This is a genomic window from Sphaerisporangium sp. B11E5, assembly GCF_039871875.1.
Classification (GTDB): Bacteria; Actinomycetota; Actinomycetes; order Streptosporangiales; family Streptosporangiaceae; genus Sphaerisporangium.
On sequence record NZ_JBDPMD010000042.1, the window covers coordinates 1 to 57,671 of the forward strand.

The window sequence follows — 57,671 nt, forward strand, 5'->3', positions numbered from 1 at the left end:
CCACCCCACCCACCCCCGCGGACAGCGACCACGCCTGGGCCCTCGCCGACGAACTACGCGGCTACCTGCGCCGCACCCTGCCCCCCGGACGCCGCCTGACCGCCACCTTGCGGCCACCCCGTCTGTGGCCGCCTACGTCCACCTACTCGCTCCAGGCCGAGGGGAGATCAGTTGCGCGGCTCTCGTGACGGAGTGTCGAATGGGACCGGCACTCGGTCGAGAGGTCGTGACCCCCTTGGAGAGGCGATGAGGCCGTCAGTCATCGCATTGGTCATGGTCCTGATGGTCGCGGGCTGTGCGACGCCGAGGCGAGACAAGATCACGGTCGCGTGCGGTGCGAGCGAGCGATGGTGCGCGATGATGGTCAAGAGGTTCTCCGACTCCACCGGTGTGGAGGCCGATTTCGTCCGGCTGTCGAGCGGGGAGGCACTGGAGCGGATCAAGGCCGCCAAGGCGGGGCAGGAGTTCGACGTCTGGCATGGCGGTGAGGCGTCCTCCTACGTGTCCGCCAAGATCCAGGGACTGCTGGAGCCGTACAGATCCAGGAATGCCGGTGAGATCCGGCCGGGGTGGGCTGATCGGGAGAACACCTGGAGCGGGGTCTACGTCAGCGTGCTGGGCTTCTGCAACAACACCAAGGAGCTGGCCAAGCGTGGCATGCGGCCGATCGGCTCCTGGGAGGAGCTGCTGGACGAACGGCTGCGCGGCGGCGTCGCCATCGCCCATCCGGCGACCTCCGGAACCGCCTACGCCGGCCTGTGGACGCAGATGGAGCTCAACGGCCGCGATCATGACGCCGCGCTCGGCTACATGCGCCGTCTCCACCCGAACGTGCTGAGGTACAACACCACCGGCGGCGCGGCCGCCTTGCAGGCGGCCAAGGAGGAGGTGGCCGTCGGCGTCGGCTTCTCCCATGACTGCGTCGCCGCCCAGGAGCAGGGCTATCCGAACCTGCACGTGACCTTCCCGCGGGAAGGCACCGGCTACGAGCTCGGTGGCGTGGCCGTGCTGGCCGGGGCCCACAACCCCGGCAGCGCACGCAGATACGTCGACTGGGCGCTGAGCGCGGCGTCCCAGCGGCTGGGGCCGCTGGTGAAGTTCTACGCCCCGCCCACCAACATCATGGTGCCGGCGCACTCCAAGGCGGTCGACCCGGCGAAGGTCAAGCTGGTCCCCTACGATGTGGAGGTCGCCGGGCGTGCCAAGCAGGCGCTCGTCGGCAGGTTCAGCGCCGAGATCGCCCGGCCGCCCATCGCCTCTTGATCTGGGCGGACGAGCCGCGGCGCCGGCGGCTCGACCGAGCTGCCGGCGAGGACGGGCCTATGAGCACCCCTCGAACTGCGGAACCGAGATCACCGACAGGTCGATGCCCGACCTGCCGAACCACTTGTCCAGCAACATGTGCGCCGTGCCGTCCTGGTACATCTGGGTGATGCCCTGGTTGAGCTCCTCACAGCCCTCGACGTCGCCCTTGCGAACGCCGATCGACGTGCGTTGCTCGTTGAACGTCGCACCGACCAGGTGCAGGTCGACACCCGGCCGGGTGAGCAGTCCCGCCAGGATCTGGCTGTTGGTGGAGATGGCGTCGATCCTGCCGTCCTTGAGCATCTGCAGGCAGACGTCGTAGTCGGGTGCGGGGACGGCGATCGCCTTGACCCGGCGCTCCTCGATGATCCGCTGCGCGATGTTCGTGCCGCGTACCCAGCAGATCCTGCGGCCCTCCAGGTCGCGGACGTCGCGGATGACGCCCTTGTCGGCGGGCCGTACCGCGATGTCCTGGAAGTCGACGTGGTACGGCCCGGCGAAGTCGATCACTCTCTTCCGCTCCGGGGTGACCGACATGTGGGCGACGACCAGGTCGGCACGCCCGTTCGTGAGCACGGTGAGCTGGTCGCCGGCCTTGATCTCCAGCCAGCGGATCCGCTTGCCCAGCCGGGAGACGAGGTCCTTGGCCACATCGATGTCGAAACCGTCGTAGGCGCCGTCCTTCCTCATGAAACTGATCAGCGGAAGATCGGAGCGGATGCCCACGGTCAGCTCGTCCTTGTCCACGAGGGATTCCGCCCGCGCGGTGCCGCAGGCGGTGAGCAGCAGGATCAGGCAGATCAGGAGTTTTCTCACCGATACTCCCTGAGCCGTGGCCAGATGCCGGCCAGGATGAGCAGGGCACCGGCGGCCAGCCCGGCGGGGACCGATCGCCACAGCGTCTCCAGGGCTACGTCGCCGCCGTCGATGGCGCGCTCGAAGCCGGACTCACGCCGCCGGATCAGTTCCTCCAGCATCTTGTCGTACCGTTCGTAAGTCTGGGTGAGCTCGCCGTCCCAGAACTTGATCGCCGCCTCGGCCGGCATGGTCCGCATCCGTGCGTCGGCCTGCTGGAACCTCTGGTAGACGGAGAAGAGGCGTTCCCGGTCCTGGCCCGTCACGCCGCCGAGCAGTCCCTGGAAGTTCACATGCAGCTTGCTCTGGTAGTCGGGCAGGCTGGTGGCCTCGATCGCGGCGATCGTCTGGGACTTGTCCAGGAAGGTGTGTTCGTAGGTGTCCCTGCGGAAGCGGTCGAGCAGGTAACGGCTCTGGTCCCCGTACATGCTCTTACTGATGGCTCGTGCTCTCGTCAGGGTGAGCACCGAGTCGAAGCCGCGGCGCTTGGCCTCCTCCAGTGCCTGGTCCTGCCGGTTGAGCAGAACCGTGCCGATCACCAGACCGGCCGCGGTCAGCACAGTGGCGACCACCAGGGCCGGCGCGAAGACCCGGCGGAACCTGCGGTTCAGGTACGCCTGAAGGCCCAGCAGGCAGGCCAGCGCGAGCACCCCGGTGACGACGACGGCGGAGCGGGCCAGCGAGGTGGCCGAGCGCTCGGCGGCGTGCGCGCGCCTGACGATCGTGCCGGCCTCCAGGGTCAGGTTGTAGGCCTGGGGCAGCAGTTCGCGGTGCATGAGGTCTGTGGCCTTCTGATATGCCTCGACCACATTGTCGGGCATATGTCCCGCGGTGTGCTTGGACTGGACGTCCAGCAAGCGGGCCTGTGCGGCCAGCCGTTCGTAGCGGCCCAGCCCTTCGATCAGCGACTCGACCGTGCGCCGCTCCGCGGGGTTGTCGAGGGCCAGCCGGTAGGCCTTGAGCAGGTTCTCGGAGATCTCCAGCCGCCGCTGGTCATAGCTGGACAAATCGGCCTGCTGCTGCGGGCCGTACTCCCTGCCCAGCAGCAGGGTCTCCGCCACCAGCGCGTCGATCTCCGACATCTGCCGATACAGGCCCGTGGTGGCGAGCACCTGCGGCCCGGCGTCATGCCCGATGGTCTGCAGGCCGGAGCCCGTGCTCACCGCGCCGGCCAGGATCGCGGCGAGCAGCAGCACGAGCGTCAGCAGGGACAGCCCGGCCAGCGTGCGCACGCGCCCGGGGACCGACTCCTTCCGCCAGGCCCGGGGCGACACCGTCACCGTCACGGACCGCCCCGGCGGGAGATGCCGGGATCATTGGTCTGCACCGCGCCTCCCGAGATCAACTCATGGCGGAAATCGAGCATGGCCGTAGGTGCGGCACGTCCGCAAGAGGCGGTGCCGGGTCGCCGGTGGTGCGGTTCGCCCGCCCCGCGGCGCCGTCCGCCCGCCGCTCCTCGGCGCCTGGGACGACGGGCCTGTTGGGTAACCCTTCCCATTCCGCCGGGGGGCGTGGGACTCCTAGTGTCCCTGCCATGAACGCGCACCTGATCGCGGCGCAACCCGCGGTTCTCAGTGATGTCGCGGCCGTGCTCGGGGAGGCGGTCGCCGGGCTGCCTCTCACGCGGGGGGCGGCCGTGTCGGTAGGGGACGGAGCCGCGGACGCCGCCGTCCACGAGTTCACCGCCCGGTGGTCGGAGCATCTGCGGGACCTGGGCGAGGTCATGGCGGTCACCGGGCGGCAGGCACGCCTGACGGCGATCGCGTTCCGGCTGGCAGGGGGGTGAGGGACATGGACGAGGACGCGGGGATGCCGGACGCGGTGCGCCGGGCGTCCGGCGACGCGGGGGCTCGCGCGTACGCGCTCGACGGGACGGGGCGGTCGCTCGCGGCGGCACGGAGCGGTCTGTTCGGTGCGCCCGGCACGTTCACCGGGCCGTGCGCGGACCGGTTCCAGGGCACGCTGGACGGGCTCAGCGCCCGGGTGCGCGCGGCGCGCACCGCCCACGAGGAGATCGCGGAAGCCCTGCGCAGGACCGTGGTGCCGATCCAGGAGGAGCAGCGGACGCGCAGAGCGTTGCGGCAGGCCGAGGAGCGCCTCGGCGAGGCCGAGCGTGCGCTCGCCACGGCGAAGGCGTCCGGGCCGGAGGGCGGTGTGGACGCGGCGGCGGTGGCGCGGGCCGAGCGTGACGTCGAGGAGGCACAGGAAGAGGTGCGGCGGGCGCGGCGGCGGCACGAGGAGGCCGACGAAGAGAGGCGGCGGGCCGTCCGGGCACTCGCGGTGGCGTGCCGGGCCGGCACGGTGTTCGGGCCGCTGCCCGTGGCTCCCGGCATGTCCGCCGGGGCGGCGGGGGCGGCGCTGACGACTCTTCTGGGGCCGCGGCTGCAGGACCAGCATTCCCTCAAGGACCCCCGCTCGCTCGGCCGCAAAGCGGGTGGCCGCGGGGCCACGCCGCAGGAGATCCGGCGGCTGAAGCGGAACGGGATGTCGCCCAGGGATCCGATGTTCTCGCTGCTGTACGCCACCCTCAAGGACTCAGGGGCCGTGCGGCAGGGGAAGGGCTGGGCACTCGGGTACCGGGAGTACCTGGTGAAGGCCGGGGCCGGACGCGTCGGCAACAGGTACGGTGTGCGGCTCGACGCGGCGGCGGCGCTCTACGCCCTGAAGTTCGGCGGGGAGAAGGACCTGCGCGCGGGGCCGTTGCGGGGGAAGGCCGGGCTGGACGGCCGGATCGGCGGGGTCGAGGCGTCCACCGAGAACGACGTGAACTTCGGCAAGGACGGCGGCCGTGTCGCCGCCGGCGGGGAGCTCTTCGGGGGCGCGAGGGTGGGCGTGCCCGTCGAAGCCGAACTGGGCCCGGTGAAGGCCATCGCCAAGCCTGAGGCCTGGGCCGGCGCAGGCGCCGCGGCGAACCTCGACGTCTCCTTCCAGGACGGGAAGTTCAAGTTCAAGGGCGCGGCCGGACTGGCGGCCGGCCTCGGCCTCAAGGTCACCGCCGGCGGTGAGATCGACGTCGCCGAACTGGCGGGCGACGTCGGCGACGGCATCGCCGACGGCGCCAAGGCACTCAAGGGGCTGTTCCGATGAGCACCACGGCGCACGTCCCCTCCGTCCCGGTCCGCGGGACCGGGGACACCGGCGTCCCTGTTCCGGCGGACACCACGGCGGCGGCGTCCCCCGGTGCCGGGGAGGCCGGGCCTGCCCGGACGGCGGTCGCCTGGCCGAACCTCGCGTCCCCCGGGCTCAGCCCCTTCCACATCGAGGTGCCCGCCGGGTGGACGGCGGTCGAACCTCCCGGGGCGCTCATCGCCTTCCTCGGCCCGGAGGCCGGGGGGTTCCGGCCGAACGTCGTGGTGTACGGGGAGCGGCTCCCGCGGGAGGTCACCCTTGTGGAGACCGCCGAGCAGGTGCTGTGGGAGACCGGGGCCGAGACCGCCACGGGGCCGCTGGCCGACGAGGACTTCCCCCTTCACGCGATACGTGAGGCCGTCGTCAGCGTGGACGGCAGGGAACTGCGGCAACTCGTCGTGGCGACCGAGGCGGGTGATCTGTCCCCGGGTGGGCTGCGGAGCGTGTTCGCGCTGCTCGCCACCCACCTGGCGTCGCGGACCCCGGCCGACGAGCCGGTGATCGTGGACATCCTCGCGTCGTTCACCTGTAACCGTGCGCCGGTGGACAAGGACCATGCACTGGCGGTCAATGACGAATCGTCGGATCAAAGTACGAATTGAGTGCGCCACCACAGAAAGCCGGCCTCATCGGTGTCCCTAGCCACCAGGCCGTTGTTCAACGGGAGGAGCACCTTTGTCACTGCAGCTCAAGCGCCTTGGGTCCGTCTTGGCCGCGACCGGAGCCGCCATCATGCTGGCGACGAGCCCGGCCGCCGCGTTCGCACCACCGTACGACCCAGAACCCACCGGACCCTATGCCCAGCCGGTGGACGCAAACGTTCCCAAACGAGGCTGCGCGACCACCTTGTCCGACCCCAAGAACGCCACCGGCAGCATCCCGGCGGTACAGGTCATCTACGCCTGGCACGACGGCGGCGGCAACAACTACGCCACCCACGCCCAGAACATCGCCAAAATCGTGGACCGCATGGACTGGTCACTCGACGAATCCACCAACTACGACCAGCACATCAACCTGAGTTGCCGCACCGGGTACGACACCAGCACGTACTCGGGGTACGCCCAGGCGCTCGTGGTACCCGAGAAGATCGAGAACGGCGTCATCGGCGGCGAGACCCCCGTGGACGTCATATCGGCGGACCTCGCGGCGGCGGGGTACGACATCTCCAACCGCCGCTACATCGTGTTCGAGGACTTCAACGGCACGGCCAACGCCTACTACGACCCGAACAACTCCAACATCGGCGTCGCGACCGCCGACGGGTGGGCCAGCGGCACCATGCTGCACGAACTGCTGCACCTCGGCCACCCGTCCTACGTCGACCACTCCAAGGTGACCGAGACGCCGGACGTGCTGAGCTACCCGGACGTGATGTCCAACCCGTACTACGACTGGCTGCTCGACCACAACTTCAACACCTACTACGACCCGAGCGAGACCACGGCGACGTTCTACACGGGCAACTATCCCGACACCCGCCTGGTCAACGTCGCCACGTGGCCGTACTTCACCACGCCCACCTGCTGTGACGTGGGATACAGCAACGACCTGCTCACCGCGCAGGAGCGCACCATCGAGGCACAGGCGCCCTACGGCACCCCCTCGGGCTTCACCGTCTCCGGCGGCGGCTGGATGCAGGTCACCCCACCCGGACCCGACTCCGGCACCTCGGCCCGCTACTACGACGGCCGCCGCTCCCTCACCATGAACGTCCAGTCCCACGCCAACGGCTTCGTCTCCGTCACCCGCAAACCCGCGGTGACGGCGGGCCAGCGATACAAGTTCTTCGCCTGGATGACCACCTCCACCTCCGGCAACGTGCGACTGCGCCTGTCCTGGTACAACTCCTCCAACACCCTGCTGTCCACCACCGACAGCTCCCTGTACGGCCTCACCACAAGCTGGGCCGAATACTCGGTCTCAGCACTCGCCCCCGCCAACGCCACCTCCGTCCAACTCTCCGTCATGAGCCCCTCCGGCCAGACCTTCGCCTACCAACTCGACGCACTCCAGCTCAACCACTGCAACAACGGCAAGACAACCGACGGCTGCCGCCTCAACGGCTGACCTGACCCCACCCCACCGCCCGCCCGGCCCCACTCAGCCGGGCGGGCGGCGGCGTGCCGGGGACGGCGGGCTTCAGCGTGCGGGCGGCGAGCACCCACGCGAGGACCAGCACCGCCGCCTGGATCTCAAGGGCGGCGAGTGTGGGGAGCACCCCGGCCAGCACCCCGGCGAGCATCATGCCGAGCGCCTGCTGGCCGTCGGACAACGCGACGAACGTGCTCATCACCCGGCCGCGCAGCCCTTCGGGGGTCGCCTCCTGCACCAGGGACAACCACCCCGCCATCAGCCAGACGCCCGGCACCCCGGCCAGGGTGAACAGCCCGGCGTAGAACCAGATCACGGCGGTCAGCGGCGTGAGGTTCCAGATGACCAGGCTGACCAGGGCGAAGAACAACAGCCCGTGGACGAGGAACTGGCGCGCCTCCAGCCTCCTCGCCATCCGCCCGGCCGCCGCGCCGCCGAGCAGCCCGCCGATCGCCTGCACGCCGCGCAGCAGCCCCGCCTCCGCCTCCCCTCCCCCGATCAGGTCCGTCACGAACAGCAGGAACAGGATCACGAACAGCCCCTGCGCCACCGACAGCAGGCCGAGGACGAGGGCGACCGCGCGGAGCCGGGCACTGGCGCCGACGGCGCGCAGCCCGGCCGGCAACTCACGCCAGAACGCCGGGCCGGGCGCCGGGACCGGGCGCGGGGCGCCGCTCACGCCCGCCGTCACGACGAGCACGACCGTCATGACGAGCATGCCTGCCGACGTCAGCGCGACGCCGCCCATGCCGGTGAAGCCGAGCAGGAAGCCGCCCACAGGACCGCCGGCCAGCCGGCCGAGGTTGCCGCCGAGGTTGACGGCCGCGTTGGCGGCGACCAGCCGTCCCGGCGGCACCAGAGTGGGCACCAGGGCGTTCTTCACCGACTCGAACATGCCGGTGAGGCCGGCCTCGGCGGCCATCACGAGGTACACGATCCACAGGTCGCGGACGTCGCGGACCAGCAGCAGCGGTAGCAGCAGCAGGGCCCGGGTGCCCGCGAGCCAGGCCATCAGCCGCGCCGGGCTCCACCGGTCGGCGACGACGCCGGCCAGCGGCGTGAGGACCAGGCTCGGCAGCAGCCCGAGCATCGCGACGGTGGAGGTGACCAGGGCCGACCCCGTGAGGGTGAGCGCGTGGAGCGGCAGCGCGATCAGCAGGGACCATCTGCTGACCTCGGTGCAGAAGCCCGCGGCCCAGACGCAGAGGAACCGCCGCCGCCGCAGCGGATCCGGAGGTCTCCCGTTCATGGTCTCGGCTCCGATCGCGGGTCGGGGGATTCGATCGCGGGCCGGGGGCCGCCCGGGTGCCGCCGCCGGCGCGCCTGGCGGGTAGCCCGGACCGCTCCCGCTCGTTCGCGCGGCGGGTGACGGGCACTCCGCCTCCTGCGCCCGGCGTGGTCGTCGGGACGCTACCGCTCGTGCGCCCCGGGGATCGGGAAGCCGTGCAGGACGTACACGACACGCTCCACGCCGGGGCGAGGCGGGCGCCGGCGTGCCCCCGCGGCGGTGTACCTGTCGATGACCGCCTTCAGCTCGGAGTACATGCGGGCGAGTTCGTCGCTGGTCAGTTCCAGGGTGCCGTCGTTCATGAAGGCGGCGTCGCGCCAGGCGGGGTCCCAGTCCTTCTCGTGTGCCCGGAACTCCTCGATCAGCCGGAACTGCTCCCGGACGGCGCCGCCCCTCACCATGGTGGCGAGGGCGGCGGCCTCGGGGGCGTCGAGCACGCTGGAGGCGTCCCAGCCCACTCTCTTGCCGCTGAGCCGCCACCAGCGCTCCCGGCGGTCGCGGGCGCGCTCGGGCACCTCTTCGACGAAGCCGTACTGGTGCAACTGGTGGAGGTGGTAGCTCACCTGGGCGATGGGGGCCTCAACCGTGGCGGCGAGCTGCGACACCGAAGCGGTGCCGGCGTTCCTGAGCCCGTAGTACAGCCGGACCCTCATGGGGTGCGCGAACGCCTTGAGCACGGTGACGTCGTCGCCTCCGGCACCCGGCTCCCGGGGGCTCACGACGGCCGCCGGCGCGGCGGGCTGTGCACTCTCACACGACCGAACGTAAGGTCGCTACGGAGAGTTACTCAAGAATTCTTGTTCAATGTTTATTGACCTGTTATAAACGCGAAGGCGTCAGCGCTCCTTGCGGCGAAGGCCGTCCATCGCGAGGTCGAGGAGCCGCTCGGCCTGGGGACGCTGCTCGAGTGCGCGGGAGGCGAGGGCGATGCCGACGACGCACGCGAGCAGGTCGTCGGCGCCGACGTCCGGCCGCACGGTGCCGTCGGCGACGCCGGCCGCGAGCAGGGACGAAAGGGACTCCAGCATCAGCTCGCGGCTGTGGGCGCAGGGGTTGCGGCCGGTGTCGACGACGGCGCGCAGGGCGTCGGCCATGCCGTGCTTGGCGGTGGCGTAGTCGATGTACAGCCCCATCCAGGCACGGATGGCCTCGCGCGGCGTCATGGTGGCCAGCAGGACGGGGGCGGCGTCGCACAGCCGGGCGAGCTCGTTGCGGTACGCCGCCTCGACCAGGGCCTCGCGGGTCGGGAAGTTGCGGTACAGGGTGCCCGCGCCGACGCCCGCCTCCTTGGCGATCTGGTCGAGGTTGGCGTCCAGGCCCTGCTCCGCGAACACCCGCACGGCGGTGGAGAGGATCTTTTCACGGTTGCGCCGCGCGTCCGAGCGCAGCGGGCGATCCGGGTCCAGAGCGTTGACCACTCGGCGCTCCTTCCGTGTGTCCGGGAACGGGTTTGCTAAGTGGAGGCGTGTCCACTTAGCATCGAAGAAGTGGAGGGTCCTCCACTTCCATCTTAGATCGACCTCGCGCGTTCGCGGTCCCGTCGTCACGGCCGCACGTTCACGCCCGGGGAAAGGACAGCACGCGTGTCAGCACACAACGACCGGAACACCCGCGGCAACGCGCCGGAGGACCAGTCGCCGCCGAAGCCCGTCAACGAGAGAGCCGTCGTCGCCACCCTCGCCTCCACCGGCCTGGTGGCGGCGTTCATGATGACCCTGGTCACACCGCTGGTCCCCGAACTGCCGGCCATCCTCGGCGCCGCGCCGCAGGACGTGCAGTGGGTGCTGACCGTGACGCTGCTGGCGGCGGCCGTCTCCACGCCCATCGCCGGGCGCCTCGGCGACCTCTACGGCAAGAAGCGCGTCGTCCTCGTCCTGCTCGGGCTGGTCGCGCTCGGCTCGGTCATCGCGATCTTCTCGTCCTCGCTCGTCCCGCTGATCGTCGCCCGCGCGCTGCAGGGCACCGGCATCGGCGTCATCCCGATCGGCCTCAGCATCCTGCGCGACACGCTGCACCGCGACCGGCTCGGCGGGGGCATCGCCCTGGTCAGCGCCACACTCGGCGTGGGCGGCGCCGTCGGGCTGCCGCTGTCGGCCTACATCGCGCAGTACCTCGACTGGCACCTGCTCTTCGTGATGTCGGGCCTGCTGAGCGGCGTCGGCGCCCTGCTCGTCTGGCGGGTGGTCCCCTCGGGCGGGCCGCGGGACCGGGGGTCGTTCGACGTCGTGGGGGCGCTCGGGCTCGCCGCGGGCCTCGTGGCGCTGCTGCTCGGCGTGTCGGAGGGCAACGCGTGGGGCTGGACCAGCGCCGCCACGCTCGGCTGCCTCGCCGGCAGTCTCGTGATCTTCCTGGTGTGGGGCCTGTACGAGCTGCGCACCCGCAGCCCGCTCATCGACCTGCGGGTGGCCGCGCGCCGCACCGTGCTGTTCACCAACATCGCCTCGATCACGGTGGGCTTCGGGTTCTTCGGCACCGCGGTGATGTTCCCGCAGATCCTGGAGTCCCCCACCGCCACCGGCGTGGGCCTCGGGCAGAGCATGCTGGTCGCGAGCCTGTGCCTCATGCCGAGCGGCCTGGTCATGTGGGCGACCTCCCCGGTGGCGGCCCGCCTCACCAAGGCGCGCGGCCCCCGGCTGCCCCTGCTGATCGGCATCCTGCTCATCACGGTCACCTACGCCGTCAGCCTGGTGCTGATGACCGAGGTCTGGCACATGGTCCTCACCGCGATCCTCATCGGCTTCGGCGTCGGCTTCGCCTACGCCGCGATGCCCACGCTCATCATGAGCGCCGTGCCCGCCTCCGAGACCGCCGCGTCCAACGGCCTCAACGCCGTCATGCGCACCCTCGGCTCCACCGTCGCCAGCGCCACCCTCGGCGCCGTGATGGCCGCCCAGACCGTCACCGCCGGCCCGGTCACCACCACCAGCGCCACCGGCTTCCGCGTCACCTTCGTGATCAGCGCGGCCGTGACGATCGTCGGCGCCGTCTTCGCGCTCCTCATCCCCCGCCACCACCCCCCGTACCGCGACGCGAGCATCCCGGACGCCGACGACCTCGCCGCCGTCCCCGCCCCGCCCGCCGGCCGTGCCACCCTGGTCACCGCCGCCCCCCGCCGTGCCGCCCGTGGCCACCGCGGCAGGCACGCCGCCGCCCGGAACTAGGGCTCGCGCGCTTCCTCCGCCTTGCGGCGGGTCTCGGCCGCGCGGTGCGCCGCGCGGCCGTGCTCGCGTTCGGCGATCTCCAGGCGTTTGGCGAGGGACTCCTGGCGGGCGAGCGCCTCGCGGAGCCGCTCGCGCAGGCGGCCGGCCTCGCCGGTGACGTCCGCGTGTTCGCGGCGGGCCTCGTCCAGTTCCGCGGTCCACTCGGCCAGGGCGCGGGCGGCGGCGTCCGCTTCGGCGGCCGCGGCCTTGGCGCGCTCCTCCCGCTCCTTCCTGCGGCTCTCCTCCTCGCGCCGCCGCCGGTCCTCACGGGACCCGGTGCCCTTCTTCGGTGCGGGCCCTGGCTCCGGGGGGCGGCGCGGGGCCGGGCCCGCGGGGGCGAAGCCGACGTGCTTGCGGGGCTGGGCCAGGCGGCCCGCGCGCACCTCGTCGGACACGGCGGGGTCCATGGTGGCGGCGTACAGGGTCTCCTCGGCCTCCCGGGCGGCGGGCTCACGCAGGGGCCGCCCGGCGGAGGCGGCGAGCGAGGACATGGTGCGCATCAGGGTGGTGATGAGCTCCGTCCTGCGCTGGTCGAGCCCCGCCACCCGCTCCCCCGCCACCCAGGCCGCGCGCAGTTCCTCCCCGAGGTCGAGCAGGTCGTCCAGTTCGGGCGGGGCGGCACGCACCAGATGGTTGACCGCCCAGGCCGGCACGGTGGGCCGCCGCAGCACCGCGATCTCCTTGGCGAGCGCGGGATCGCCTCCCTGCTTGGCCTCGGCGGCCAGGCGGGCACGGGCGGCCGTGAACTCCTCGGGCACGAGCCCGTAGAGCTCGCCCGCCGCCGTCGCCACGTCCACACCGGCTCTTTACCCGCCAGGACTCCACCGCTCTCCGCACTTGCCGATTTATCGGCATTCAGTGGTCTAACGACAACAGGGGGCCGGGGTAGGGCGGCCGATATGACGAAGAAGAAGCAGCCGGAGGAGAAGCTCGGCGCCGGCGACGAGGTCACCTGGAGGAGCCACGGCACCACCGTGCCGGGCAAGGTCGAGCAGAAGATCACCGAGCGCACCGAGGAGGCCGGCCGGACGGTGGACGCCTCGCCCGACGAGCCGCAGTACCGGGTGCGCAGCGAGAAGAGCGGGCGGACGGCCGTGCACAAGCCGTCGGCGCTCCGGAAGAAGGGCTGAAGGGTGCCGGACGACCGGGACCGGACCGCGAAGGAGTTCCACGAGGCGGTCAACATGACCCCCGTCGAGCTGGAGCGGTGGCTGGCGACCGGCGAGTCCGAGTCCGCCGGGCAGCGGTCCGGCGACGAGGAATCGATCGGGCACCGGTCCGGCCGGCGGATCGTGTCGATCCTCCGGGAGTCGGACCGCGACCTCTCCGACGACGACTACGCGCACATGCGCAAGGTCGTGGGGTACGTGCGGCGGCACCTCGCCCAGCGCCCTGACGGGGACGTGACGGACACGCGGTGGCGCCGGTCGCTGATGAACTGGGGGCACGACCCGCTCAAATGACCAGGCGATCCGGGGCCGGCGCCACCGGCAGGGACGCGGGGGGCGCCGGATGACCCGGGCGATCCGGGGCCGGCGTCACCGGCAGGGACGCGGGGGGCGCCGGATGACCCGGGCGATCCGGGGCCGGCGTCACCGGCCGGGACATGAGGACGCCAGGTGGTCACGCGGGTCTGAGGCGGAACAGTTCCTCGGCGACCGAGACGCAGGGCGCGCCGAGTTCGTGGGAGGAGAAGATGTGGAGGTTCTCCTCGGTCTCGATCTCCAGCATGTCCCAGCGCAGGCCGTAGCGGGCGTTGCGGGCGACCCTGATGTGGGTGACGTCGCGCCAGGGCACCAGGTGGCGGGCGGCCATGCCGGTGACGACGGTCAGGCCGAGGTCGTCGGCGGCCAGGCGGACGGGGGCCAGGGTGTCGCGCACGGCGAAGCCGCCGAGCAGGAGGGCACCGCCCGCGCAGAGCAGCATGCCGCGGCGGTCCACGGCCAGCAGCACCACGGCGATCACCGCGAAGCCGGCCGCCCCCGCCCATTTGGCGATCGTGAACTCCCGCCGTACCCGCCACTGCCGCCGAACCTCGTGCATGCGTGCACGCTACCGCCACGCCGGCCCGTCCGGTTCACGCGTCCCGGCACGGCCGCCGGGTGCGCGGGTGGCGGCGGCTAGGGGATGAATCTTTCGTCTGGGACGCAGTGGGTCATGGTGAGGCCCGTCACGTCACGGGGCGGGTTCTTGCCCAGATGGGCCAGGCGGTCCTGCTCCTCCTCGGTCAGGGTCTGGCCGGGCAGGGGCTCCAGGTGGGCGACGTCCTCCGGTGAGATGCCGAGGGCGCTCCCCACGCGCAGGCCGAGGTCGTTCTCGGCCATCAGGAAGTGCCACACCATGCGCTCCTGCACGGGACGGGGGCACTGGAGCAGCGCGTTCCCGAAGTTGAGTACGAGGTCGTCGCGCTCCCACGGCTCCATCAGCAGGTAGCGCTGGCCGGCCTGCTTGTAGTCGTTGGTGCGCGGGACATTCCCGCGGGTGAGCCGGCCGGTGATCACCGGGCCCTGCTCCTTGTGGGACGGGGCGGGGGCCTCGCGGGGGCCGCCGAGGATGGACGGCTCGTAGTTGACGTGCGGGGACTCTCCCTCGTCGCCCTGCTCGTAGGCCATGAAGCCGTCCCGCTGGTTGGTGCGGACCTCGGCGTGCTTGGCGCGGTTGACCGGGAGCTGCAGGTAGTTCGGCCCGACGCGGTAGCGCTGGGTGTCGCTGTAGGAGAAGGTACGGCCCACCAGCATCTTGTCGTCGGAGAAGTCCAGCCCGTCGATCAGCACGCCGGTGCCGAACGCGATCTGCTCGCTGTCGGCGAAGAAGTTGCGGACGTTGCTGTTCAGCACCATCCGCCCCACGGGCAGCAGCGGGAAGCGGTCCTCCGGCCACGTCTTGGTGTCGTCCAGCGGGTCGAAGTCCAGTTCGGGGTGCTCGTCGTCGCTCATGATCTGCACGAGCAGCCGCCACGCGGGGTGGTCGCCCCGCTCGATGGCCGTCTGCAGGTCGCGGGTGGCGTGCCCGAGGTCCTCGGCCTGCACCTTCGCGGCGTCGGCCTCGGTCATGCTGCGTACGCCCTGCTCGGGCATCCAGTGGTACTTCACCAGGTGCGTCTCGCCGGCCTGGTTCACCCACTTGTAGGCGTTGACGCCGAACCCCTGCATGTGGCGGTAGTCGGCGGGGATGCCGCGCGGGCTGAACAGGTTGACGATCATGTGCATGCTCTCCGGCGTCTGCGACATGAAGTCGAAGATGCGGGCCGGGTCCTGCCGGAAGGTGACGGGATCGGGCTTGAGCGCGTGGATGACGTCCGGGAACTTGATCGCGTCCCGGATGAAGAACACCGCCAGGTTGTTGCCGACCAGATCCCAGTTGCCGTCCTCGGTGTAGAACTTCACGGCGAAGCCCCGCGGGTCGCGCGCGGCCTCGGACGAGTCCCGCCCGCCGATGACGGTGGAGAAACGCACGGCGACGTCGGTGCGCTTGCCGGGGGCGTTGAAGGGCTTGGCCCGGGTGTAGCGGGAGATCGGCTCGTCGCCGAGGTAGCCGGTCGCCTCGAAGTACCCGAAGGCCGTGATGCCCCGGGCGTGCACGACCCGCTCGGGGATGCGCTCGCGGTCGAAGTGGCTGATCTTCTCCAGGAAGTGGTAGTTCTCCAGCGTGGCGGGCCCCCGGGCGCCGACGGTGCGCTGGTGCTGGTTGTCGTATATGGGATGCCCCTGCCGATCGGTCAGCACCGGGCGCTCGTCACCCGGCCCGGCTCCCCTGTGCGGTGTCGCGGCCATGACGGCGTGTCCTTCCTGCCGCTGGTGGGATTTGGTCATCCCATGTCCGCCAATCGGTTGCGATAAGCCCACGAAAAGGTCAGAGAGGTAGATCTTTCGCGTGTGTCCCCATCCACCGGACGCACCCCTGGTCAACGGCGGCATATGGCGCCACGCACGGCCCGTCCGCCGCACGAAGCCGCCCTCCGCGGGACAGCGAACCCCGCCCACGGCATCGAGAAAGCGTCAGGAACTGGTAGGAAGGGATGCACGCCTGCCATGAAACCCGCAGGCCGAAGGAGTTGATCATGCAACATGGGGCCGAGCCGCAACCGGGGCTCGTCGTCTCAACCCACAAACGAGACGGCTTCATCATCGTCAACGCCGGAGGGGATCTCGACTACCGCTCCTCGGCCGCGCTACGGACGGGGCTCGCCACCGCCTGGGACGCCCCCGGGATCACGACGCTCGTCCTGGACCTGACCGAGGTCGCCTTCTGCGACTCCGTCGGCCTCAGTGAGCTGATCAGCGCGCTCCGGCACAGCCGCGACACCGGCGTGCCGCTCCGGGTGGCCGGCGTCCAGGGCACCCTCCTGCGCATCCTGACCATCACCGGCCTGACCGAGTCCTTCGACATCTACGACGACCTCGACGCGGCGCTCGGCCGCGTCCCCGGCGGGCAGGGGCCGGACGGCGGCGCCGCGGCGCCGGGGCCCGAGGCCGGGGACCGGCAGGCTGTCGACGGATCGCCCTCCGCCGTCACCGAATGGCGCCTCCGCCCGCCGGACCCGGGAGACCTCGTCCCGGCCACCTGACGATCAGAAGCGGACCTCGTACTCAGGGGAACGGCGGCGGCCGGGCTGGCCCGGCTCGGTGACCGGCTCCACCTTGCGGATGTAGCCCGCGCCCTCCAGCAGGTCGAGGGCGGGCACCATCGCCGCGACGGTCTTGAAGCGGCGCGCCATGCGCCGGAAGACGTCCCGCCGCCGGAACCGCTCGGCGCCGATGCGGCGCAGGCAGTCGAGCAGCGCCCTTGCGTCGTCGGGCAGCGCGTCGTCGGAACGCACGGGCGGGGCGACCGAGATGATCTGCATCCGAGAGGCGCTCTCGTTCCTGATCCGGGAGATCTCCAGGATCAGGTCGTCCAGGTCGACCAGCATCCGGGTGGCGGCCCGGAAGCGTTCGAAGTCGTCCTGGATCGTCAGCAGGCGCTCGGTCTCCTGGCGCAAAGCTTGTCGCATGGCTGAATAATGTCATTTTTGGCATTTATGGCAACACCTCGGCGGGAGACCCGGGTGACAACTTCTCCCACCCCCACGGTCTCGGCGGCCTCTGCCCGGCCCAGGGCCTCGCCGCCGGACCGAGCGCCACCGTGGACGAGCGGCACGCGCCTCACCCCGGCGGAGCCGCGGGCGGGGCGCCACCACCCCGACCCGTCCCGCTCAGTCGTCGGTGCGGGCGGTGGTGCCGTCCGCGCCGGCGGGGACGGGCGGGGGCGGCTCAAGGGCGTACGCGACGGCGGTCTCGACGTCCAGGGTGCGGCCGCTCTGGAAGGCCGCGGTGAAGGCGGCCGCGCCGAGGCCGGTGCGGGCGAGGTCCTCGGTGGCCTCGCGGACGTCGTCCGGCGGGGAGATCGACACGCGCAGCCCGAAGCTCAGCTCGATCAGCTCGCCGACGCCGAGGAGCCGGGCCGCGCGCTCCATGTCGCGGCGCCGCGCGGCCGCCGCGGCGAGCGCCGACACGGCCGTCGCCATGCCGAGGCTGTCGCGCAGCAGGTGCTTGGCGCGCAGGGACGCGCGGAAGAACCGGGCGGCCGACGCCGCGTCACCCTCCTCCAGCTCGATGAAGCCGCGCACCCAGTCGCCGGAGGACCGCATCCAGATGTCCCCGAGCGAGTCGCAGAGCGACCGGTGCCGCCGCAGCCGGGCCAGGGCCTCCTCGCGGCGCCCGAGCCGCGCGAGCACGTACGCCTCCCCCACCAGCGCCGTCGCGAGCCCGGCCCCGAGGTCGCCGCCGTCCTCGTGGGTGCGCCTGGCCCGCTCGAACATGCCGAGCGACTCCGGCAGGTACCCCCAGCGCATGCCGGTGGTGGCGCAGCACGCGGTGGCCCAGCCGGCGGACGCGCGGTCCAGCTCGGAGAACGACCGCGTCATGCACTCGGTGGCGAGGTCGTTGGCCTGATCGAGGTCGCCCTGCACGTCGGCGAGCCAGGCACCCACCCACAACGCGCGGTTCACCCCCGCCCCCGGCGGCACGTCGGGCGCGTGGGACAACGCCGCCCGCAGGTAGCGGCGCCCGTCGGAGACGAAGCCGCAGGCCATCCACAAGTACGCGAGCCGCCCCGCCATCTCGACCCCGGCCGCGTGCTCGGCCGGGTCGCCGAGGGAGAAGTCGAGCGCGGCCCGCAGGTTGGGCAGCTCGTGGGTCATGCGGGTGTGCCAGTCGACCTGCGCCGGCCCGAACCACTCGCGGTCGAAGCGCCGCGCGAGGGCCAGGTAGTGGTCGCGGTGCCTGCGCCGGGTCTCGCGCTCCAGCCCGAGCCGCCGCAGCCATTCGCCGCCGTACTCGCGCATCGTGTCCAGCATCCGGAACCGCACGGCCCGCCCGGACACCGCGCGGTGCACGATCGACTTGTCGACCAGCCGCAGCAGCACGTCCTCGACGTCCTCGCGCCGCACGCCGCCGCCGGAGTCGGGGTCGGCGCACACCTCCTGCGCCGCGGTCAGGTCGAAGTCGCCGGTGAAGATGGACAGGCGGGCCCACAACATCCGTTCCACCGGCTCGCACAGCTCGTGGCTCCACCCGATCGCCATGCGCAGCGTGCGGTGCCGCCGCACCGGCGTGCGGGTGCACCCGGACAGCAGCCCGAAGCGGTCCTCGATCCGCCCCATGATCTGGTCGAAGGACAACGTGCGCAGCCGGGTCGCGGCGAGCTCGATGGCCAGCGGGATGCCGTCCAGCCGCCGGCAGAGCAGCGCGACCTCCGGCGTCGGCACGAACCCCGGCATCAGACTGGCCGCGCGGTCCGCGAACAACGTCACGGCCTCCGGGTGCTCCCCGCCCGCGGCCCCCTGGGACCGCTCGTCGATCGGCAGCGGCTGCACCTGGTACGTCGACTCCCCCGCGACCCCGAGCACCCGCCGGCTGGTCACCATGATCCGCAACTCCGGCGTGGCCTCCAGCAGCCCGCCCACCAACGGCGCCGCGCTCTCCACCAGATGCTCACAGGTGTCCAGCACGAGCAGCGACCGCCGGGACGCCAGGAACTCCCGGAGCGCCGCGTCCGCCGTCAATCCGGCCTTCCCCGGCACCTGGAGCGCCGAGCAGATCGCCTGCCCGAGAAGCTCCGGCTTGCGCACCGACGACAGTTCGACGAACCATATCCCCCCGGGAAACCGCGCCCGCAGCCCACGGGCCACCCGCAGAGCGAGCCGCGTCTTCCCCACGCCGCCCACCCCCGTGAGCGTGACCAGGCGCGATCCGTCCAACGCCCGCACGACCTCGGCGGCTTCTTGTCGCCGCCCGACAAAACTCGTCACCTCCGCGGGCAGACCGCCCGCACCCTCACCAGCAGGCACACCCCTCGCCGCCCTACGTCACCCCGGCTCCAGATGTCCCGCAATAGTAAGTCACGCTCACGTCTCAGGAAAGATCTCGGATAACCCGTGCACATTCTTTTTCCCCGCCGCGCGCCCCGCCCCTGACCTCCATGTAGACAGCTGATTTCGGCCTGTGTAAAATCATCGGGTCATCCCGGCGGTGGCCGCGCATTCGCGTAAACCGCACCACGTCCGGTTCATCCGCGTGGGCGAATTCCCTTCGTGGACGTTCCCGAGCCGGGGGCGTTCACCCTTCTTCCGGGTCTTCCTGCCACGCCACGGCAGATCACCGGCGCACCGGCGGCATCGGCCCACGCCGGGTAAGGGATCAGGTACATCGTGGTGCCGCCCGGCCTCCATACCCTGACCGCCGTACCGGCGAGCGTCTTTGTCTATCCCCTTCACCGATGACGTCGCAACTGAAATAGATTTTCCTTACTATCCGTAATCGACCCGCGGGACGGATGCGCGGAGGGTGATCGTAAGCGGAATGACCACTTTCCGCGCCATACTTTTTCCGTCTCCCCCCGGATCGGGCGCCGCACCGCTTTCCGGAAGCCGTCCAGCCCACCACGGCACGGTGCGCACGGCCAGGGCGTAGGGGTACCCGCGATCCCGACAAATAGCCCAGAAGCGCACATATATCCATGTTGCCGTGCTTGCAGGAACTTTCAGAAAAGTATTGCATAGCCCGCAAGATCTGAGTAACTTCCGGGCAACGCCTGTGAAATACGACATTGGAGGCCCCGTGGTCCGGCCGCCCCGCTCATGGTCCGTCAAGTGGTCGCGTGCGCGAGGGGGACGGGGAGCGGCGGCCGTCGCCGCCCTGCTGACCGGGGTGAGCCTGCTCGCGGGCACACCCGGGGCCACGGCGGGTACCGGTCCGGCGGAGGCGCCGGCCACCGCCCGGCACCAGGAGGACGCGCCGGTGGTGTCGGCGTTACGGCGTGGGGCCGGGCCCGGGGACGCGGAGCTGGCGCGGGACGCGCCTCGGGGGGATCTGTCGCGGGAGCGGTTCTACTTCGTGATGACGGATCGGTTCGCCAACGGGGACGCGGGGAACGACCGGGGCGGGCTCGCGGGGGATCGGCTGGTCAACGGGTTCGATCCGTCCGACAAGGGGTTCTATCAGGGTGGGGATCTGGCGGGGCTGATCTCGCGGCTGGACTACATCAAGGGGACGGGCAGTACCGCGATCTGGCTGACGCCGTCGTTCAGGAACAGGGCCGTCCAGGGCAGCGGGGACGACGTGTCGGCGGGGTACCACGGGTACTGGATCACGGACTTCACGTCGATCGATCCGCATCTCGGGACCAACGCGGACATGAAGCGGCTGGTGCGGGAGGCGCATCGCAAGGGGATGAAGGTCTTCTTCGACATCATCACCAACCACACGGCCGACGTGGTGGATTACCAGGAGAAGACCTACACCTACCGGACGAAGGCCGCGTATCCCTATGTGGACACCTCCGGGCGGCCGTTCGACGACACGGACTTCGCGGGTGAGGACACGTTCCCCGAGGTCGACCTCGGCTCGTTCCCGTACACGCCGGTGGCGCGGACGGGGGGCAAAACCCCGGGGTGGCTGAACGATCCGGCGATGTACCACAACCGGGGGAACTCCTCGTTCAGCGGCGGGGAGAACGACGAGTACGGGGACTTCTCGGGGCTGGACGATCTGTGGACGGAGCGGCCCGAGGTCGTCCGCGGGATGATCGACATCTACCGGACGTGGGTGAAGGAGACCGGGATCGACGGGTTCCGGATCGACACCGCCAAGCACGTCGACATGAAGTTCTGGCAGCGGTTCGCGCCGGCGCTGGACGGGTACGCGGCCAGGCTCGGCAACGACCGGTTCTTCATGTTCGGGGAGGTGTACTCCGGGGACCCGGCGGTGACCAGCAGATACTCGACGCGGGGCGGGCTGGACGCGACGCTGGACTTCCCGTTCCAGGAGGCGGCGCGGTCGTTCTCCGGGGGCACGGCGGGGGCGGCACGGCTGGCGCTGCTCTACGCGGGGGACGATCGGCACACCAAGCCGGACGCGGGGGCGCAGTCGCTGCCGACGTTCCTCGGCAACCACGACATGGGGCGGATCGGCAGGTTCGTCAGCCAGGACAACCCGGGGGCCGCGGACGCCGAGCTGCTGCGGCGGGACCTGCTGGCGCACGAGCTGATGTACCTCACCCGAGGCCAGCCGGTGATCTACTACGGCGACGAGCAGGGCTTCACCGGCAAGGGCGGCGACAAGGACGCCCGGCAGTCGATGTTCGCCTCCCGCACCGCGAGCTACCTCACCGACGACCTGATCGGCACGGCCGCCACCCACGCGCAGGACAACTACGTGCCCGCGCACCCGATCTACCAGGGAGTGAAGGCGCTGGCCGCGCTGCGCGACGCGCACCCCGCGCTCGCCGACGGCGCCCAGGTGGAGCGGCTCGCCGAGGGCGGACTGTACGCCTTCTCGCGGATCGCCGCCAAGCAGAAGGTCGAGTACGTCGTCGCCGTCAACAACGCCGAGACCGCCGCGACCGCGGACGTGCCGACGTACTCGGCGGGCATGGCCTTCACCAAGGTGTACGGCGAGGGCCCGGCCTCGGCCACCTCGGCGGCGGACCGCGCGCTGCGGCTGACCGTGCCGCCGCTGTCGGCCGTGGTCTACCGCGCCGCGGCGCCCCTGGCCGCCCCGGCGGCGGGCCCGGCCGTGGCGGTGGTGCTGCCCGGCGCCGAGCTCACCCCGCCCGCCGACGGCCGCGTGCCGGTGTCCGCGACCGTGCCGGGCACCGGGTTCGACCAGGTGACGTTCGCCGCGAGGACCGGGAACGGCCCCTGGACGGTGCTCGGCACCGACGACGCCCCCACGATGGTGGACGGGCGGCGGCTGTTCCGCGTGTACCACGACCTCACCGATCTGGCCCCGGGCACCGAGGTCACCTACAAGGCCGTCGTGAAGGACTCGTCGGGCCGGTTCGCCTCCGCGTCCGCGGACGCCACCGTGGGCACGCCGGAGGACCCGCAGGAGCCGGGCGCGGTCACCCGGGACTGGCTGGTGGTGCACGACAAGCGGGCCGACCCCGACGGCTGGGGCCTGCACGTGTGGGGCGACGTCGAGCAGCCCACCACCTGGGACGCCCCGCTGCCGCTGAACGGCGAGGACGCCTACGGCAGGTTCGCCTGGATCAAGCTGAAGCCCGGCGCGACCAGCGTGGGGTTCATCGCGCACAAGGGCGACGAGAAGGACGGCGGCGACCGGCTGGTCAACCCGGCGAGGAACGGCGAGGTCTGGCTGGCGGAGGGCAAGCCCGACACGTACACCTCCCGGGCCGCCGCCCAGGGATTCGCGACGATCCACTACCACCGCCCGGACGGCCGGTACGACGGCTGGGGCCTGCACCTGTGGGGCGACGCCATCGCCGACGGCGTGGGCACCGACTGGGCGGCGCCGCGCATGCCGGACGGCACCGACTCCTACGGCGCGTTCTGGCGCGTCCCGCTGAAGGACCCCGCCGCCCCGCTGAACTACATCGTGCACAAGGGCGACACCAAGGACCCCGGCCCTGACCAGTCGTTCGTGCCGGCCACCCGCCCCGAGGCGTACGTCAACTCGGGCGGCACGGCGATCCACCCGACCCGGGCCGCCGCGGAGAACGTCGCGATCCTGCATTACCGCCGCGCGGACGGGAACCACGACGGCTGGGGACTGCACGTCTGGAGCGGCGCGGCGAACCCCACCGAGTGGGCCGCCCCGATCCAGCCGGCCGGGACGGACCGCTTCGGCGTCTACTTCCGGGTGCCGCTCGCCGAGGGGGCGACCAGCCTGAGCTACATCATCCACAAGGGCGACGCGAAGGACCTGCCGGACGACCAGTCACTGGACCTGGCCGCCACCGGCGGCGAGGTGTGGCTGCTCGCCGGCACCCCCGGCCACCTGCTGCCGCAGCCGCCGGCCCGGGGCGCCGACGCCGACCTGTCCAAGGCCAGGGCCCACTGGATCGACCGGAACACCGTCGCCTGGAACCTCACGCCGTCCACCTCGTCGGTGTACGCGCTGGCGTTCTCCCCCAAGGGCGACATCGCCTACGAGGACGGCGACCTCACCGGCGACATCCATCTCGTCCGCCTCACCCCGGGAGCCGGGCTGACCGAGGCGCAGAAGGCGAAGTGGCCGCACCTGGCCGCCTACGCCACGTTCACGGTGGACCCCAGGGACGCCGACCTGGTGCGCACCGCCCTGCGCGGCCAGGTGGTGGCCCTGGAACGGGGCGCGTCGGGCGCCCTGCTCACCGCCACCGGCGTGCAGATCCCCGGCGTCCTCGACGACCTGTACGCCGCGGCCGCGGGCGCCGCGCTCGGCCCGGTCTGGACGTCCGGCACGCCGCGGGTGTCGGTATGGGCGCCGACCGCCGCGAAGGTCGAGCTGGCCCTGTACCGCGACCCGCGCGGCGGCACCCGCACGGTGCACGAGATGCGGCGCGACGACGCCACCGGCGTGTGGTCGGTGCGCGGCGCGCCGTCCTGGAAGGACCGCTACTACACCTTCCTGGTCGGCGTGTACGCCCCGGCGGCGGGCGGGGTGGTCGTCAACGAGGTGACCGACCCCTACAGCGTGTCCCTGGCGGCCGACTCGGCGCGCAGCCAGCTCGCCGACCTGTCCGACCGTGCGCTGCGGCCCGCCGGGTGGGGGTCGCTGCGCAAGCCGCCCGCGGTGCCGCAGGGCCGGGCGTCGGTGTACGAGCTGCACGTGCGCGACTTCTCCGCCTCCGACGCCACCGTCCCGGCGGACCGGCGCGGCACGTACGCGGCGTTCACCGGGAACTCGGCCGGCATGAAGGAGCTGCGGTCGCTCGCCGCCGACGGCCTGACCCACGTGCACCTGCTCCCGGCGTTCGACATCGGCAGCGTGCCCGAGCGGCGCGCCGACCGCACCGAGCCGGACTGCGACCTCGCCGCGATGCCGGCCGACTCCGACCAGCAGCAGGCCTGCGTGGCCCGCACCGCCGCCAAGGACTCGTTCAACTGGGGCTACGACCCGGTGCACTACACGGTGCCCGAGGGTTCGTACGCCTCCGACCCCGACGGCACGCGCCGCATCGGCGAGTTCCGCGACATGGTGGCCGGGCTGAACGGCGCCGGGCTGCGGGTGGTGATGGACGTCGTCTACAACCACACCTACGCCGCCGGGCAGGACGCCAAGTCGGTGCTGGACCGCGTCGTGCCCGGCTACTACCACCGGCTGCTGGAGGACGGCACGCTCGCCACCTCCACCTGCTGCGCCAACACCGCCCCCGAGCACACCATGATGGGCAAGCTCGTCGTCGACTCGGTGGTCACCTGGGCCAGGGAGCACAAGGTGGACGGCTTCCGCTTCGACCTGATGGGCCACCACCCGAAGGCCAACATGGTGGCGGTGCGGGCCGCGCTGGACAAGCTCACCCTCGCCAGGGACGGCGTGGACGGCAAGGCGATCGTCCTGTACGGCGAGGGCTGGAACTTCGGCGAGGTGGCCGACGGCGCGCGGTTCCCGCAGGCCACGCAGGCGAACATGGCGGGCACCGGCATCGGCACGTTCAACGACCGGCTGCGCGACGCGGTGCGCGGCGGCGGCCCGTTCGACGGCGACCCGCGCGTCCAGGGCTTCGGCTCGGGGCTGGCGGGTGCCCTCAACGGCTCCCCCTCCAACGGCGACGGCGGGCAGCAGGCCGCCCGGCTGCGCCACTACGAGGACCTCATCAAGGTCGGGCTGAGCGGCAACCTGAGGGACTACCGCTTCCCCGGCTCCTCCGGGCAGGAGGTGACCGGCGCGCAGGTCGACTACAACGGCTCCCCCGCCGGGTACACCGCCGCGCCCGGCGAGGCGGTGACGTACGTGGACGCGCACGACAACGAGACGTTGTTCGACGCGCTGGCCTACAAGCTGCCGCAGTCCACGCCGATGGCCGACCGGGTACGCATGCAGTCGCTGTCGCTGGCCGCGGCCGTGTTGTCCCAGGGCACCGCGTTCCTGCACGCCGGCAGCGAGCGGCTGCGCTCCAAGTCGCTCGACCGCAACTCCTACGACTCCGGCGACTGGTTCAACCGGCTGCTGTGGGACTGCGCGGCGGGCAACGGCTTCGGCGGCGGCCTGCCCCCGGCCGGGGACAACGAGCCCAAGTGGCAGTACGCCCGCCCGCTGCTCGCCGACCCGGCGCTGAAGCCGGACTGCGCGGCGATCGGCGCGGCCCGGGAGCGGTTCGGCGAGCTGCTGCGGGTGCGGGCCTCCTCCCCGGCGTTCGGGCTCGGTTCCCTGGCCGAGGTGCAGCGGCGCCTGTCGTTCCCCGTGCAGTCCGGGGACCCGGGGCTCATCGCCATGCACCTGGACACCACCGGCGCCGACCCGAGGTGGACGTCGATCACCGTGGTGTTCAACGCGACCCCGGGCGAGCGGACGGCGGCGGTGCCCGCGCTGCGGGGCGCCGCGGCGGCGCTGCACCCGGCGCAGGCGTCCGGCGGCGACCCGGTGGTCAAGCGGTCGGCGTTCGACCCGGCGACCGGTTCGATCACCGTGCCGGCCCGCACGGTCGCGGTCTTCGTGCGGTAGCCGCACGCCCCGAGCGCAAGGCGCCGGGCCGGGTGCCGCGGCACCCGGCCCAGCGGGGAACCCGTCCATCGAGCCTGGAGGCCCCCCGCGTGAGATCCCGCACATCAGCCCTCCGCCCCCTCGTCGCGTCCGGCGCGCTGATCGCGTGCCTGCTGGCCCTGCTCACCGTGCCCCTGGCGTCCCCCGCGCGGGCCGCACCGCCGGGCACCAAGGACGTCATCGCCAACCTGTTCGCGTGGAACTGGCCGTCGGTGTCCGCCGAGTGCACCGACGTCCTCGGCCCCGCCGGGTACGGCGGCGTGCAGGTGTCACCGCCGCAGGACTCGCTGAAGCGGGCGGGCACCCATTCCTGGTGGGAGCTGTACCAGCCCGCCGCCTACGATGTGAACGGCCGCCTCGGCACGCGGGCGCAGTTCTCCTCGATGGTGCAGGCCTGCCACGCCGCCGGGGTCAAGGTGTACGCCGACGCGGTGATCAACCACATGACCGGGCAGGGCTCGGTGTCCTACGGCGGCCGCGGCTTCACCAAGTACGACTACCCCGGCACGTACTCGGGGGCCGACTTCCACTACTACCCGGGTGCCTGCGGCAACTCCGACAACCTCATCCATGACGGCGACTACGCCGGCAACGCGAACAACGTGCAGCGGTGCGAGCTGGTGGGGCTGGCCGACCTGGACACCGGGGCCGAGTACGTCCGCTCCCGCATCGCCGCCTACCTCAACGACCTGACCTCCCTCGGCGTGGACGGCTTCCGGATCGACGCGGTCAAGCACATGAGCCCGGCCGACCTGTCGTCGATCTACGGGCGGCTCACCGGGTCGCCGTACATCTTCCAGGAGGTCATCTACGGCGCAGGGGAGGCCGTGCAGCCGAGCCAGTACACCGGGCTCGCCGACGTGCTGGACTTCCAGTACGGCCGCTACCTGAAGGAGAAGTTCGAGGGCTCCGTCTCGGACCTGCGGACCTTCGGGGCCACGTGGGGCGGCATGCAGCCGAGCGCCAAGGCCGTGACGTTCGTCACCAACCACGACACCGAGCGCAACGGCTCCACCCTCACCTACAAGAACGGCGCGACCTACACCCTGGCGAACGTCTTCCAGCTCGCCTGGCCGCACGGCGCGCCGCAGATCTACGACGGCTTCACGTTCACCGACAACGACTCCTCGCCGCCCTCGGACGGCAACGGCTACGTCACCGCGGCGAACTGCTCGTCCGGGTGGACCTGCCTGCACCGGGACGCGGCGGTCAACGCCATGGTGGGGTTCCGCAACGCGGTGCGCGGCACCGTGGTGGCGAACTGGAGCGCGCCGAACGCCGATGTCATCGCGTTCAGCCGCGGCACGGCCGGGTGGGTGGCGATCAACAACGGCGGCGGCGCGCACACCGGGTCGTTCCCCACCGGGCTGCCCGCCGGGACGTACGCCAACCTGCTCGGCTCCGGCTCGGTGACCGTGGGCTCGGGCGGCACGGCCACGGTGACCGTGCCCGCGAAGGGCGCGGTGGCGATCCGCACCGGCGGCTCCCCGCCCGCGTCGATCTCGACGTCGTTCAACGTGGACGCCACCACCTTCTGGGGCCAGAACGTGTTCGTGGTCGGCAACGTGCCCGAGCTCGGCTCGTGGAGCCCGGCGGCGGCGGTGCCGCTGTCGTCGGCGACCTACCCGGTCTGGCGCGGCACCGTGGGGCTGCCGCCCGGCACGGCGATCCAGTACAAGTACATCAAGAAGAACCCGGACGGCTCGGTGACCTGGGAGAGCGATCCGAACCGCTCCTTCACCACCCCCGCCACGGGCACCGCGACCAGGAACGACACCTGGCGCTGACCCGGCACCCGGCCACGCCCTTCCGCTGCCATATCCCCATATGCCTGGCATTTCTTGTGATTACCGGCGTATCGACGGAGTGAGACGCCGGTCATCGCAAATTTCCGTCGCGACATGGGGCTGAAACGCGGCTGTGTGACCCTTCTGGCAGAGATCGTCAGAGGGAGTTCCACAACGGGGAGGCGAGTGAGGATGGCGTCCATCTTCGACCAGGTCGGCGGGCCCCCCGCGGTCTCCGCGGTCGTCGACGAGTTCTACTCGCGCGTGCTCGCCGACCCCACCCTCGCGGGCTACTTCACCGGCATCGACGTCATCAAGCTGAAGGCCCACCAGCGCAGCTTCGTGGCCGCCGCGCTCGGCGGCCCGCAGGAGTACCGGGGCCGCGGCATGGACGAGGCGCACGCCGGCCTCGGCATCACCCCCGACGACTTCGACACCGTGGTCACCCACCTGGCGGGCGCCCTCGCCTGCCTCGGCGTGCCGGACGAGACGATCGTCACCATCGCGGGCACGCTCGCGCCGCTGAAGGCGCAGATCACCGGGGACCAGGCCGCGGCCTGAACGGTCAGAGCCGCAGCCGCGCGTACAGCGGGGCGTGGTCGGAGTCGGCGGCGTCCTTGCGGGCGCCGGGGTCCTCGGTGACCGACGGGAGGCCGTGGCCGACGACCGAGCGCATCTCGTCCACCTTGTCGAGCAGGGCGCGGCTCACCATGATGTGGTCGATCAGCTCGCCGCGCCCGTGGTGCACCCGGGAGAAGCCCTCCCCCTCAGGGAGCATCGAGTACAGGTTCCACAGCCGGGAGGCGTCGCCGCGGTCCGGGCGGAACGCACCCGGCGTGCCGAGCTCCGAGCCGGGCGGGCCGAGCACGATCTGCGTGGTGGCGGCCTGCGGCTCGTCGTTGAAGTCGCCGACCACGACCACCGGCCGCCGCTGCCCCTGACCGTCCATCAGCCGGTCCGCCATGCCGCGCAGCGTGGTGGCCTCCGCGGCCCGCCGGTACAGCGCGTAGGCGCCGAACCGGGCCCGCTCGCCCTCGTCGCGCGGCTGGAACCGGCCGCCGGGGAAGCTGAGCAGCTTGGACTTCAGGTGCACCACGACGAGGTCCAGGGTGACGCCGGGGCTCGGCTCGATGCGGGCGGCCAGCATGCCGCGGCTGGTCTGGCCGGTCAGCGGGCCGGTGTCGGCGGTCTGCACGGCGGCCAGCGGCGCGGTGAACGCCGTGACGTCCGTCTGCGCGGTGACCGGGACACGGCTGATCACCCCGACCCGGATGCCCCGGGTGTCGGGGTGCCCGGACAGCACCGTGTGCCACTCGCCGCCGAGCTCCTTCACGAGGTCGCCGAGCGCCTCGGGCTGGCCGACCTCCTGGACGCCGAGCGCGTCGGGCGCGATGTCGTTGATCGTGGTGGCCATCGCCGCGAGCTTGGCCCGGTAGGCCTCCTCGCTGCCCGGCCCGAACTCGCCCCCGGGGCGGTACAGGTTCTCCAGGTTCCACGTGCCGACGACGACCATGGCCACTCCCACCCCTTGAGGTCGCGGGCCGCCGTCGTGCGCCCGCTGTCATCACTATTCAGCACCGGGTGCCCGCCGTCGCGTCTTTCCCCGTTTTTGGCGTGGATCGGTCCTTACTGGGGTTTAGCCGCCCAGAGAGCGGCTAGGGCGGCACTAGACCGAGAACCGACCAGCGAGGAGACGCGATGCTCACGCTGACTGACACCGCCGCGAAGGTGATCCGCGACCTGAACGCTCAGACCGGCGAACCGGGTGAGAGGGGCATCCGCATCTCGTCGCAGGACGACGACGCCGGTTCGCTGATGTTGTCGGTGGCCGAGGGGCCGCAGAGCACCGACAAGGTGGTCGAGAGCGGCGGGGCCCGGGTCTACCTGGACCCGGTCGCCGCGAGCGTGCTCGACGACAAGGCGCTCGACGCCGACGTGGACGACCAGGGCGGCGTCTCCTTCCACGTCGAGAACCAGGCCACCTGAGCCTTCGAGGCCGCGCCCGGCGCCGGGCGCGGCCTCTCCTCTCTCACCGCCTCAGAGGTCTCATGGGTCTCATGGCCTCACGGCCTCAGGTAGGCGAAGCCGAACAGCGAGTCCGCCGGGAGCCCGGCCGCCGTGTGGCAGTACACGTCCACCAGCAGCTCGGGCGGGCGGCTGTACGAGGCGACCGTGCCGAGGAAGCAGTACCGGCCCGGCGTGCCGGAGCTGACCTGCACGCTGTCCCAGAACTTCCCGATGCCCGCGTACACGACCCGGTAGTGGCCCGGGGCGAGGCGGGCGATCGTGGGGGTCTCGCCGGTGGAGCTCCACGAGTGGCGCGGGTCCACCGCGGGCGCCGCGGGGTCGCCGGTGGCGGTCAGGTACGCCGCCGCGGCCGACGCGTCGTGGTGCAGCCCGCCGCCCTGGACGTACGACAGCAGCCACGGGGAGTCGATGCGGTCCCCGGTGCCGATGGCGTAGCAGCCGACCGCGATCTCCAGGCCGTCCGCGACGGGGGTGGTGCCCTCGGGGTGGCAGCGGGCCGGGGCGCCGGTGCCGTACGGGGTGACCTGGACGTACCCGGTGTCCTCAGGGAACCCCGGGCCGTGCACGGTGACGGTGTAGCGGCCGGTGCCGGTGCGGCGGACGTCGTCCAGCCGTCCCCGGGAGTTGAACGTGCCGTCGTTGACCACCGGCGCGAGATCGCCGGTGCCGCCGGGCCGGTCGTAGCGGACGGTGGCGTACGGGGTGCCGCCGGGGGTGGCGGCGGCGAAGAAGATCGTGAACCACCAGTCCACGGGCGCGCCGTGCTGGTCGAAGCACCGCACCCGCACCGTCTCGTCCGGCCCCGCCTGCCCGTACCCGGCCACGGCGCAGGTACGCCCCCGGTACGTCGTGCGGTACGCCGTCACGTGCGGCACGCCGTTGGCGGCGCCGACGTCGGGCAGGCGCACCTCGTACTCGCCGGTCCCGGTGCGCGTCACCGAGGCCCGGTTCCCCGCGGTGGCCGGGTCCCGCCGCCCGGTGGTCCACTGCACGTGGTTCAGGGTCACCGGCACGCCGATCGGCGGGGTGGCCTCGTTCATGTAGGCGTACCCCCAGCGCGGCGCGGGCGGCGTGGGCGTGCCGGCCGCGACCAGGGCCTCGAACAGGGCTCTCACGTCCCGGTCGGACTCCTCGGCGGTCGGCCCGGGCTCGCCGGTGGGCGGCGGCGCGCCGGACACGGCGTTCACGCCCATGCGGAACCGGATGTGCTCCCAGTCGTCGAAGCCCTCGACGCCGTTCTGGTAGCCGTACTTGGTGGGGTAGTGCGTCCCGACGGCCTCCACCTGCTCGTCGCCCGGGTCGTCAGGCGGCATCCGGGGCGCCGCGTGCGTGTCGCACACGCCGTTCCTCCCGGCGATGATCTTGCCGTGGAACAGCTCGTCGTCGACCTGCGGCGTGGCCTTCACCTTGTCCTTCGGCGTCTGGCCCGCCACGGACCTCGGGGCGACACAGACCTGGAAGCCGCTCATCACGTCCACGTCCACGACGGCTCCCGGGCCGGGCACACCTCCGGCGCTGAAGTCCCAGTCCAGGCCCTGGCGCGCGTCGCCGACACGCAGGGTCCTGGCCGGGTCCCACCAGGCGGCCACCGAGTCCGCGACGGCGCCGACCCCCGTCCCCTCGGGCAGCGCGTACCGCCCGGGCGCGGGCAGCGGCTGCCGCACCAGCGTGGGCAGGTCGGTGTCGGAGTAGTCGATGTGGCTGATCGACTCGATGACGGCGCGCTGGGCGGGCAGGTCGAAGTCGGTGCCCGCCGGCATGCGGCCGAGCGTGGCCCGCCAGGCGCTGAAGTCGGGGATGCCGATGGTGGAGTACCGGTAGTTCATCGCCGACAGGTAGTTGGGTTTGAAGTTGGCGTCGTCCCCGCCGCCGTGCTTGAGGCCGAGCACGTGCCCGAACTCGTGCACGAAGGTCGCGGCCTGCGTGCGGTCGGTGGGCTTGTTCACCGTGCCGAGCGTCACCACGAAGTCGTCGCCGCGCGGCCCGAGGCAGCAGGTGCCGCTGCTGGTGGACCCGTTGTGGGTGTATCCCCACAGGTTGTAGTAGAACAGGCCGTCCCGGCTCGGGGTGAAGTGGTCCTCCCGCAGCCGCTCGAACGGCGTCTTGCCGTCGGCCGGGTCGCGCACGTTCAGCGGGGCCTCGCGGACCTCGGGCGTCACCCGCAGGCCGTTGGACATGTCGACAAGGAGTTGGACGCCGGGGCTCGCCCCCCAGGGGTAGGGGCAGGTCTGCGGCGCTTCCACCGGGGCCTCGTCGAACATGTCCACGGCCTCGTCCATCGCGGCCCTGCTCGGCCGGTCGGAGGCGTCCGCGGTCTCGAACCAGTCGACCTCCACGGCGAGGGTCTTGCGGCACGGGTCGGCGCCGTGCTCGGGCAGCCAGCGGTCCACGCCGTCCTCGGTCACCTTGCCGAACAACTCGATCCGGTCGGTGAGGCCGTCGCCGTCGGTGTCCAGCGCCGGGTCGGGGTCGGGCAGCGGGAAGATCGTGGTCTGCCAGATCTGGTTGGCGTCCTTCTCGAAGCGGTGGATCACCGTGGCCGAGGGCGGCATGTCCACGTACACCCGGCGGGTGTCCAGGTCCACCAGCCGCACGCCGACCATGTCCCAGTTGTCGGCCCGCCAGTCCTCGGCCCGGTTCTCGTGCTCGATGATCAGGCTGTGGGTCAGTTGCGGCAGGGTCAGGCACGGGGCGAGGCGGGCGCGCCAGGTCCAGTGCACCCACGCCAGGTCGAAGGTGCCGCCCTTGTGGTAGCGGACCCCTGCGGGCAGTTCCCTGCCCGGCTCGCCGTCGGCGTCCTCGTAGACGTAGGGGTCGGGGCGGCCGTCGCCGTTCCAGTCGTCGAAGATCAGCTTCTGGCCGCCGAGCCACACATGCTCGGTGGAGTCGTCGCGCAGGCCGTCCTCGCCGGTGCTGACGGTCAGCGCCACCCGGCACACCGCGTTGACGTCCCGCTGCGTGGTGCTCCAGGTGCCGGAGCCGGACGCGCCGCGCTCGAACCGGTGGACGGGTCCCTCGGACGCGGGGCGGTCGAAGTAGACGCGGCGCGGCTCGTCCCGGTCGACGATGCGCAGGCCCTGGAGGTCCCAGTCGTCGACGGACGAGGAGTGGTTGACGAGGAAGCCCTTGCGGAGGGCGGCGTCGGTGAGGCACTGCGGCAGCCGCGCGTGCCAGGTGAACGTGGTGTGCGGCCGGTCCCCGGTGCCGCCGTGGTGGAACGGCTCGCCGCCGCCGGGGTCGGGTGCGCCGTCGCCGTCGGAGTCCTCGAAGACGAGGGCGTTGGCGGAGTCCAGGACGTCCGGGGCCGGATCGCGGAGGCTGACGGTGATCCAGGTGTCGTCGCGGATGCCGTCGGCGCCGGTGGTGAGGGTGAAGGTCACCCGGCAGATCACCCGGTCGTCGGCCCGCGCCGGCGGCCCGAGCGCCGCGAACAGGGCCAGCGCCGCCAGGACGGCGAGCACGGCCCGGACGCGGCGCGCCCGCCACCTGGGCCTCGGGACAAGGGACTGACGAAGCGCGTGCCTGGACACAGGGATTCCAATCCGCCGGACGCCGGGACGGACCCAGCATCAGGGGCGGGAGACGCCCTGTCATGAGGCGCCGAGTACTCAATTCGGGCGGCTGGCGAAGGACCGGAGTACCCATCCCGGCGGGCGCCACGGGCAGCCCGGGCCGGGCGAGGTGAGGGTCCCGGAGGCAGGTGCGTCCTCCCGTCCCCGGGACCCCGTCCGAGGGCCCCGCACCCAGACGGCACATGAGGTGGCCCGCGCCGTCCGGCGGGCTGCCCACACCTTAAGACGGCACACAGGAAGTCGCAATCTTTCGATGGAATTTCGCAAGTTAACGACTGAGCTACGCCAGCCATCTTCAGGTTGATCGCCACCCCCGCCGCAGCCACAACTCCGCCGCCTGCACGCGGTGGAGGTGGCAAACTTTTTCAGATCCCTGGCAGATATTTGCGGAGGCAGCGACCCCGGACTGACGGTCCGGCACGTCGGCGGCGGGAATCCCCGCAGCCAGGAGCGTTCTGCCGCGTCGTCCGGTTCGCCCAACCTGGCCGCTCGGCAGGGGTGCGAAGACTGTCACTTTTTTGCATCATGCTGGGCGGGGTCTTGCTGGCATATGCATGCCTCTATATGTTGCTCCCAACCGGTTCGCGATGCCCGTACAGATCTTGAGCCTCGTCGTCGGGGGCAGTCCAGGAGGGAAATATCCATGAAACCCCGCAACCTCGCGATCCTGCTCACCGCAGGACTCGCACTCGCCGCCGCGGGATGTGGCGGCGATTCCGGCACCCCCGGCGGCGGTTCGTCACCCGCGGGCTCGGCGGCGGCCGACGCGCCCGTGACGATCTCGGTGGGCTGCCAGCCCCCGAAGAGCAACCCCAAGGAGCGCGCTCAGTGGGACGCCGACGTGGCGGCCTTCCAGAAGCTGCACCCGAACATCACGATCGACAGCAAGGACGCCTTCCCCTGCATCGTCCCCGAGACCTTCCAGGCCAAGCTCGCCGGCGGCGAGATGGAGGACCTCTTCTACGTCTACTACACGGACGTCCGCAAGATCATCGCGTCCGGCCAGGCGGCCGACATCACGCCGTACGTCAGCTCCGTCACCACGCTGAAGGACATGCGCCCCGACGTCATCAGCGTGTTCAAGGAGGGTGAGAAGGTCTACGGCATCCCGCGGACCAACTACGGCACGGGCCTGGTGTACAACCGCAAGCTGTTCACCCAGGCCGGGCTGGACCCCGACGCCCCGCCGAAGACCTGGGCCGAGGTCCAGGCGGCCGCCAAGAAGATCGCGGGGCTCGGCGCCGGCTACGTCGGGTACGGCGAGTACAGCGCGGGCAACACCGGCGGCTGGCACTTCACCTCCTCCCTGTACGGACGCGGCGGCGACATGGTCACCCCCGACGGCAAGAAGGCCGCGTTCAACTCGCCCCAGGGCAAGGCCGTGCTGGAGAACCTCAAGCAGATGCGCTGGACCGACAACAGCATGGGCACCAAGCAGCTCCTGCGCTGGGAGGACCTCATGCGCATGATGGGCAGCGGCAAGCTCGGCATGATGATCGGCGCCCCGGACGTGGTGCAGGCCGTCAACAACGACTTCAAGGGCAAGTTCGACGACTACGGCGTCACCTCGCTGCCGGAGGCCACGTACTCGCTCAGCGGCGGCGACGGCTACATGTTCAACCCCAAGGCCACGCCCGAGCAGATCAAGGCCGGTCTGCTGTGGCTGGAGTACCGCTTCCTGACCCCCGGCCAGGGGCAGTTCAACTACGAGCGCTCCAAGCAGGACGGGCTGCCGGTCGGCCTGCCCACCACCGACCTGTACGGCACCACGCCTCCCGGGGTGAAGATCAACGAGCAGCGCACGCAGTTCGCGACCGTGCCGGTGGAGCACTTCAAGCCCTACGTCGACGGCTCGGCGAACATCCAGTTCAAGCTGGAGCCCCCGAAGGCGCAGGAGATCTACGCGATCCTCGACACCGCGATGTCGGCCGTGCTCACCCGCCAGGACGCCGACATCGACCAGCTACTCTCCGACGCGGAGAAGAAGGTCAACAACGTGCTGGCCAGGTCGAGCTGACCTGAGAGCTGACGGGTGCCGGCCCCGCCGGGCCGGCACCCCGCGGACCACTGCCGAGGATCAGGAGTTCAACCGATGTCCACCATGACCGCGCGGGGGTCCCGTCACCGCGCTCCGGGGGCGTTGCGGCGCGCGGTGCGCCGCAACCTGACGGCGTACGGGTTCCTGTGCGCGGCGCTCATCTGCTTCGCGTTCTTCTCGTGGTACCCCATGGTGCGGGAGTTCCTGCTGAGCTTCCAGAAGACGAACTTCGTCGGGCCACCCGAGTGGGTGGGCCTGGAGAACTTCCGCACCGTGATCGAGGACTCGGCCTTCTCCGCCGCCTGGATCAACACCGCCGCGTTCACCGGGCTCGCGCTGGTCGTCGGGTACGCGGTGCCGTTCGTCATCGCCCTCGTGCTCAACGAGCTGCGGCACGCCAAGGCGTACCTGCGGTTCGTGGTCTACCTGCCGGTGATGCTCCCCCCGGCGGTGGCGGTGCTGCTGTTCAAGTGGTTCTACGACCCCGGGCCCGGCCTGTTCAACCAGATACTCGACCTCGCGCACCTGCCCACGCTGAGCTGGCTGGACTCCACCAGCACGGCGCTGATCTCGCTGGTGCTCGTGGCCACCTGGATGAACCTCGGCACCGGCACGCTGATCTACCTGGCGGCGCTGCAGAGCATCCCGAGCGAGCTGTACGAGGCGGCGGAGCTGGACGGCGCCGGGCTGTTCCGGCGGGTCTGGCACGTCACCGTCCCGCAGACCAAGCTGATCCTGCTCGTGATGCTGCTGCTGCAGATCGTCGCCACCATGCAGGTGTTCATCGAGCCGTACCTGCTGACCGGCGGCGGGCCAGAGAACGCGACGGTCACCGTGGCGTACCTGATGTACCAGTACGCGTTCAGCTTCGGGAACTTCGGCGGCGGCGGCGCGCTCGGCCTGATGCTGATGATCGTGCTCATGGTGTTCTCCGCGGTCTACCTCCGCGTCTCGCGGGACAACGCGAACTAGAAGGGAGTGGCGTACCGATGTCGCACAGCACCGTCCAGGACTCGGGCCCCGGCCTGCGGCCGAGCCGCCCCCCGCTCACCCCGCGGGCGTCCGGCGGGGACCGGCGCCGGCCCCGCAGGACCCGCAAGGCGCCGCAGCAGCAGTTCCGGGGCCTGGTGTCCCCGCACACCCTCAGCACCACCCGGGGGCGGGTGACCTACTGGGTCGTCCTCGTCTCGGTGGTCGTCGGGTTCACCGCGGTCTTCGTGTTCCCGCTGTACTGGATGGTCACCGGGGCACTGAAGTCGCCGGACGAGCTCGCGCAGATCCCGCCGTCGTTCTTCCCGCAGGACCTCAACCTCGACGTGTACAAGGAGGCCTGGGACCAGCTCGACCTCGGCACGTTCCTGCGCAACACCGTGATCTACGCGGCGGGGGCGTGGCTGTTCACCCTCGGCATCGACGTCACGGCGGCGTACGCCCTGTCCAAGCTGCGGCCGGTGCTCGGCAAGGCCGTACTCGGGCTGATGCTCGCCACCTTGATGATCCCGCCGATGGTGATCCTGCTCCCGGCGTACCTGACGGTCAAGGACCTGCCGATCCTCGGCTTCAACCTCATCAACACTCCGTGGGCGATCTGGCTGCCGGCCGCCGCCAACGGGTTCTTCATCTTCCTGCTCAAGCGGTTCTTCGACTCGATCCCCCGTGAGCTGCTCGAGGCCGCCCAGATCGACGGCGCCGGGCCCGCACGCATCCTGTGGTCGGTGGTGCTGCCGGTGTCCCGGCCGATCATCGGGGTGGTCTCCATCCTCGCGGTGGTCAACGTGTGGAAGGACTTCGTCTGGCCGCTGCTGGTGCTGCCCGACTCCGACAAGATGCCGATCAGCGTGGGCATCTCCTCGCTGTCGGCGCAGATGCCGCAGAACGTGCTCATGGCGGCACTGGTCATCGCCAGCATCCCGGCAATCGTGATCTTCTTCGTCTTCCAGCGCAGCATCATGGCGGGTCTCACCGCCGGAAGCCTGAAGGGATGACGCGGCCGCACCGTCCCCCCACAGCCGTGTGAGCCGCCCATCCGGCTCCGGCCGGGCACCGCCCGGCACGAAACGCAACCGAACCGGCACACGCCGTACCTGTCCACGGCGCGCGCCACACACCGATCGATAAGGAGACACCCCAGCATGTCCGAAACGTGGTGGCGGGGAGCCGCGATCTACCAGGTCTACCTGCGGAGCTTCGCCGACGGGAACGGCGACGGCGTCGGCGACCTGGCCGGACTCCGGGCTCGCCTGCCGTACCTCTCCGATCTCGGTGTCGACGCGATCTGGCTCAACCCGTGGTACCCCTCGCCGATGGCCGACGGCGGCTACGACGTCGCCGACTACCGCGACATCGAGCCGCTGTTCGGCACCCTCGCCGAGGCGGAGGCGTTCATCCGCGAGGCGCACGACGCGGGCATCAAGACGATCATCGACGTGGTGCCCAACCACGGGTCCGACCAGCAGGAGTGGTTCGTGCGGGCCGTGGCCGCGGGGCCGGGGTCGCCGGAGCGTGAGCGGTTCTGGTTCGCCGACGGACGGGGGGACCAGCCGCCGAACGACTGGCAGTCCATCTTCGGCGGACCGGCCTGGACGCAGGTGCCGGACGGGCAGTGGTACCTCCACCTGTTCGCACCCGAGCAGCCCGACTTCAACTGGAGCAACCCCGACGTCGCCGAGGAGTTCCACGACGTGCTGCGGTTCTGGTTCGACCGCGGCGTGGACGGCATCCGCATCGACTCGGCCGCCGTGCTGATCAAGGACTTCACCAGCGTCGTGGAGTCGTACACCGACCACGACGGGGTGCACGACATCTACCGCGGGTGGCGCGCGGTCGCCGACGAGTACGACAACCGGATGCTGGTCGGCGAGGTGTGGCTGCCCGACCAGGAGCGGTTCGCGCTGTACCTGCGGCCCGACGAGCTGCACACCGCGTTCAACTTCGACTTCCTGGCCTGCCCGTGGGAGCCGATGGCGCTGCGCAAGTCCATCGACACCACACTCGCCACCCACCAGCCGGTGAACGCGCCCGCGACCTGGGTGCTGTCGAACCACGACGTGACCCGGCCGGTCACCAAGTACGGCCGCGCCGACACCTCGTTCGACCACGCCGACCGCAAGCACGGCATGCCGTCCGACCCCGTGCTCGGCATGCGGCGCGCCCGGGCGGCGGCGCTGCTGGCCATGGCGCTGCCGGGGAGCATGTACATCTACCAGGGCGAGGAGCTCGGCCTGCCCGAGGTCGAGGACATCCCCGGACACCTGCGGCAGGACCCCATCTGGACCCGGTCGGGCCACACCGACCCCGGGCGCGACGGCTGCCGCGTGCCCCTGCCGTGGTCGGGCACCGAGCCGCCGTTCGGCTACAGCACCGGCATGCCGTGGTTGCCGATGCCCCCCGAGTGGGGCCCGCTCACCGCCGAGACCCAGGCCGGCGACCCGGGTTCCATGCTCAGCCTCTACCGCGACGCCCTGCGCGTGCGCCGCGCCCTCGGCGGCGACGGCACGATGAGCTGGCTCGACACCCCAGAAGCCGTACTCGCCTTCACCCGCGACACCGGCCTCACCTGCGTCGTCAACCTCTCCCCCACCCCCGTCCCCCTCCCCCCGCACACCGAGGTCCTGCTCACCAGCTCCCCTCTGCAGACCGACCTGCTCCCCCCCGACACCACCGCCTGGCTCCGCACCCCCTGACCGGCCCACCACACAGCACGTCCCGGGCCACCCGGCACTCCATGTCCCCGCCCGGGCCACCACACGAGTGGCCCGGGCCCCCGGCGAGCCGCGCATCCCAGCTCCCAGCCCGAACCACACAGGCCAGCTCCCGCCGCCTGGCGCCCCCGCGACCCACGTCCCCGCCCGGGGTCATATACGCGATGGCTCGGGGCCACCCGGCGTTCCCCGTCCCCTATCTCCGCCCGGGGCCATACACGCGATGGCTCGGGACCACGCGGCGCTCCCCGTCCCATACCTCCGCCCGGGGCCATACACGCGATGGCTCGGGGCCACCCGGCGTTCCCCGTCCCATACCTCCGCCCGGGGCCATATACGCGATGGCTCGGGACCACCCGGCGCTCCCCGTCCCATACCTCCGCCCGGGGCCATACACGTGACGGCTCGGGACCACCCGGTGCTCCCGTCCCATACCTCCGCCCGGGGTCATACACGCGATGGTCTCGGGGCCACCCGGCGTTCCCCGTCCCCTATCTCCGCCCGCCACCGCACGGGTGGTGTTTCCGGCGCCGGTACGGCGGGAAGGCGGTGCGGCGAACGCGGCGCCGGCGTACGGCGGGTGCGCGGCGGGTCAGGACGGCGGGAGAATGAAGAGGTTGTCTCCCCGGTGAGGAAGGCGGTTCGCAGGCATGGTGGCCGAGCGGCGGATCCTGTTCGTGCACGCCCATCCGGACGACGAGTCGATCGGTACCGGCGCGACCATGGCGAGGTACGCCGCCGAAGGGGCGCACGTGTGCCTGGTGACCTGCACCCTCGGCGAGGAGGGCGAGGTGATCCCGCCGGAGCTGCGGCACCTGTCGGGGGACGCGCTCGGCGAGTACCGCGCCGGGGAGCTGGCGAAGGCGTGCGCGGCCCTCGGGGTGGACGACCACCGGTTCCTCGGCGGCGCGGGCCGGTGGCGGGACTCGGGCATGATGGGCGCGCCGTCCAACGACGCCCCGTCCTCCTTCTGGCGGGCCGACCTCGACGAGGCGGCGGCCGAGCTGGTGCGCGTGGTCCGGGAGGTGCGCCCCCAGGCGATCGTCACCTACGACGACAACGGCTACTACGGCCACCCCGACCACATCCAGGCGCACCGGGTGGCGTGGCGGGCGTTCGTCAAGGCGGCCGACCCGGCTTTCGCGGAAGGCGAGCCGTGGTCCCCGTCCCGGTTCTACGCCACCGCCATGCCGCTGTCCGTACTGGCCGAGGGCGTGGGCACCGGCCCGTTCGAGCTGCCCACCTCGGTGGAGGAGTACGGCTTCGGCGTCCCCGACGACCAGGTCACCACCCGGGTGGCCGGCGACGGCGAGGCCAAGACCGCCGCCCTGCGCGCCCACCGCACCCAGGTCACCGTGAACGGCACCCACTTCGCCCTGTCCAACGACGTCGGCCAGCCCATCCACCCCGTGGAGTACTACACCCGGCTGGCCGGCGAACCTGGCCCACCCGCCGAGGACGGCCGCGAGACCGATCTTTTCGCCTGAACTCCGCGACGACCCCGGCCGGCCACCGTACAGCGGCGCCGGCACCGCCGCACCACATCCCGCCGCCGCGGCGCCGATCCCACCCCGCCCAGGGAAACGCGACACAACACCAGCCGATCGCCACACAACCGCGCCGCGGCACCACATCCCGCCGCCGATCCCACCCCGTCCAGGGAAACGCGACACAACACCAGCCGATCGCCACACAACCGCGCCGCGGCGCCACATCCCGCCGCCGATTCCACCCCGTCCGGGGAAACGCGACACAGCATCGGCCGATCGTCGTGCGGCGGCGCCGGTCTCGCCGCGCGCTACGTCCCGCCGTGGCGCCGGTCCGCTTCTCGAAGGCGCGGCGGGGGGAAACCGGTGCCGGTGGGGCTACTTCACCAGGGCCGGGGGGCGGATCTTGGCGGGGGCCGTGGAGCCGCGGACCACCAGTTCTGGCTCGAAGAGCAGTTCCTCTGCCGTTACCGTGGCGCCCTCGATCTGGCCGACCAGCAGGGTGACGGCCGTGCGGCCCATCGCCTCGATGGGCTGGCGGACGGTGGTCAGCGGGGGGTTGGTGCAGTTCATGAAGGCGGAGTCGTCGAAGCCGACCACCGAGACGTCCTCGGGGACCGACATGCCGACGCGGCGTACCGCGCGGATCGCGCCGAGGGCCAGCGGGTCGCTGGCGCAGATCACCCCGGTGACGCCCTTGCGCAGGAGCCTGCTGACCACGGCCTGGCCGCCCTCGGGGGAGAACAGGGTGCGCTCCACCAGGTCATCGCCGATCTCGATGCCCGCGACCTTGGCGGACGCGCGGAACGCCGCGAGCTTGCGGCGGGAGGGGATGTGGTCCTCCGGGCCGAGCACCAGCCCGATGCGCTCGTGGCCGAGCGAGGTCAGGTGCCCGAAGGCCTGTTCCACGGCCACCGCGTCGTCGGTGGACACCCGGGGGAACTCCAGGTCGTCGGTGGCGGCGTTGACGAGCACCACCGGCAGCCGCAGCTCCAGCAGCCGGTGGTAGTGCTCGTGCGGCGCGTCCGCCTCGGCGTAGTGGCCGCCCGCGAACACCACCCCGGACACCTGCTGTTCCAGCAACATCTCGACGTAGTCGGACTCCGACAACCCGCCCGCCGTGCGGGTGCACAACACGGGCGTGAAACCCTGCTGGGCGAGCGCCCCGCCGACCACCTCGGCGAGCGCCGGGAAGATCGGGTTGCCCAGCTCGGGCAGGACAAGACCCACCAGGCGGGCGCGCTCACCCCGCAACTGGGTGGGGCGTTCGTAACCGAGCACGTCGAGCGCCGTCAGCACGGCGGCGCGGGTCGCGTCGGCGACGCCGGGTTTGCCGTTCAGCACCCGGCTCACCGTCGCCTCGCTGACCCCTACCTTCTTCGCCACTTCCGCAAGTCGCCGAGTCACGGCGCAATGATAGGTCAGGACACTGCAAACCGCTTACGTTCCTGCGGCGCCTGACCCGAATAATCACCCCTTTTAGCCGCCGAAAGGTAGTTTCACCGCTTGCAATGGTTGCAGTGATTTGCGATGCGGCAGAGTCAGTCCCAGAAGACGGCCACCCGCCCGGCGAGCGCCCGCCCCTGCGCGTACCCGGCCTCCGCGGACGGCGTGCGCACCGCCGGGTCCAAGGGGTCGGCGCCCATCGCCGCCGCCGACTCCTCGTCCGGTGTGATCAGCTCCACCCGCCCGCTCTCCTCCAGCAGGTCGATCTGCCCCGCGAGCTGGACGTCCTCCATGGGCGCGAGGATCAGCACCCGCTCGCACCCGGCCACGAGGTCGGCGTTGACCCCGGAGCGCACCCCGCCGTCCATGTACCGGGTCGCGCCGATCGTCACCGGCGGCCACACCCCCGGCACCGCGCAGCTCGCCGCCACCGCTTCGACCAGCCCCACGCCGGAGCCGCGGTGGAACACCTGGTGCTCGCCGGTGGCGGTGTCCACCGCCACCATCTCGACGCCGGCGTCCCGCGGCCACTCGTGCCGCGGCAGCCGCGAGGCGATGACGCCCCGCCGCACCGGCTCGTCCACCGTCTCGGCGGCCAGCGCCAGCGAGCCCGCCTCCTTGCGCACGGTCGCGAGGTCGGGCCCGCGTTTGTACATGTCCTCGAACAACGCCATCAGGCGTTCCACCGAGACGCCGCTCGGCAACTCGGTGTTCTGCAGCGCGGGATCGGCCTGGCGGCGGTACAGCTCCTCCATCGGCAGCCCGCTGGTGATCTGCGCCGCCACCGTGGCCCCCGCCGAGGTGCCGAGGATCTTGTCCGCGGCCAGGCAGTCGACCCCGCCGGCGGCCAGCCCCGCCAGGACCCCGGTCTCCCAGGCGATCCCGGCGACTCCGCCGCCCCCGAGCACCAAAGCTCGCTTCGTCATCACACTCCCTTGTGTCGTCCCGCACTGAGATTAACCATGGTCACCAACCGCTCTGCCCACCCGCCGTTCCTGAAGACGCCCTCCGGCTGGATAGGCTACGACGGACTTTTCCGCGCTCACGAGGAGGCCGTTTCGCCATGCGGGTCGCCGAGGCATTCCAGGCGGCGTACGGCCGCCCGGCGGACGTGGTCTGGCACGCCCCCGGCCGTGTCAACCTGATCGGCGAACACACCGACTACAACGACGGCTTCGTCCTTCCCTACGCCCTCCCGTGGGGCGTCACCGCCGCCGTGTCCCCCCGGGACGACGCCACCGTCCGCCTGTTCTCCCTGCAGTCCCCCGGCGACCCCACGACCGTCACCGCCTATCCCGAGTCCACGGGCTGGACCCGCTACGTGGTCGGCGTCCTGTGGGCCCTGCGTGAAGCCGGCCACCAGATCCCGGGCGCCGACATCGCCGTCGACGGCGACGTCCCCCAGGGCGCCGGCCTCTCCTCCAGCGCCGCCCTGGAGGTGGCCGTCGCCTCCGCCCTGAACGACCTGTACTCCCTCGGCCTGTCCCCCCTCGACCTGGCCCTCGTCTCCCAGAAAGCCGAGAACGACTTCGTCGGCATGCCCTGCGGCATCATGGACCAGGCCGCCTCCGCCCTGAGCAAGGAGGGCCACGCCCTCTTCCTGGACTGCCGCACCCTCGGCACCCGCCCCGTCCCCCTCGACCTCGCGTCCGCCGGCCTGGAACTCCTCATCGTCGACACCGGCGTCCACCACGAACTCGCCGACGGCCAGTACGCCCGCCGCCGCCAGGACTGCGAGAACGCCGCCAGGCACCTCGGCCTGAAGTCCCTCCGCGACGTCACCGACCTCGCCGCGGCCCTGTCGGAACTCACCGGCGACGAACGCAAGCGCACCCAGCACGTGGTGACCGAGAACCACCGCGTGGAAGCCGTGGTGGGCCTCCTCAGAGCGAGCGCCTCCCAGGAGATCGGCGCCCTGCTGAACGCCTCCCACATCTCCCTGCGCGATCAGTACGAGGTCTCCTGCGCCGAGCTGGACGTGGCCGTGGAGGCGGCCGTCCGCGGCGGCGCCCGCGGCGCCAGAATGACCGGCGGCGGCTTCGGAGGCTCCGCCATCGCGCTGGTCCCGGCGGACCGCCTCGACTCCGTGCGCACCGAGATCACCGGCGCCTACACCCGGAACTCCTGGGCCCCACCCCGCTTCCTCCAGGCCCCGCCGTCCGCGGGTGCCCGCCGGGTCTCCTGATCGGGCGGGCTCATGACAGCCGTGCGTCGATGGCTCGACTCTCTGGCCCGCCGGAGTGTTCCCTTCGTCCTCGGCATCCCGCCGGGACGGCCGGGGCACCGGCCCGCCCGCCGCCCGCGGCGAGAGTCGTCGCACCGGATCTGGGTTCCCGTTCTCTCCGCCCTCGCCGTCGTCGTGATCATGCTTCTTCCCTACGTCGTGCGGGAATCGCGGTCGGGTCACGTGCCGGCCACCCCGGTCCCCTCGCCGGGCCCCTCCTAGGAGAGCGGCGGGAAGGCCGGGGGGCGGCGTTCGACGAAGCTCGCGACGCCCTCGGCGAAGTCGGGGCGGGAGAAGGATTCGAGCATCAGGCGGACGGCTTCGGTGCTGGAGGCGTCGAGGGTTTTCTGCCAGTCGGCCCAGACCTGGGTCTTGATGACGGCCATGGACGTCGGGGAGCTGTTGGTGGCGAGGTCCCTGGCGTAGGTGAGGGTTCGGTTCATCAGCTCGGCGGCGGGGACGGCGCGGGCGGCGAGGCCCAGGGTGGCGGCCTCGGTGCCGGGGAAGGTGCGGCCGGAGAGGAGGAGGTCCATGGCCTTGGCGTGGCCGATGATTCTCGGCATGAGCCAGGCCAGGCCGTATTCGGCGATCAGGCCTCTTCTCGCGAAGGCGGTGGTCCATTTGGCTTCTTCGGCGGTGAAGACGATGTCGCACGCCAGGGCGTGGACCATGCCGAGGCCGGCGCAGGCGCCGTTCACCGCGGCGATCACCGGCTTGCGGATGCCTGTGGCGTAGGTGGCGGGGCGTTTGTCGGGTTCGGTGTCGTAGGTGCCGTCCTGGATGGCGTCCAGGGTCTGGAAGTCGGCGCCGGCGCAGAACGCCCGTCCGGCGCCGGTCACGACGATCACGCGGACGGCGGGGTCGCGTTCGGCTTCCTCCAGGAGGTCGAAGTACCGGCGGCCCATGGGGTCGGTCCAGGCGTTCATGCGGTCGGGGCGGTTGAACGTCAGCGTGAGGACGCCGTCCTCCAGGGACGACAGGACGAGCTCGGACACTTGACCCTCCAGGATCGGCACACCGCTACAGAATTATGTTCTATCACTCTTGCGCCGGATACGCCGGATGGTGGACGAAGGCCGGGGACAGCGGCACATCGTCGTAGTAGCGGTGGAAGACGGGGGTGGTGGAGCCGGACAGCGGGGGGACGATCCAGGACCAGTCGGCGGGGCAGAGGCGGCCGGAGCGTTCCTCCTTCTCCAGGTGGGTCAGGAAACGGCGGGACTCGGTGTGGTGGTCGGTGATGGTGACACCCGCGGCGGCGAACGAGTGCAGCACGGCCACGTTCAGCTCCACCAGGGCCTGGTCCTTCCACAGGGTGCGGTCGCTGGAGGTGTCGAGACCGAGACCGGCGGCGACCTGGCCGAGACGGTCGTAGCGGTCACGGTCGGCGAGGTTGCGCGCGCCGATCTCGGTCCCCATGTACCAGCCGTTGAAGGGGGCGCAGGGGTAGCAGACGCCGCCGATCTCCAGGCACATGCCGGAGATCGCCGGGACGGCGTGCCACCGCAGGCCGAGGCCGGCGAACCAGTCGTGCACGGGGTGGACCAGGGGCACCTCCAGCACCGCGTCGGACGGCAGGGAGGCCAGCAGCGGCGGCCGCTCCCCCGCCTCGATCACCAGGGGGAGGACGTCGAAGTGGGTGCCCCGGGCGCCGGTCCACCCGAGACGCAGCGCCTCGGCGGTGATCTCGACGTTGCGGCCGTCACCGGCCACGGTGCCGTCGGGCAACGGGTAGCCCGCGTACCGGATGAGCTGCTCGTTGCGGATGCGCGGCCCGGGACGCCCCGGGCGGTCCTGCGCGAACACCGTGATCGTGGGCCGCACGCGCCCACCCCCGGTGGCCTCCCGCAGGTGCGCGACGCACTCGGCGGCCACCCCCTCGGCGTCGTCCACGAAGCGGTGGTCGCGCACCCGCAGGGACCGCCAGTACAGCCGCCCGATGCACCGGCTGCTGTTGCGCCACGCCACCCGCGCCCCGAACGCCAGCTCCGCCGCGGTGTGGGTGTAGGTCCCGTACCGCGCGATCTGCCCGAGCACCTCCCGCAACCGCGGCCCGAGCGGCCCCGCGCCTCGCTCCTCGCCGTGGAACAGCCGCAGGAACCGCTCCGCCTCCCCGGGATCCACCGTCCCCGTCCCGGCTCCCTGCCGGTGCGGCACCACGGTCGGCGGGCTCCCGGCCGGGACCGCCGGGAGGGGATGGGAGGGCAGCCGGGATCTCAGCCACGCCAGCATGTGACCAACGCTCTCTCACGGGTGGCGTCACCGTTTCCGGGCGGTGGCGGGCACCCCGAAGGGGCAGCGGCCTCTCCCCGCTGCGTCGGCACGATCCGCGGCGCCGGGCCCGGCGCTCCACGGTGACGCCTGGCGATCAGACGGACGCGTGGTGCGACAAAGCACGGCAGATGCACATCTTGGTGCATCGGCTGGGTTTTGTCGTGCCATACCGCAAAGGAGCATGGGTCACGAGACCAAGGAAGCCCGATCATGGCCTGGGACGCGCCGGTCGTGGATCGGGATGCGGCCGGCTCAGACGTGTCTGCGCGTGGGCACCCGGTGACGTACCGTCGAGGGCGTGGAGTCCGTCACCGGCATCGCCTCATTCCTGCGGAACATCCCTGACCGCTTACGGAGCCTCCGTGACCTCATACGGAGCATTCCTAAACGGCCGTTGAAGATGGGGCTTTCACCCGTGGAACGACAGCAGGTCAGGGAGTTGCACCTGCGGATGCGGCGGGTGTTTCCCGCCGGGGAGCCGATGCCGCCCGGGGTGCCGGCCAGGTTCCGGGAGTTGACCAGACAGTATGCGGTGGGCCATCGAAGAGAGCGGTGGGCCGGGTCGGCGATCCTGAGTGTCGTTGTCCTGGCGTGTCTGGTCGTTCCGTTCGTGGCGGGGACGGCCGGGTTCGGGCTCGGCTTCTGGGCATCGCTCGGCGCGTTCTTCGCGGGATGCGCCGTCGTCCTCCTGGCGCAGCGGACCTCCCCCTTGCGGACGGTCGGCGACCTGCTGGCCCATGTGGTCCACGTCGGGCTCATGTTCCTGATGGGTCTCGCTCTGGTGGCCGTGGGCCTGGGCCCGGATGAGCGGGCCTGGCCATGGGGCGCCCTGGCCGTCGTCGGCTTCTCATGGTTCGCGGCGATCTTCCTCCTGTCACCCGTGGCCCGCCTCCTGCACAGGCTCGCCACGAATCTTCTGTTCGTCCGCCGGAGTCCCGAGGCCGTGCTCATGTCCCACGCCCTCGCCGCGCTGGACCTGGCAGAACGATCGCCCTCGTCGCAGGACCGGCTCCGGCTCGCCCGGCTTCTCGCCGCCATGGCCGTCCTCGTCCGCCGCGACCTGCCCCGTGCCTTACGCACACCGGACAGGGCCGTTCAGGCCATGCTCCAGGCGCGGTGCGCGCAGGCGGCCCTGGCGATCCAGGAGTACGAGGGGCAGGCGGTCCTCCCCGCCGCCGGCACGCGGCGCACGTTGTCCGACGATCTGCGGAGACTGGCCGCGGCCGTCATCACCGCCACCTACGGCGACCTGCCGGAGCCCGCCACCGGTCAGACCGAGACCAGGTGGCGTCTCGCCGCGGCCCTGCGGATGCTGCGCCTCGGGGCCACGGCCTGCCTCGGCCCCGCGTTGATCGTCGTGCTCGATCGGTGGTTCACCCCGAGCTGGTGGCAGGAGTACCGGGAGGCGGCCGTCATCGGCGCGGTCCTGTGGGGGCTCGGCACCGTCTACGCGATGCTCAACCCGCACTACCGCGATCCGTTGGAGGTCGCCCACAGCATCCGCGGGCTGATCTCGGGGGAGAACAGATCGGCCTAGCGCCGGTGACGGGACGGTGTGCCGGCCCGGGGGACGGCGATCCGCGCGGAACGACTCAGGCCCCTGATCTGTCTTCCAGATCAAGGGCCTGAGTGCACGTTCCCTGGCTGAGCCAAGCTCCCGCGATAGGACTCGAACCTATAACCTGCCGGTTAACAGCCGGCTGCTCTGCCGATTGAGCTACACGGGATCGTGTGGTGCGCCGCCGCCGGAGGGGTGGACCCCCTGTCGTGCGGCGCGGAACTAGATTAGCGCATTCCGGAGGGTGCGTGTCGCACCTGGACCGTTCGATGCGGCCGCGAAGGCGGCAAAACCACCTTCGGCCGCGAACAGCCGCGCCTCGGGAACCATAACCCCCCGCGCTCAGGGTAGGGGTGGCGGAGAGCGGGATGCCGGGAGCGGCATATGGAGGTGACGGATGCGATACAGATTGACGTTCACCGTGGGACTGGCCATCGGCTACGTCCTCGGCAGCCGGGCGGGACGGGAGCGGTACGAGCAGATCAGGCGGCTCGCGCAGCGGGTCTCCGACAACCCCATGGTCCAGCAGGCGGCCGGCCTCGCCGGTGCCCAGGCGACCAAGGCGGCGGAGGCCACGCGGCACAAGCTGGGCGACGTGCTCGGCGACCGCGTGCCCTTCCTCCACCGCAACGGCTGGAGCGCCGCCACGGAGGACACCGGTACGGGATGGCCGGAACGGGAGATGAACCGCATCACCTGACCGACCGCAGATGGACCGCGGCCCGCGTGAGCTCCCCTCACGCGGGCCGCTTCCATGTTCACGGTTTCCCGCCGCCGTTCCCCTCGCGGAGGGTCAGACGCCCATGGTGCGGCGCAGGTCCTCCAGGGCCTGTTCGGCGGCGGCGCGCAGCCCCGGGTCGGTGGAATCGAGACCGGGGTCGAAGACGAGGTCCCACTCGGCGGCGTCCTGGCCGGGGACGCGACGGGCGACCATGCGGACACCGCCTCGATCTCCGAGGCGGACGTGCCGGTTCACCAGGATGGAGGAGGTCACCCGCTCACGTACCGCCTCTGGGACGCGGCCCGGCTCGGGCACCAGCACACGGCGGACGGTGCCGTCGGTGGCCGTGACACTCAGCCCTTCCTGGTCCCACTGGGCGCGGTCGATGCGGTGCCACGGCAGGGACGTGGCCCCGGGCAGGTGCAGCGCCCGGTCGGTGACCACGACGAAGCCGTCCGGGGTCCGCGCGTGCACGAGCACCCGCTCGCCGGGCTCCAGCGTGACGCCCGCCTCGGCGGGAAGGCTCCGCGAGCCCCAGGAAAGTCGCATGACGGAAACCTATCCCCGCGCCCGGAACGTGCGGCCACCGGCGGGTGGGGTCCCACCGGCGGCCGCCGTCCCGAGGTCAGGACTCGGAGGACTGCGTGCGGACGATGCCGGCGAGGCCGGGGGCGGGCGTGACGCCGGACACGGACGCGCGGGCCGGGGCGCGGCGCAGGACCGAGTCCAGGGCCCAGATGCCGGGGCCGACCGCGACGATCAGCAGGAAGGCCCAGGCGAACATGGCCGAGGCCTCGCCGCCGTTCTGCAGCGGAAGCAGTTCCCTGGGCTGGTGCACGATGAAGTACGCGTACGCCATGGAGCCGGAGGCCAGGGTGGCGGCGACCCGGGTGAACAGGCCGCCGAGCACCAGGGCGCCGCAGACGAGCTGGATGAGCGCCGCCCACCAGTTGGGCCAGACGGCGACCTCGAGGGCTTGGCCAGAGCCGCGGTGTCCGCCGAACACGCCGAAGAGCGAGGCGACGCCGTGGATCATGAAGAGGAATCCGATGACCATGCGGAACAACGCGTAAATCGGTTCACCTAGTCGGTCGAGCTTGGGCATGGTGAATCACCTTTCTCCACTGGGGTGATTTCGGTGGCAGTCGCGGAGGGGGACCGCGCCGGCGAAGCTTCGAGCGCTGGTTCTCCGGCAGGACGGAACCGCTCCGTGACTTGGGTTACTCGCTGGTCAGCGGCATCACATGTGCAGGAACCGGACGCACGCCGGCGAGGCGTCCAGGTGATGCCGAAAGCTCGGGACTGCGACGGTCAACCGTGATGCAACACACAGTGAGGGGGACCGGCGCACAGTGTCAATCGCACCCAGTGCAATTTCACGGCGATATCGGCCACAACCCGGCTGACCTGGCGATAAACGAGGGTCAACCCTGAAACTACCCCAGTTTAAATTTCATCGACCCCTATCGCGCCGCACCGGTTCCGCACCGTTCCATCGGCGCGACAGCGGCCCGCTGAGGAGCGTCGAACCGGACGCCATCGGGCCGCTGACAAGCGGCGCACCATACGCGAGGGGCCGCCAGGGAGCACCGCGCCAGGCCCCGGCGCCGCCGGGATCACCCCGCACCGGACGCCGGCGCACGCCTCATCCGGGAGGGGCCGCCTCCGGGACGGGCCGCCTCCGGGACGGGCCGCACGAGCGCCGCCGGGAGCCCCCCGGTACGAAGAAGCCGGCGACCCGGCGGGGTGCCCGGTCACCGGCCTCTGGGAGCCTGACCTACTCCAGGTAGTCCCGCAGCATCTGCGCCCGGGTGGGGTGGCGGAGTTTGGCGAGGGTCTTGGACTCGATCTGGCGGATGCGCTCGCGGGTCACGCCGAACTCGCGGCCGACCTCCTCCAGGGTCCGCGGGTGGCCGTCGGAGAGGCCGAAGCGGAGCTGGATGATGCGCTGCTCACGCTCGGACAGCGTGGCCAGGATGTCGTCGAGCTGGTCCTGGAGCATGATGAAGGCGGCCGCCTCGATCGGCACCACGGCGTCGGCGTCCTCGATGAAGTCGCCGAGGTCGGAGTCCTCCTCGCCGATGGGCGACTGCAGCGACACCGGCTCCTGGGCGATGCGCTGGATCTCCACCACGCGGTCCACGGGCAGGTCCATCTCCATCGCGATCTCCTCGGGAGCGGGCTCCCTGCCGAGATCCTGGTGGAGCTGACGCTGGACCCGTACCAGCTTGTTGATCGTCTCGACCATGTGCACCGGTATGCGGATGGTGCGCGCCTGGTCGGCGATGGCCCGGGTGATCGCCTGCCGGATCCACCAGGTGGCGTAGGTGGAGAACTTGTAGCCCTTGGTGTAGTCGAACTTCTCCACCGCGCGGATCAGGCCGAGGTTGCCCTCCTGGATCAGGTCGAGGAACAGCATGCCCCGCCCGACGTACCGCTTGGCGATCGACACCACGAGCCGCAGGTTGGCCTCGATGAGCCGCTGCTTGGCGCGGACCCCCTCCCAGACCAGCTCCTCGAACTCCGGCCGGGCCAGGCGTATCCCGAGGTCGCACAGCTTGTCCTCGGCGAACAGGCCGGCCTCGATGGCCTTGGCGAGCTCCACCTCCTCCTCGGCCGTCAGCAGCGGGACGCGGCCGATCTCCCTGAGGTAGATACGGACGAGATCGCTGGTCGGCGCCCGCTTGCCGACGTCTTCCTCGTCGGGGCGGATGGTGTCGTCGTCGCCCTGGGGCTCGAGCACCTCCACACCTTTTTCGGCGAGCATCCGCACGACGCGTTCCAGCGCGTCGGCCGGCAACTCGGAGCGGTCGAGCGCGGCGGCCACGTCGTCGACGGTGACGCTCCCGCGCTCCCTTCCTCTCGCGACAAGATCCGCCACTTGGTCAACCGATGGCGGTCCGCTTGGCAGCACCGATGCACCCACGCGTCATAGTCTGCGGTATACCCCACAGAAAAGGGCAGGCCTATTTTTGTCACAGATGGTAAGGCGATCTCATTACCGAATTGATATCAAATGAACGTTTGGCCGTGCTGACCAGCGGAAAGTAAAGTTAATTACGCTCAGACGGCGCGTTCTCTAAACACCCGTCGTTGTTGTTCGAGCGCCACCAGTTCGCCGAAGAGCCGGTTGTACTCCTGCTGCTGCTCAACGGGGTTGAGCCGCTCCATGCGCGCCTTGATCTGCACCAGGGCCCGGGTGACGGCCACCTCGGCCAGCCGGGCGAGCACGGCCGCGCCGTAACGCTCCTCCTCGGCCATCTCGGCGCGCAGCGGCTCCACCGCGAACCGGGTCAGCATGGCGTGCACGGCCGTGTCCTCGGTCGTCCCGAACAACCGGTCGACCCAATCGCGCCCGCCCGGCCCGGCCGCGGCCGTGCCGCCGGCCGCCACGATCAGCTCGTACAGGGCGGCGTGGCCGGGCACGGTGAACACCTGGGCGCCGAGGGCGTCGAACTCCGGGCCCATCAGCGCCGGACGCTGCACGGCCAGCTTGAGCGCCTCGACCTCCACCCGCACCACCGGGTCCGTGGGGTCGGGGGCGGGCGCCGCGGGACGGCGGGCGCCCCGCGCGGGCGCCGAGGCGCCGCCGGAACGGCCGCCGATCTCCTGGATGCGGCGCAGCACCATGCGCTCGTCCATGAAGCCGAGCCAGCGGTCGAGGTCGACGGCGTAGCGTCCGCGCAGCGCGGGGTCCTTGATGCCGGCGACGAGCGGAGCGGCGGCGTCCAGCGCGGCGATCCGGCCCTCGTTGCTGTCGAGGTCGTAGCGGGAGATGACGCTGCGGATGGCGAACGCGAACAGCGGCTCGCGGCCCGCGATCAGGTCGCGCACCGCGCCGTCGCCGTGCTTGACCCGCAGATCGCAGGGGTCAAGGCCGTCCGGCTGCACCGCCACGAAGGTCTGGGTGACGAACTTCTGCTCGTCGGCGAAGGCCCGCAGCGCGGCCTTCTGGCCCGCCGAATCACCGTCGAAGGTGAACACGACCTCGCCACGGAACTCGGCCTGGTCGAGCAGCAGCCGCCGCAGCACCTTGATGTGGTCCTCGCCGAACGAGGTGCCGCAGGTGGCCACGGCGGTCGGCACGCCCGACAGGTGGCAGGCCATCACGTCGGTGTAGCCCTCGACGACGACCGCCTGGGAGCGCTTGGAGATCTCGCGCTTGGCCAGGTCGATGCCGTACAGCACGGTGCTCTTCTTGTAGATCGGGCTGTCCGGCGTGTTGAGGTACTTGGGGCCGTCGTCGGAGTCGAGCAGCTTGCGTGCGCCGAAGCCGATGACGTCGCCGGTGATGTCGCGGATCGGCCACACCAGCCGCCCGCGGAAACGGTCCACCGGGCCGCGGCGGCCCTCGCGGGCCAGGCCGCCCTTGATCAGCTCGTTGACGGTGAAGCCGCGGCCGAGCAGGTGGCGGGCCAGCCGGTCCCACTCGGCGGGGGCGTACCCGACGCCGAACCGCTCGGCGTCCGCCCGCTCGAACCCGCGCTCGGCGAGGAACCGGCGGCCCGGGGCGGCCTCGGCGGCCTCGAGCAGGCCGGTGTAGAACTCCGCCGCCGCCTTGTGCGCCTCCAGCAGGCGGGTGCGCTCGCCGTGCTCGCGCCCCGGGACGTACCCGCCCTGCTCGTAGCGCAACTGGATGCCGGCCCGCTGGGCGAGCCGCTCGATGGCCTCGGTGAACGACAGGTGCTCAAGCTTGCGGACGAACGTGATGACGTCGCCGCCCTCGGCGCAGCCGAAGCAGTACCAGTAGCCCCGGGTGGGGGTCACGTTGAACGAGGGCGACTTCTCCTCGTGGAACGGGCACAGCCCCTTGAGGTTGCCGCCACCCGCGTTGCGGAGCTGGATGTGCTCCCCCACGACATCGGCGATGGGTGAGCGCTCCCGCACGAGCGCGATGTCGTCGTCACTGATCCGCCCGGCCACGCCCGTGAGTCTACGGCTCGGACGGGAGGCGCCGGACGGCAGCCATGCAGGATGGGCGATTTTTCGTGAATGGTGCGTGGTGTCGGTGGAGGTCCGTTACAAAGGAAACGCTCATTTTCGGTAACGTCTGACGGGTGGGGATCATGCGATCGGGGCGAATGGCCGCCATTGCCGCGGCGGTGCTGGTCACCGCCGCCAGCGCGGCCTGCGCCGCCCCCGGCGGAGTGGCCGGGATCAGCACCTTGCCACCCGCGCCGACCGCGCCGACCCCGGACCTGACCGCCGACCCGGGAGTCTCCCCGTCCGGCCTCGGCGCCTCCCCCGACGCGTCCGGCCCCACCGGCTCGGCCGTGCCCGAGCCGGCCCAGGACGAGATCGACCCCGCCTCCCTGGAACCCGCCGCGTCGCCCAGCGTGACCCTGCCCAAGGGCGACGCCCCCGTGCGGGTGCCGCCGCCGCGGTTGTCGCCGTTCAAGTACGTCTTCCCGGTGCGCGGCTGCCGCGTCGACTACCCCCGCCAGGCGGCCGCCGTCCCCAAGAGCACCATCTGGGCCGGCAAGGGCTGCGCGTTCGTCGCCCCCGTGGACGGCGTGGTGCACGAGACCAACGTCCGCAACCGCTGGACCGCCACCACCGACCGCGGCGCCGACCGGGTGGGCCGGTTCGTCTCCATCATCGGCCGCGACGGCGTCCGCTACCTCGGCGGCCACCTCGACTCCGTCCAGAACGGCATCCGCCCCGGCGTCCCCGTCCGCGCCGGCCAGCTCCTCGGCACCGTCGGCGACTCCGGCGACGCGAAAGGCGCATCCGCCAACCTCTACTTCGCCATCTCCTGGCAGACGTCCTCCGCGTACTGGTGGATCCGCCGCGGCATGGTCGACCCCTGGTCCTACCTGGACGCCTGGATGACCGGCAACCCCACCCTCTCCCCCCGCACCGAGGTCGCCTCCCTCCGCGCCCGCCTCGGCGCCACCCCCCGCTGCCAGACCGACTGCACCGCCAAGCCGAACCGCAAACCCCGCCCCACCCCGTCGCCCACCCGCATCCCCACCCCTCAGGTCACCATCGGCTGACCCCGGCGCACGCCACTCCGCCGTCCCGGCCGGTCCGCGCCGATCCGTTGTTCGAAGCGGCCTACCTGTTCACTCCCCGGCAACTGAACCGGTACAGCAGATCAGGGCCTGTGCTTCACCACCACCCCCTATCCCTGACACGCGCCATAACTCGACGCTTCGACAATGGAAAGTACGCGCGACCCGGACCGTCCCGTCACGGTCGACGTCCGGAGAGGTGCTGAAAGCCGGCGAGCACCCAGGGATCGGATCAGCCGGTCAGCCTCAGTCGCTTCCGGCGACTTCCGTGAAATTTTCACACTCGGGGACATCGTGAGGTGATCGCCTTACGGCGAATGTCCAGGCAAGAACCGCTCCGCCGCGATGCCCCAGGTCAGTGGGTTTGACGCTGCGCCCGGCAGTCGGATGTACTCCCCGACAACAACCCCCGCAGGAGCAGTCATGCGAACCGGGATCTCCGATGTTAGCGGTAACAGAGCAGGAGCGACTCCTCCCTTGGAGGCAGCCAAGGGGCGTGGATATCTCCTGCTAGATGTGAGGCGATCCCGGTGTGTATCTCCAGACCTCCTCGCGGTGGCCAGTTGTTATCGCTAACCCCCGGTGGGCCACGGCCGATTACCGCACGTCCGTTGCGCGAAGGCCCCCGTGTGTCATGCCGAGCGATGGCCGATCAGGCCCATGACGTGGGGCGTCGCCGCGCGCCGCGGGCCACCTCACATCCCCCGATGACCGTCCCCTGAGGAGCGTTCTCCGTGAGAAGTACACGACCACGAGCGGTGCTGTCCCCTGTAGCCGCCCTGATGCTGACGTTGGCCGCCGGAGCGGTCGCGCTCACGTCAGCCACTCCCGCCCAAGCGCTGGACAACGGTGTGGGCCGCACGCCGCCGATGGGGTGGAACACCTGGAACACCTTCGGCTGCAACATCAACGAAGCCCTGATCAAGCAGACCGCCGACGCGCTGGTCAACAACGGCATGCGTGACCTGGGCTACCAGTACGTCGTCGTGGACGACTGCTGGATGAACTCCACCCGCGACTCGGCCGGGAACCTCCAGGCCAACTCCTCCAGATTCCCGAGCGGCATGAAGGCCCTGGGTGACTACCTGCACGCCAGGGGCCTGAAGTTCGGCATCTACCAGGCCCCCTTGGACCGGACCTGCGCCCAGTACTTCGGCTCCTACCCGGGCGCGACCGGCGCCCAGGGACACGAAGAACAGGACGCCCGCCAGTTCGCCGCCTGGGGCGTCGACTACCTCAAGTACGACTGGTGCTCCCCCACCGGCACCATCAACGACCAGGTACGCGTCTTCGCCAAGATGCGCGACGCCCTGGCGGCCACCGGCCGGCCGATCCTCTACAGCATCAACTCCAACAGCATCCACGAGAAGACCGGCCCGATGCGCAACTGGGGCGACGTCGCCAACATCTGGCGGACCACCGAGGACATCACCAACACCTGGAACTCCGGCCAGACCAACGGCTACCCGATGGGCATCCAGAACATCGTCAACGTCAACGTGCCGCTGGCGGGCTACGCGCGGCCGGGGGCGTTCAACGACCCGGACATGATGGAGGTCGGCCGCGGCGGCATGACCGACACCGAGATGCGCAGCCACTTCGCCCTCTGGGCGATCATGGCCTCGCCGCTCATCGCGGGCAACGATGTCCGGAACATGGACAGCGCCACCACGACGATCCTGAAGAACCAGAATCTGATCGCCATCAACCAGGACACGCTCGGCCTTCAGGCCACCCAGGTCAGCAACGACGGCACCCGTCGGATCCTGGCCAAACGCCTGAGCAACGGCGACGTCGCGGTGGCCCTGTTCAACCAGGGCGGCAGCACCACCACGATCAGCACCACGGCATCCGCCATCGGCCTGGCGGGCAACTCCTTCACCCTGCGTGACGCCTGGACCAACGCCGTCACCTCGTCCACCGGCACCATCTCGGCGAGCGTGCCGGCGCACGGCACCGTCGTGTACCGCGTCAGCGGCGGAACGCCCACCACACCCACCCCGACGCCTACCTCCACCGCGTCCACGAGTCGCCTCCAGGGCGTGGGCTCGGGCCGGTGCCTCGACGTGACCGGCGCCTCCACGGCCAACGGTACCCAGGTGAACATCTGGGACTGCCACACCCAGAGCAACCAGCAGTGGACCTCGACGGCCGCCGGTGAACTGCGCGTCTACGGCAACAAGTGCCTGGACGTCAACAACAACGGCACCGCCGACGGCACCACCGTCATCATCTGGGACTGCAACGGCCAGAACAACCAGAAGTGGCGCTTCAACGCCGACGGCACCATCACGTCCCTCAGCGCGAACAAATGCCTGGACGTCATCAACAACGGCACCGCCAACGGCACCAGACTGAACATCTGGTCCTGCACCGGCGCCGCCAACCAACGCTGGAACCGCATCTGATCCCCACGACGTGACCCGCTTCTCCGGGGCTCACCCCCACGCCCGTGGGGGTGAGCCCCGGGTGCGCCCCGGCCGCGAGAACGCGGGGGTCAGGAGTGGGAGGTCAGGGAGTGGTGGAGAGATGTGGCGGAGGCGTCGGTCAGGGAGGCCAGCTGGTCTATGACCACCCGGAGTCTGGTCTGGTCGTCGGGGGCTTCGGTGTACAGGGGGCGGAGGGCAGGTTCCAGGGTGGCGGGGGCGCCTAGGGTGATCATGCCGGCCAGTTCGGCGATCAGGGTGCGTTGGCGGGCCAGGTTGGCGTGGTGGTCGGCTCTTGACATCACGTAGTGGGCGGTCACGCCTTTGAGCAGGGCGCATTCGAGGCGGATGCGTCTTGGAATGATCAAGTTGGCGCGGTGGCGGGTGAGGCCGGGGCCGTAGAGCTGAGTGGTGGCTTGCTGGGCGCTGTGGCAGAAGCGGCCGATGAGGTCGCTGGTGAAGGACTTGAGGACCACCAGGTCGCGCATGGTGCCTTCGAAGCGGGTGGGCCACATCGGCTCGGCGACCAGGTCGGCGAGGGTTTCCTCCAGCTCGTT

Annotated in this window: 45 protein-coding genes and 1 tRNA gene (1 of these 46 running past the window's edge); 24 read left to right on the forward strand and 22 right to left on the reverse strand. The window is 71.2% G+C overall.

The annotated features are described in order from the left end of the window. On the forward strand, window positions 1–188 hold a 188-nt coding region (locus tag ABGB17_RS29375), incomplete at its 5' end, for a hypothetical protein (protein ID WP_347635289.1). A gap of 94 nt (window positions 189–282) precedes the next feature. Next, window positions 283–1,263, forward strand: coding sequence for an ABC transporter substrate-binding protein (locus ABGB17_RS29380; RefSeq protein ID WP_347635392.1), 981 nt, complete (start codon window positions 283–285; stop codon window positions 1,261–1,263). Between the two features lie 57 nt (window positions 1,264–1,320). Here the strand turns inward: ABGB17_RS29380 and ABGB17_RS29385 are convergent, their stop codons facing one another. Next, window positions 1,321–2,121 carry a transporter substrate-binding domain-containing protein gene (locus ABGB17_RS29385; protein WP_347635291.1) on the reverse strand — a complete coding sequence of 267 codons (801 nt, stop codon included), beginning with the start codon at window positions 2,119–2,121 and terminating at the stop codon, window positions 1,321–1,323. Then, the gene (locus tag ABGB17_RS29390) at window positions 2,118–3,446 is read right to left on the reverse strand and encodes a hypothetical protein (protein ID WP_347635293.1); all 1,329 of its coding nucleotides are present in this window, start codon (window positions 3,444–3,446) and stop codon (window positions 2,118–2,120) included. Before ABGB17_RS29390 ends, ABGB17_RS29385 begins: the two co-directional genes overlap by 4 nt. Window positions 3,447–3,694: 248 nt before the next feature. On the opposite strand from ABGB17_RS29390, the gene ABGB17_RS29395 reads away from it, so the two are divergent. The 4 genes from ABGB17_RS29395 (at window position 3,695) to ABGB17_RS29410 (ending at window position 7,359) form a co-directional block, all read left to right on the forward strand. Beyond that, window positions 3,695–3,946, forward strand: a complete 252-nt coding sequence (locus tag ABGB17_RS29395) for a hypothetical protein (protein WP_347635295.1) — start codon at window positions 3,695–3,697, stop codon at window positions 3,944–3,946. Window positions 3,947–3,951: 5 nt separating this feature from the next. Continuing rightward, a complete protein-coding gene (locus ABGB17_RS29400; RefSeq protein ID WP_347635297.1) occupies window positions 3,952–5,247 on the forward strand; it encodes a hypothetical protein in 1,296 nt (431 codons plus the stop codon). Continuing rightward, window positions 5,244–5,891, forward strand: a complete 648-nt coding sequence (locus ABGB17_RS29405; protein ID WP_347635299.1) for a hypothetical protein — start codon at window positions 5,244–5,246, stop codon at window positions 5,889–5,891. Before ABGB17_RS29400 ends, ABGB17_RS29405 begins: the two co-directional genes overlap by 4 nt. Window positions 5,892–6,096: 205 nt before the next feature. Beyond that, entirely contained in the window at window positions 6,097–7,359 is a 1,263-nt protein-coding gene (locus ABGB17_RS29410) for a hypothetical protein (protein ID WP_347635301.1), read from the forward strand. Here the strand turns inward: ABGB17_RS29410 and ABGB17_RS29415 are convergent. The 3 genes from ABGB17_RS29415 to ABGB17_RS29425 form a co-directional block, all read right to left on the reverse strand. After that, complete coding sequence (locus tag ABGB17_RS29415; RefSeq protein ID WP_347635303.1) at window positions 7,349–8,632, reverse strand: MFS transporter; 1,284 nt, start codon at window positions 8,630–8,632, stop codon at window positions 7,349–7,351. The genes ABGB17_RS29410 and ABGB17_RS29415 overlap by 11 nt on opposite strands. A 161-nt stretch (window positions 8,633–8,793) precedes the next feature. After that, on the reverse strand, window positions 8,794–9,390 hold the full coding sequence (locus tag ABGB17_RS29420) for a helix-turn-helix domain-containing protein (RefSeq protein ID WP_347635305.1): 597 nt from the start codon (window positions 9,388–9,390) through the stop codon (window positions 8,794–8,796). Between the two features lie 117 nt (window positions 9,391–9,507). After that, a complete protein-coding gene (locus ABGB17_RS29425) occupies window positions 9,508–10,089 on the reverse strand; it encodes a helix-turn-helix domain-containing protein (protein ID WP_347635307.1) in 582 nt (193 codons plus the stop codon). Between the two features lie 165 nt (window positions 10,090–10,254). Between ABGB17_RS29425 and ABGB17_RS29430 the strand changes: the two genes are divergently transcribed. Further along, window positions 10,255–11,832, forward strand: coding sequence for an MFS transporter (locus ABGB17_RS29430; protein ID WP_347635309.1), 1,578 nt, complete (start codon window positions 10,255–10,257; stop codon window positions 11,830–11,832). Here ABGB17_RS29430 and ABGB17_RS29435 read toward each other — a convergent pair. After that, complete coding sequence (locus ABGB17_RS29435) at window positions 11,829–12,668, reverse strand: hypothetical protein (RefSeq protein WP_347635311.1); 840 nt, start codon at window positions 12,666–12,668, stop codon at window positions 11,829–11,831. The genes ABGB17_RS29430 and ABGB17_RS29435 overlap by 4 nt on opposite strands. A gap of 102 nt (window positions 12,669–12,770) precedes the next feature. Between ABGB17_RS29435 and ABGB17_RS29440 the strand changes: the two genes are divergently transcribed. Next, window positions 12,771–13,001: a DUF2945 domain-containing protein gene (locus ABGB17_RS29440; RefSeq protein ID WP_347635313.1), complete on the forward strand. Its 231-nt coding sequence runs from the start codon at window positions 12,771–12,773 to the stop codon at window positions 12,999–13,001. A 3-nt stretch (window positions 13,002–13,004) separates the two neighbouring features. Then, window positions 13,005–13,334: a DUF3140 domain-containing protein gene (locus ABGB17_RS29445; protein WP_347635315.1), complete on the forward strand. Its 330-nt coding sequence runs from the start codon at window positions 13,005–13,007 to the stop codon at window positions 13,332–13,334. A 160-nt stretch (window positions 13,335–13,494) separates the two neighbouring features. Here the strand turns inward: ABGB17_RS29445 and ABGB17_RS29450 are convergent, their stop codons facing one another. Further along, window positions 13,495–13,914 carry a PH domain-containing protein gene (locus ABGB17_RS29450; protein ID WP_347635317.1) on the reverse strand — a complete coding sequence of 140 codons (420 nt, stop codon included), beginning with the start codon at window positions 13,912–13,914 and terminating at the stop codon, window positions 13,495–13,497. Between the two features lie 77 nt (window positions 13,915–13,991). Further along, window positions 13,992–15,644 (reverse strand): catalase, encoded by a 1,653-nt coding sequence (locus ABGB17_RS29455; RefSeq protein WP_347635394.1) that lies wholly within the window; start codon window positions 15,642–15,644, stop codon window positions 13,992–13,994. 287 nt (window positions 15,645–15,931) lie between these two features. Here ABGB17_RS29455 and ABGB17_RS29460 point away from each other — a divergent pair, with 287 nt between their 5' ends. Further along, window positions 15,932–16,438 (forward strand): STAS domain-containing protein, encoded by a 507-nt coding sequence (locus ABGB17_RS29460; RefSeq protein WP_347635319.1) that lies wholly within the window; start codon window positions 15,932–15,934, stop codon window positions 16,436–16,438. Window positions 16,439–16,441: 3 nt separating this feature from the next. Here the strand turns inward: ABGB17_RS29460 and ABGB17_RS29465 are convergent, their stop codons facing one another. Further along, on the reverse strand, window positions 16,442–16,864 hold the full coding sequence (locus ABGB17_RS29465) for a hypothetical protein (protein ID WP_347635321.1): 423 nt from the start codon (window positions 16,862–16,864) through the stop codon (window positions 16,442–16,444). 201 nt (window positions 16,865–17,065) lie between these two features. Beyond that, window positions 17,066–19,162, reverse strand: coding sequence for an AAA family ATPase (locus tag ABGB17_RS29470; RefSeq protein ID WP_347635323.1), 2,097 nt, complete (start codon window positions 19,160–19,162; stop codon window positions 17,066–17,068). 808 nt (window positions 19,163–19,970) lie between these two features. Here ABGB17_RS29470 and pulA point away from each other — a divergent pair. The 3 genes from pulA (at window position 19,971) to ABGB17_RS29485 (ending at window position 28,186) form a co-directional block, all read left to right on the forward strand. Further along, complete coding sequence (pulA, locus tag ABGB17_RS29475; RefSeq protein WP_347635325.1) at window positions 19,971–25,799, forward strand: pullulanase-type alpha-1,6-glucosidase; 5,829 nt, start codon at window positions 19,971–19,973, stop codon at window positions 25,797–25,799. A gap of 89 nt (window positions 25,800–25,888) precedes the next feature. Continuing rightward, on the forward strand, window positions 25,889–27,625 hold the full coding sequence (locus ABGB17_RS29480) for a carbohydrate-binding module family 20 domain-containing protein (RefSeq protein ID WP_347635327.1): 1,737 nt from the start codon (window positions 25,889–25,891) through the stop codon (window positions 27,623–27,625). 192 nt (window positions 27,626–27,817) lie between these two features. After that, window positions 27,818–28,186, forward strand: coding sequence for a group 1 truncated hemoglobin (locus ABGB17_RS29485; RefSeq protein ID WP_347635329.1), 369 nt, complete (start codon window positions 27,818–27,820; stop codon window positions 28,184–28,186). 4 nt (window positions 28,187–28,190) lie between these two features. On the opposite strand, the gene ABGB17_RS29490 is transcribed toward ABGB17_RS29485, so the two are convergent. Beyond that, complete coding sequence (locus ABGB17_RS29490) at window positions 28,191–29,138, reverse strand: endonuclease/exonuclease/phosphatase family protein (protein ID WP_347635396.1); 948 nt, start codon at window positions 29,136–29,138, stop codon at window positions 28,191–28,193. Between the two features lie 185 nt (window positions 29,139–29,323). Here ABGB17_RS29490 and ABGB17_RS29495 point away from each other — a divergent pair, with 185 nt between their 5' ends. Then, window positions 29,324–29,611, forward strand: a complete 288-nt coding sequence (locus ABGB17_RS29495) for an iron-sulfur cluster biosynthesis family protein (RefSeq protein ID WP_347635331.1) — start codon at window positions 29,324–29,326, stop codon at window positions 29,609–29,611. 77 nt (window positions 29,612–29,688) lie between these two features. Here the strand turns inward: ABGB17_RS29495 and ABGB17_RS29500 are convergent, their stop codons facing one another. Next, entirely contained in the window at window positions 29,689–33,114 is a 3,426-nt protein-coding gene (locus tag ABGB17_RS29500) for a hypothetical protein (protein ID WP_347635333.1), read from the reverse strand. Between the two features lie 754 nt (window positions 33,115–33,868). Here ABGB17_RS29500 and ABGB17_RS29505 point away from each other — a divergent pair. From ABGB17_RS29505 to mshB, 5 genes are all read left to right on the forward strand, one after another. Further along, window positions 33,869–35,242, forward strand: a complete 1,374-nt coding sequence (locus tag ABGB17_RS29505) for an extracellular solute-binding protein (protein WP_347635335.1) — start codon at window positions 33,869–33,871, stop codon at window positions 35,240–35,242. A 75-nt stretch (window positions 35,243–35,317) separates the two neighbouring features. After that, on the forward strand, window positions 35,318–36,235 hold the full coding sequence (locus ABGB17_RS29510) for a sugar ABC transporter permease (protein ID WP_347635337.1): 918 nt from the start codon (window positions 35,318–35,320) through the stop codon (window positions 36,233–36,235). Between the two features lie 17 nt (window positions 36,236–36,252). Next, complete coding sequence (locus ABGB17_RS29515) at window positions 36,253–37,248, forward strand: carbohydrate ABC transporter permease (RefSeq protein ID WP_347635339.1); 996 nt, start codon at window positions 36,253–36,255, stop codon at window positions 37,246–37,248. Window positions 37,249–37,395: 147 nt separating this feature from the next. Next, on the forward strand, window positions 37,396–38,946 hold the full coding sequence (locus ABGB17_RS29520; protein WP_347635341.1) for a glycoside hydrolase family 13 protein: 1,551 nt from the start codon (window positions 37,396–37,398) through the stop codon (window positions 38,944–38,946). Between the two features lie 671 nt (window positions 38,947–39,617). Next, entirely contained in the window at window positions 39,618–40,451 is an 834-nt protein-coding gene (gene mshB, locus ABGB17_RS29525; protein WP_347635398.1) for an N-acetyl-1-D-myo-inositol-2-amino-2-deoxy-alpha-D-glucopyranoside deacetylase, read from the forward strand. 378 nt (window positions 40,452–40,829) lie between these two features. On the opposite strand, the gene ABGB17_RS29530 is transcribed toward mshB, so the two are convergent. Both ABGB17_RS29530 and ABGB17_RS29535 read right to left on the reverse strand, forming a co-directional pair. Then, a complete protein-coding gene (locus ABGB17_RS29530) occupies window positions 40,830–41,858 on the reverse strand; it encodes a LacI family DNA-binding transcriptional regulator (RefSeq protein WP_347635343.1) in 1,029 nt (342 codons plus the stop codon). A gap of 134 nt (window positions 41,859–41,992) precedes the next feature. Further along, window positions 41,993–42,823, reverse strand: a complete 831-nt coding sequence (locus ABGB17_RS29535) for a patatin-like phospholipase family protein (protein ID WP_347635345.1) — start codon at window positions 42,821–42,823, stop codon at window positions 41,993–41,995. 137 nt (window positions 42,824–42,960) lie between these two features. On the opposite strand from ABGB17_RS29535, the gene galK reads away from it, so the two are divergent. Next, window positions 42,961–44,082 carry a galactokinase gene (gene galK, locus ABGB17_RS29540; protein ID WP_347635347.1) on the forward strand — a complete coding sequence of 374 codons (1,122 nt, stop codon included), beginning with the start codon at window positions 42,961–42,963 and terminating at the stop codon, window positions 44,080–44,082. Between the two features lie 257 nt (window positions 44,083–44,339). Here galK and ABGB17_RS29545 read toward each other — a convergent pair whose 3' ends face one another. Both ABGB17_RS29545 and ABGB17_RS29550 read right to left on the reverse strand, forming a co-directional pair. Continuing rightward, entirely contained in the window at window positions 44,340–45,116 is a 777-nt protein-coding gene (locus tag ABGB17_RS29545) for an enoyl-CoA hydratase (protein ID WP_347635349.1), read from the reverse strand. Window positions 45,117–45,159: 43 nt separating this feature from the next. Further along, the gene (locus ABGB17_RS29550; RefSeq protein WP_347635351.1) at window positions 45,160–46,353 is read right to left on the reverse strand and encodes a nitric oxide synthase oxygenase; all 1,194 of its coding nucleotides are present in this window, start codon (window positions 46,351–46,353) and stop codon (window positions 45,160–45,162) included. 574 nt (window positions 46,354–46,927) lie between these two features. Between ABGB17_RS29550 and ABGB17_RS29555 the strand changes: the two genes are divergently transcribed. Further along, window positions 46,928–47,932, forward strand: coding sequence for a hypothetical protein (locus ABGB17_RS29555; protein ID WP_347635353.1), 1,005 nt, complete (start codon window positions 46,928–46,930; stop codon window positions 47,930–47,932). 117 nt (window positions 47,933–48,049) lie between these two features. Here ABGB17_RS29555 and ABGB17_RS29560 read toward each other — a convergent pair. Beyond that, a tRNA-Asn gene (locus ABGB17_RS29560) sits at window positions 48,050–48,122 on the reverse strand. Between the two features lie 228 nt (window positions 48,123–48,350). Between ABGB17_RS29560 and ABGB17_RS29565 the strand changes: the two genes are divergently transcribed. Then, a complete protein-coding gene (locus tag ABGB17_RS29565; protein ID WP_347635355.1) occupies window positions 48,351–48,653 on the forward strand; it encodes a YtxH domain-containing protein in 303 nt (100 codons plus the stop codon). A gap of 93 nt (window positions 48,654–48,746) precedes the next feature. Here ABGB17_RS29565 and ABGB17_RS29570 read toward each other — a convergent pair whose 3' ends face one another. The 4 genes from ABGB17_RS29570 to dnaG form a co-directional block, all read right to left on the reverse strand. Further along, window positions 48,747–49,223 carry a hypothetical protein gene (locus tag ABGB17_RS29570; RefSeq protein ID WP_347635357.1) on the reverse strand — a complete coding sequence of 159 codons (477 nt, stop codon included), beginning with the start codon at window positions 49,221–49,223 and terminating at the stop codon, window positions 48,747–48,749. A 76-nt stretch (window positions 49,224–49,299) separates the two neighbouring features. Then, window positions 49,300–49,779, reverse strand: a complete 480-nt coding sequence (locus ABGB17_RS29575; protein WP_347635359.1) for a DoxX family protein — start codon at window positions 49,777–49,779, stop codon at window positions 49,300–49,302. Between the two features lie 672 nt (window positions 49,780–50,451). Next, entirely contained in the window at window positions 50,452–51,555 is a 1,104-nt protein-coding gene (gene rpoD, locus ABGB17_RS29580; RefSeq protein ID WP_347635360.1) for an RNA polymerase sigma factor RpoD, read from the reverse strand. 182 nt (window positions 51,556–51,737) lie between these two features. After that, entirely contained in the window at window positions 51,738–53,597 is a 1,860-nt protein-coding gene (dnaG, locus tag ABGB17_RS29585; RefSeq protein ID WP_347635361.1) for a DNA primase, read from the reverse strand. A gap of 158 nt (window positions 53,598–53,755) precedes the next feature. On the opposite strand from dnaG, the gene ABGB17_RS29590 reads away from it, so the two are divergent. Together ABGB17_RS29590 and ABGB17_RS29595 are read left to right on the forward strand one after the other, a co-directional pair. Continuing rightward, window positions 53,756–54,670 carry a peptidoglycan DD-metalloendopeptidase family protein gene (locus ABGB17_RS29590; protein WP_347635362.1) on the forward strand — a complete coding sequence of 305 codons (915 nt, stop codon included), beginning with the start codon at window positions 53,756–53,758 and terminating at the stop codon, window positions 54,668–54,670. Between the two features lie 752 nt (window positions 54,671–55,422). Then, window positions 55,423–57,096 carry a lectin gene (locus ABGB17_RS29595; RefSeq protein WP_347635363.1) on the forward strand — a complete coding sequence of 558 codons (1,674 nt, stop codon included), beginning with the start codon at window positions 55,423–55,425 and terminating at the stop codon, window positions 57,094–57,096. An 89-nt stretch (window positions 57,097–57,185) separates the two neighbouring features. Here ABGB17_RS29595 and ABGB17_RS29600 read toward each other — a convergent pair whose 3' ends face one another. Next, a protein-coding gene (locus tag ABGB17_RS29600) for a deoxyguanosinetriphosphate triphosphohydrolase (RefSeq protein ID WP_347635364.1) crosses the window boundary here: on the reverse strand, window positions 57,186–57,671 show its end. The gene runs 750 nt beyond the window's last position; 486 of the gene's 1,236 nt are visible here — the last part of the coding sequence; its start codon lies off the right edge, out of view; its stop codon occupies window positions 57,186–57,188.

Excerpts from the sequence above, each read along its gene's own strand:
- ABGB17_RS29380 (WP_347635392.1), top strand. The coding sequence starts at position 283 with ATGGTCGCGGGCTGTGCGACGCCGAGGCGAGACAAGATCACGGTCGCG.
- ABGB17_RS29395 (WP_347635295.1), top strand. The coding sequence starts at position 3,695 with ATGAACGCGCACCTGATCGCGGCGCAACCCGCGGTTCTCAGTGATGTC.
- ABGB17_RS29400 (WP_347635297.1), top strand. The coding sequence starts at position 3,952 with ATGGACGAGGACGCGGGGATGCCGGACGCGGTGCGCCGGGCGTCCGGC.
- ABGB17_RS29405 (WP_347635299.1), top strand. The coding sequence starts at position 5,244 with ATGAGCACCACGGCGCACGTCCCCTCCGTCCCGGTCCGCGGGACCGGG.
- ABGB17_RS29415 (WP_347635303.1), bottom strand. The coding sequence starts at position 8,632 with ATGAACGGGAGACCTCCGGATCCGCTGCGGCGGCGGCGGTTCCTCTGC.
- ABGB17_RS29440 (WP_347635313.1), top strand. The coding sequence starts at position 12,771 with ATGACGAAGAAGAAGCAGCCGGAGGAGAAGCTCGGCGCCGGCGACGAG.
- ABGB17_RS29450 (WP_347635317.1), bottom strand. The coding sequence starts at position 13,914 with ATGCACGAGGTTCGGCGGCAGTGGCGGGTACGGCGGGAGTTCACGATC.
- ABGB17_RS29455 (WP_347635394.1), bottom strand. The coding sequence starts at position 15,644 with ATGGCCGCGACACCGCACAGGGGAGCCGGGCCGGGTGACGAGCGCCCG.
- ABGB17_RS29460 (WP_347635319.1), top strand. The coding sequence starts at position 15,932 with ATGCAACATGGGGCCGAGCCGCAACCGGGGCTCGTCGTCTCAACCCAC.
- ABGB17_RS29465 (WP_347635321.1), bottom strand. The coding sequence starts at position 16,864 with ATGCGACAAGCTTTGCGCCAGGAGACCGAGCGCCTGCTGACGATCCAG.
- ABGB17_RS29485 (WP_347635329.1), top strand. The coding sequence starts at position 27,818 with ATGGCGTCCATCTTCGACCAGGTCGGCGGGCCCCCCGCGGTCTCCGCG.
- ABGB17_RS29490 (WP_347635396.1), bottom strand. The coding sequence starts at position 29,138 with ATGGTCGTCGTCGGCACGTGGAACCTGGAGAACCTGTACCGCCCCGGG.
- ABGB17_RS29495 (WP_347635331.1), top strand. The coding sequence starts at position 29,324 with ATGCTCACGCTGACTGACACCGCCGCGAAGGTGATCCGCGACCTGAAC.
- ABGB17_RS29505 (WP_347635335.1), top strand. The coding sequence starts at position 33,869 with ATGAAACCCCGCAACCTCGCGATCCTGCTCACCGCAGGACTCGCACTC.
- ABGB17_RS29510 (WP_347635337.1), top strand. The coding sequence starts at position 35,318 with ATGTCCACCATGACCGCGCGGGGGTCCCGTCACCGCGCTCCGGGGGCG.
- ABGB17_RS29515 (WP_347635339.1), top strand. The coding sequence starts at position 36,253 with ATGTCGCACAGCACCGTCCAGGACTCGGGCCCCGGCCTGCGGCCGAGC.
- ABGB17_RS29520 (WP_347635341.1), top strand. The coding sequence starts at position 37,396 with ATGTCCGAAACGTGGTGGCGGGGAGCCGCGATCTACCAGGTCTACCTG.
- ABGB17_RS29535 (WP_347635345.1), bottom strand. The coding sequence starts at position 42,823 with ATGACGAAGCGAGCTTTGGTGCTCGGGGGCGGCGGAGTCGCCGGGATC.
- galK (WP_347635347.1), top strand. The coding sequence starts at position 42,961 with ATGCGGGTCGCCGAGGCATTCCAGGCGGCGTACGGCCGCCCGGCGGAC.
- ABGB17_RS29550 (WP_347635351.1), bottom strand. The coding sequence starts at position 46,353 with ATGCTGGCGTGGCTGAGATCCCGGCTGCCCTCCCATCCCCTCCCGGCG.
- ABGB17_RS29565 (WP_347635355.1), top strand. The coding sequence starts at position 48,351 with ATGCGATACAGATTGACGTTCACCGTGGGACTGGCCATCGGCTACGTC.
- ABGB17_RS29570 (WP_347635357.1), bottom strand. The coding sequence starts at position 49,223 with ATGCGACTTTCCTGGGGCTCGCGGAGCCTTCCCGCCGAGGCGGGCGTC.
- ABGB17_RS29575 (WP_347635359.1), bottom strand. The coding sequence starts at position 49,779 with ATGCCCAAGCTCGACCGACTAGGTGAACCGATTTACGCGTTGTTCCGC.
- ABGB17_RS29590 (WP_347635362.1), top strand. The coding sequence starts at position 53,756 with ATGGCCGCCATTGCCGCGGCGGTGCTGGTCACCGCCGCCAGCGCGGCC.